Raw genomic sequence first — 57,671 nt, 5'->3', positions numbered from 1 at the left:
CAGCCGGAGGACAGCGACGTCGCCTATGGCTTCTACGTGATGCGTTATCACGACAAGTTGCCATCGTTGCGTGTCGCCATTCTCGACCCGAACACCTTCGCGGCGGCACCGACCTGGGAGTACCAGGAAGACCGGATGATGTACGGCATCAGTGCCAACATGCCGATCGGTGACTGGGCCGTCGGTACGGAGCTGTCGTACCGGCCGAAGGACTCGGTCATGCTCAACCCGGTCATCGACCTGTGTACCGGCAACGGCGGCAAATGCTGGAAGGACGAGAAGAAATTCCAGTGGCACCTGACCGGCTTGTACAGCTTCACGCCGTCCAATTCCCCGACGCTTCTGGATTTCAGCGGGGCCAGCACGGGCAGCTTGCTGACCGAACTGGTGGTCATCAAGTACCCGGGGCTGCATGACGAGGTCAATGGCGAACCGCTCGCCGCGGGACTCAATGCCTGGCAGCTGGATCCTGCCAGAGCGCCGAAGTCCCGTGGCGACAAGACCTCTTCAGGGATCAACCTGGACTTCAGCCTGACCTATGACGGCACCTTGTTGCCGGGCTGGCAGGTCACGCCGGGCGTCTTCTATGCACGGTCGCTGGGAGGACGGACACCGAACCTCAGCGCAACCTTCACCGAGGACGCGAGCAGCATGAACCTGTACCTGAACTTCGTGCGGAACCCGGCCAGTTGGCAGATTTCCCTCAACTACGCGAAGTTCATGGGCGGTGAGACGCCCTACGACCAGCTTTATCGTGACCGCGATTATGTCGGCATCGCGATCTCCCGCACCTTGTGAGGCTTGCCGTGAACGGTTCTGTAAAGCTACCTGAGGCCCCGACACGTGGCCTGTTGTCATATGTCGAAGGTGTGTTGTTCAGGCATCGCCGGCTGGTGCTGGCGAGCCTGGCGGTATTCACGCTGATCATGGGCTGGTTCGCCGTACAGCTGCGCATGGATGCCGGCTTCGAAAAGCAATTGCCGGTAGGCCACGAATACATCGAGACATTCGAGGCCTACCGCAATGACCTGCTGGGGGCGAACCGACTGACCATCGTGGTCAAGGCCCGAGAGGGCGATATCTGGAGCGCCCCGGGCCTGAAGCGGCTGTATGACGTCACCCAGGCGGTGACCTTCCTCCCGGGAGTATCGCGCAGCAGCGTGCGCTCCCTGTGGACGCCCAACGCCTTCGTCAACGAAATCACCGAGGAAGGTTTTCGTGCTGATCCGCTGGTACCCGGAACGGTTTCTCCCGAGCACCTGGATGACCGGATCATCGCGAAGATCGCCAATTCCACTGCCCAGGGCGGCTTCATCGGTACGCTGGTTTCCCGGGACCAGAGCAGCGCGATGATCACGGTGGAACTCAACGAGTACGATAGCCAGGGCGCCCATCTGGACTACGTAACCTTCAACCATCGGCTGGAGAAAGAGATCCGCCAGCGCTTCGAAGACGGCGATTTCGAAATCCAGATCATCGGTTTCGCCAAGCAGATCGGCGACATCGCCGACGGAGCTTCAGCCGTGCTGGAGTTCTGTTTGCTGGCGTTGCTGCTGACGGCGGGGGCGGTGTACTGGTATTGCCACTCGCTGCGTTTCACCTTGCTGGCGTTGGTCTGTTCGCTGGCCTCGCTGGTCTGGCAGTTCGGCAGCCTGCGCCTGTTGGGCTACGGGCTCGATCCGCTGGCAGTGCTGGTGCCCTTCCTGGTGTTCGCCATCGGGGTTTCCCATGGCGTGCAGCAAATCAACTTCATCGTGCGCGAGATCGCCATCGGCAAGAGCGCCGAAGAGGCGGCACGCTCGAGCTTCACCGGGTTGCTGGTTCCCGGGACGCTGGCGCTGGTGACCGCGCTGGTTTCCTTCGTGACGCTGCTGTTGATCCCGATCCCGATGGTGCGGGAACTGGCGATCACGGCTTCGCTTGGCGTGGCCTACAAGATCGTCACCAACCTGGTGATGCTGCCGTTGATGGCGTCGTTGCTGCGCGTCGACGACAAGTACGCAGCCGCCCAGGAGGTTTCCCGGCAGCGTCGCAGCCGTTGGCTGCGGGGCCTGGCCCGGCTCGCCGAGCCACGCAAGGCGCAGTGGGTGCTCGGCGCAGCCTTGGCGGTGTTCCTGGCGGCGATCTGGCAAAGCCATGACCGCGTCGTCGGCACGCTGCAGGCGGGTGCGCCGGAGTTGCGCGAGGACTCGCGCTTCAATCGCGACGCGGTCTCCATCGCCAGCAACTACGACATTGGCCTGGACTGGCTCAGCGTGGTGTTCGAAGTCGACAAGGCTCCTTCCGAGGTGGCCTGCGAGGATGTTGCCCTGGGCCAGTACCAGGATCGTTTCGTGTGGGCCATGCAGGGGGTGCCCGGCGTCCTCTCGGTCGCGTCCTTTTCCACCACCATGCGTCAGTTCAACGAGGGCTACAACGAAGGCAACCCGAAGATGGCGGCGGTGCCCATCGACCCGATGAACTACGCCGCGCTGGCCACCGAGGTTGCGCGAACCCCCGGGCTGATGCGCACCGATTGCAGCATGTCGGCCGTGCACCTGTACCTTGCCGATCACAAGGCCACGACCATCAACCGAGTGGTGGACGCCGCCAAGGCCTTCCGCAGCGAGTATCCGATGTCAGGCATTTCGATTCGCCTCGCCTCCGGCAACGCCGGCGTCCTGGCAGCGATCAACGAAGAGGTGGAGAAGAGCGAAACCCCCATGCTGCTTTACGTCTATGCCGCCATCGCCTTGCTGGTGTTCGTGGTCTATCGCGACTTGCGGGCAGTCCTGGTGTGTTGCCTGCCGCTGACCATCGGCACCTTCATTGGCTACTGGTTCATGAAGGAGCTGCAGATCGGCCTGACCATCGCCACCTTGCCAGTGATGGTGCTGGCAGTGGGCATTGGCGTCGATTACGCCTTCTACATCTACAACCGCCTGCAACTGCACCTGGCCCATGGCCAGACGATCACCAAGGCGGTGGAGTACGCGCTGCTCGAGGTGGGCGTCGCCACCATTTTCACCGCCATCACCCTGGCCGTTGGCGTGGCCACCTGGGCCTTCTCGGAGCTCAAGTTCCAGGCCGACATGGGCAAGCTGCTGGCCTTCATGTTCGTCGTCAACATGGTCATGGCCATGACCGTGCTGCCGGCCTTCGCCGTATGGCTGGAGCGGGCGTTCCCGCGCAAACGTCCCGTGCGCATGATCGGCGCGCTGGTGCACTGAGGAGAGAAGCATGAAGTTCAGGGTTTCATTCACCGCGGCCTTGCTCGCAGCAGGATTGCCGCTGATGTCTCTCCAGGCCGCGCCGTTGCAGACCGTGCCGGCCGTGCAGGCGGGCAATGCCACGCAGGCCACCATGCTGGCCGCCGGCTGGGCCGGAGAGCGGGTGGTTGCCGTGGGCGACCACGGTGTCGTGTTGTTGTCCGACGACCAGGGCAGGCAGTGGCGCCAGGCACGCTCGGTCCCACTATCCACGCCATTGACGGGTGTGTCCTTCGTGGATGCCAGGCACGGCTGGGCGGTGGGTCACTGGGGGGCGATCCTGTCCACCGCCGACGGCGGGGAATCCTGGCAGGTCCAGCGCCTGTCGAGCGAAGAAGACCGGCCGCTGTTCGCCGTGCATTTTTTCGATGCCCGGCAGGGCGTTGCGGTAGGGCTCTGGTCGTTGGTGCTGACCACCGAGGATGGCGGCAAGACATGGACGGAGCAGCCGTTGCAAGCGCCTCCAGGAGCCAAGCGGGTCGACCTCAACCTGATGGGGCTGTTTGCCGACAACCACGGCACCCTGTACGCCACGGCCGAGCATGGGCAGGTGCTGCGCTCCGACGACCAGGGGAAGAACTGGCGTTACCTGGATACCGGCTATGAGGGCACCCTGTGGTCTGGCGCGGTGCTGGCCGATGGGCGTCTGCTGCTGGGTGGTCAGCGTGGCACCCTGTTGCAGGGCTCTGCCGATGGCAAGGCTTTTCGCAGAGTGCCGACGCAAGGCAAGGGCTCGGTCACATCCATAGCAGTGGCTGGCGCTCGGGTATTGGCGGTCGGGCTTGACGGACTGAAGGTACGGAGCAGGGATGGTGGAAACAGTTTCCAGGAAGCACCGTCGGCTGACGGCCTTTCGCTGACGGCGGCACTGTTCAACGCCGACGGCACGCCGCTGCTGTTTTCACGTCGCGGAGTAATGCCCCGCCAGGAATGAAAGTGTTCACCGGCCTCTTTGCTTGTCCGGGGACGCGGTTGGGCCTGGCGCCTTCGGGGCCAGGCCGGCCAGCGTGGAAGGCTTCTAGAGCTGGAGATAGTCGGCCAGGTCTGCGTAGTTATGTTGCCACAGGCCTGGGCTGCCATTGGGGTACTGGGAGCGGAAGCCGAGGATCTTCTGAACGCGCGGAGCAAGCGTTCTGACCAGTTCGAGCGGCACGATCAACGGGTAGGCCTCTTCAGGCGTGATGATCGAAGCCTGCATCGGGATGGTCAGCCCGCGACGGTAGAAGTCAGCGGTCACGTTGGCCCCGCCGCCATGAACGACTTTCCCGCCGAACAGCACGGCATCTCCTGCTTTCAACAGGGCAGGGATCGTCATTTCTGGGGTTCCTACATCGTCGAAGTCATCCCAGTCCTGGCTCCCGGGGATCAAGCGCGTGGCACCGTTTTCCTCGGTGAAATCGGTCAGCGCCAGCATCAGGTTGGTGATGGTGCGCGGCGCATGTTTATTCATGGCCACGAACGGTTGGTACTGCGCCATGTCGCGGTGCAGCATTTGCGCTTTGTTGCCTGGGCCGATCTCGATCAACTGGGCCGTGGTCAGCCACCAATCACCGCACTCCGCGGCGTAGAGCACGTTCCCCAGGTCGTGAAAGAGGTCGTCATCAAGGATCTCCTCGCGAAAGGTCTTGCTGTGGGTGACGAGGTTGGTGAGCCGTTTGGTCTGGCGGCCATGGAACTCGACGATCAGCTCGTGCTGGTGCTTGGAGCCGGCCTCGAGCGCGGCCAGGGGAGCGTCCAGTTCGTTGTTGATCCGTGCGACTTGTTCGGGGGTCATGAAGTTGCGGATGATCACCGCACCTGCCTGGTCGCTCAGCAGTGCAATCTCTTGCGCTGGAGTCGAGCGGGTTACGACGGGCAGGCTGAAGGTATCGCGAGAGGCTGACATTGAAAGAACTCCGGATTGAAGGAACGGTTGGCGCAGGCGGGTCGCTGCCCGGGCAACGGGCACCGGCGAACAAGCCCGCTTGCCACTGCGCTAAACCCCAAAAAAAAGAACATGGAGCGTCACGGCGCCTCCTTGTATTTTTTGTTCAGGCAGTGAGTTCATGCTAGGTTCCCCCCAACCTTGCGCCAAGGTACGAACTGCACCATTTCCTCTGTGATTTTTGAGTGATTTGCACCGCCCATGACCAGTACGCCATCCTCCTGGCCACGCCCATCGGAAGCCGTTCGTGAACTCATGCGCAAAGGCGCCGAGCTCGCTCAGACGCTGCCGCCGGAGTGGGTCGAGCGCCTCAATCAGGCGCTGTTCTCTTCACCGGAAGATGCCAAGCTGCTGGAGGACCCGGTCATCCTCGCGGCGTGCCGGCGCGCCAACCGCGCAGAGTTGCTGCATTGGGCGAACGCCAATCTGCAGCGCCCCGGAGAACCGGTGCAACCCTACGTCTCGGCCGACATGGTGGACACGGCCAGGGAACTCGCCCGCAGAGGGCTGTCCGAGCTGCTGATGAATGTCGCGAGGTCGACACAGAACACCGCCTGGGAGCTATGGATGAAGATGGCCTTCAACCTGACGCAGGATCCCAGGGTGCTTGAGGAATTCCTGGAGGTCTCGTCGCGGTCCATCTCGGAGTTCATCGACAGCAACATGCGTGTGGTGACCCAGATCATCCTCGAAGAAAAGAGCGCCCAGGCCCATGACGACCCGATCGACAAACGAAGCCTGGTCAGTCGGCTGCTCGAGGGCAGGGATGTGGATACGGAGCAATTCGGCAGGCGGCTGGGCTACAGCCTTTTCCAGAAGCACTACGCCGGCCTGGTCTGGTGCGAAAGCCCGGACGCCGAGATCCGCCTTCTGGAGGATGTGGCGCGTACCCTGGCGCAACTCACGGGCACGGCGGCGCCGTTGATCGTATTCGCCGGCCCCGCGACCCTGTGGGTCTGGAGCCATGCGGCGAAACCGCTGGACCTGAACCTGCTGCAAGGCATCGCACTGCGGTTTTCAGGGATTCGCGCGGCAATCGGCTCGCCGGGCACGGGAGTCAATGGCTTCCGTCGCTCGCATCTGGAGGCACTGACGACGCAAAGGCTGATGGGCCGCCTGGCGGGCGCACCCGCCGTTGCCACCATCGACCAGGTGAGGATGGTGTCGCTGATGACCCAGGACGACCGCGCGGCCAGGCAGTTCGTCTTGAGCACCCTGGGGCGTCTGGCGACGGAGCCTTCGGTGCTTCAGCGCTCGCTGCACGCCTTCCTGGCCAATGGCTGCAATGTCACCCAGACCGCAGAAGCGCTGGGCACGCATCGCAACACATTGCTGCGCCGGCTGGAGCGTGCCCAGGACCTGTTGCCCGTCCGGCTTGCCGATCATCGCATTCAGATCGCCGCGGCCCTTGAACTGGTGATCTGGAGTACTCCCCTGATCGATGATGATAAATAACCATAAAGACCGAACGCGCTCTTCACAGTAAAAAGGATGCCCCGGTCAGGAAAAGACCGCCAATAAGGAAGAGGGTGATCAGACGAGTGCTGAGCCTGAGAGGAGGCTGATGCTCGACAGTCTTGTCCAGGGCGAAATAAAGCTTTCTGAGTATTTGCCGCTCATCGATATCGTCTGCATCGAATATTGAATCGATCACCGAGTCCGCGCTTGGAAATGGGTTATGCAAGAGCGGAGCGACATCGAATGCACTTTTCTGGAGCGCCCGCGCGGAAAGCAGAGCCGAAGTGACCAGGGCCGCAAGCGCTGCGATAGCAAGAACCACCTCCAGGGGAGTGATCATGCTGATACTGGCCGAAGTGCCAAAGCGAAGCATGGTCCCATATAGAGTTATCACGCCGGCGAGGGCACCGAGTGACAACGTGAACATGAGGCGAAGGTAGACCGTCACCAGGTTCCTTGAGGAAGAAACCTGCTCAAGATAGATTTTCACCAGTGCTTCAATGGTCAGTCGGCGCGCTTCGAATACAAGCCGACGCTCGTCGGGGGAGGGGCTAGGTGACATCCGTCGTCCTTCTGCTATGGTTGCCTGCTCGTTTCATCTTCGAATAGAAAGATGAGTCCCGCCAGAGCACTTTTTGAATATTCAATGCAGGACGGCGCTTGCTGCAGCAGCGCCGTCATCGTCAATGGAACATACCTACAATTTCATCTTCATGTCATGTTCCGGTTTCGACTCAAGACAGCGGACGTCGTCCCAATGCATTCAACGTCGATCTATCCATTCGACTGTTGATTGCCAATCCATTGTCCAGACGGAGTGCCAGAGCAGCCGGCAGGCTGCGAATATGCGGCATAGATGGACCGTCATGGCTGCGGGACATTCAGCGAGAGGATGAGTATTTGCTCATGACGGGCCCGTATCGGCGATACAGCATTTCATGCAGTGGGCTCCGTGCAGAGGCGGTGACCTGCCCCCCGGTTTCAGTACCACGTCAAACTTAGTAGAGTCCGTTTTCCGAGCAGGAGACGGCAGTGAAAAAGCGTTTTATCGAAGAGCAGATTCTCGACTTCCTCAAGCAGGCGGAGGCCGGTGTGCCGGTGAAGGAACTGTGTCGCCGACACGGCTTCAGTGATGCCTCGTTCTACACCTGGCGGGCCAAGTTTGGCGGTATGACCGTGGCGGACGCCAAACGGTTGAAGGATCTTGAACTGGAAAACAGCCGATTGAAGAAATTGCTCGCCGAGGCCCACCTCGACATCGAGTCGCTGAAAGTGGTCGCCCGGGGAAAAGGGTAAGCCCGACAGCACGGCGGGAGGCGGTGCAGGAGATGCAGGCGCGAACCGGCATCTCCGAGCGTCGTGCCTGTCAGTTGATCGGGCTGTCCCGCTCGGTGTTGTGCTACCAGCCGCGAGCCAGTGTGCAAAACACCGAGCTGCAAGCCCAACTGGTGGAACTGGCCCAAGAGCGCCGGCGCTTTGGCTATCGCCGCCTGCACATCCTGCTGCGGCGTGCTGGCGTGCAGGTCAACCACAAGCGGATCTATCGCCTGTACCGCGCTGCCGGCTTGATGGTGAAACGGCGGCGCCGCCGCCATGGCGTCGCGGTGGAGCGCGAACGCCTGAGTTTGCCGAGCGCACCAAACCAAGTCTGGTCGATGGACTTCGTCTTCGATGCACTGAGCAACGGGCGGCGGATCAAATGCCCTATCAGCGCGACATCAAGCTGAAGCTGATTCAGCCTGGTAAGCCCACGCAGAATGCCTTCATCGAGTCGTTCAACGGTAAGTCCGGGACGAATGCCTCAATGAGCACTGGTTCTGTTCGCTGGCCGAAGCGAGAATCCGCATCGCGGCCTGGCGGCGGGATTACAACGCACACCGACCGCACAGCGCGATTGGCAATCCCACCCCGGCAGAATTTGCTGCAAGTTGGCGAACTCGCCAGCAGCAGCTGAAGCAGGAAAAATTAATATCAACCCCAGGGCCTACTAACTAGGCAGCGGTACTAAAACTGGGGGCAGGTCACTGCAACGCGGGCACATTGACTGCCTTGATCATCACACCTACCCAGTCTTACGCCAAGATGTTTTGGTCGGCCTACTGATGCCCCCTACCGTAACGTCATTCAGAGCAACTTGCGCTGACTTGCTTCTTCCAGAGTGCTCCGTGCCAACTTGGCCAAGATCTCATCAGTCGATTCGTTGAAGGGCAGGGCGAACACCAGCAGTAGCTGCGTCCAGGTAGTCGTTATCTCCCGTTTGACCACGCGTCCTTGTTCCTTGCCATTGGCATCGAAGAAACGAGTCTCCATGATCCACTCATTGTCAAAGGTTCCCGGAATCACCAGTAAAGTAGCGCCTGAGAGGATCGCCAGAAGCATGCTGCCGGTTTCATGGTTGCTAACCTTCACCTTGGCGTAGACGTCCGCAGTATTGAGTCCGAGCGCGACTTGCTCGAACGCTTGACTGCTCTGGTACTCTTTGATCAGCAGTCTCTCCAGGCGAGGTAGATTGAATCCGCGCTGACTGGGGGTACCGTTGAACTGATAGTCGGTATCGACCTTGAGGCTGACGGTGGGCTTGGCCGAGTTCAGTGGAATCGGCCAAGCGCTGGCGTCTGCCTGCTGCTGGTGCGAATAGGAAATGCAGCCGGTGAGTTGCAGGCAGAGAGCGCCTAATAGCGCGAGGTGGTATTTCTTCATCAGTCTTGCGCGAGAAACCTCGTCCTTGGGCGAGGAGGGATAGCGCGTCACGCGAAGCGTGACCCTGCTCTCGCTGCCTCCTTCTGGGGGGTGCTATCGGTAGGGTGTGAGAAAAAGGCGTAGCCATCGGCCTTCTGGATGATCTTGCAGTGGCTAATGCTTTGAATCGCCGTTGTTGCTGTTTGGATGGTGAAACTACCGGTTTGGCGGACTGCAACCGTTCCCTGGTCAATCCGGCTTGCTTTCACAAGGCTCCCCCTCAGGGCAGGGCAACTGCGCAGTGGCATCCTTCAGCAGCGACTCCACCAGTTGAGTGAGTTGCACACTGCCCAGGGAGAAGGCGGCATAGTCGTGATCCCAGAGGCCTGTGTTCTGCTGGACGTCCAGTGCTTTGTGGCTGCTGGCCAGCGCCTTGCCCTCAGCGTTTTCGATCAACAGGTCACCGACCAGATCGTACTTGTCCACGTAGATTGGGCCGTTCACCCAGATCCATGCAGTCAGTGTCAGCAGGGCACCTGGGATATAGCCAGGATGCGGGGTTCGCTTGCCTTCTAGCGAGGAGAAGCTGAACTTCAACACAACGTCATTGCCTTCGACCTTCGCTGGAAAGCTGATCAAGCGCCCGAAATACTCACCGCGCTCGACATGCTGCCCGATCTGTTGGGTCAGGGCCGCGCTGACGGTGCGGCGCCAGTCAGCATTGGTAATTTTCCTGTCGGTGATCTGTACCTCTTCCACCTGAACAGCGTGCGGGTAGGTGCTTTGCGCTGTTTCTGAAGGTGCGCCGATGGGACCGGCGGGATGGAACGAAACACACCCGCCCAGACCAAGCATCAGCAAACCAGTGAGTGGTGGCAGAGTCGAACGCACGGTCTCTCCTTGAACTACCCGCAACTCTGGTCGTTGCATCGAGAGGGTAGTGATGATTTACGGATATCAAGAAATGACGGAAAGCAAGGGAAGAGCATTGCGGGGCGACTTCCTTATCGCTACGTCATCGCTTCCTGGCAGCAAGCGATGCAGGTGGCTGCATTATGCCATTATGCCCTTCTTGTGTCAGGCCCTGAAGGGGAGAGAGGATTACAACGAGGAACATCCGCAGCGCACTGAACTACCGCTCGCCGCTGCGCAATTGCGCTTACTTGACCACCTGATTGCATTTGACTAGACCAAGCATTTGCATCGGATCTGAGACCGGCAGAGAACGACCAATAGCTAGCTTTGAAGGGCAGTTTGTAATCCCGGACACCGATTTAGGCGACAATCCTTGCCGTGAGAGAGGTGTCTGATGAGCAAGCAACGACGTACGTTTTCCGCCGAGTTCAAGCGAGAGGCCGCGCCCCTGGTGTTGGACCAAGGCTACAGCCATATCGACGCCTGCCGTTCGCTGGGTCGGCCTTGCGCCGTTGGGTGAAACAGCTCCAGCAGGAGCGCGACGGCGTGACCCCGAAGAGCAAGGCGCTCGCCCCAGAACAGCAGAAGATCCAGGAGCTGGAGGCTCGGATCAACCGGCTGGAGCGGGAGAAAGCGATCCTAAAAAAGGCTACCGCTCTCTTGATGTCGGACAAACTCGATAGTCGGTGGAAGTGGTCTGTTCAGCTTTCGATGTGGCGCGGTCTTGCTACTACGTCCACCGTCTTCGACGTCGTCGGGTCGATGCGCGCCGCGTTGATGCGTGAGCTGGGCCTGGTCAGCAAGCAACCGGGCTCGCACGCCTATAGACAGGCCATGGTTGAGCGGCCGGATATCCCGAATCGGCTGAACCGCGAGTTCGCGGTCCAGCGTCCCAATCAGGTGTGGTGTGGCGACATCATGTACATCTGGGCGCAAGGCCGCTGGCATTACTTGGCGGCGGTGCTGAATCTGCAGGCACGGCGGGTGATCGGCTGGGCGTTCTCGGCCAAGCCGGATGCCGAGCTGGTGATCAAGGCCCTGGACATGGCCTACGAACAGCGCGGCAAGCCACAATAGGTGCTGTTCCATTCGGATTCAGCCAGTTACGCCAGCCGCTTGTTCCGGCAGCGACTGTGGCGCTACCGGATGCAGCAGAGCATAAGCCGCCGGGGGAACTGCTGGGACAATTCGCCGATGGAGCGTCTGTTCCGCAGCCTGAAGTCGGAATGGGTCCCGCCGACTGGCTACCTGACGGCGCAGGAAGTCCAGCGGTACCACCTGCGGTGGCCGAAGAAAAACTCAACCCACTGTCCGGGATGGGTTGACCACTACAAACGGTGTTCACCGATTTCATCGTTCGGAACGCATCGTCTCTCAAGGGCAAGCTGTGGCAGTCAACGAGCGCAGACTGGTCGCTGCAACAGTATCTTCTGAGCTCCACCAGTATCAGTAATGACGTGCTCAAAATATTGCTCGATGGCGTCGTGCTTCAAGACCTATCAATGATAAAAGCAGCGCTACCTGAAGGGCGGTGGGTCATGCTGGTAGCCTCATCATTTCTGCCATACAGCTCGGAAGTCAGGGAGATCGTACTGAATACTTGCCCACATCTCGAAGGCCAGTACCTGGTTGAACGGTGGGATCTAGCAAAGGCAGAGATCGATATCAGTTCTCTCCAGCTCGACTCGATGCTCACTCTGAGCAAAAGCAAAGCGCTGCCACTCACACAGAAAATTCAGATGTGGTCAGGGCTTAGCCTAGAGACGATTGAAAGCAAACCGGAAGCGGTTCCAGAGCTCGGCCGTGTATCTATGCTGGCCAATAAAGCTGGCGAAAGGTTTGCTGATCCGCTGATGCCTGTGCTGCGACATCTGGTTCGCAACGCGAGCCTAACCTCGGAGCAGCGCTCTGAAATGCTGACACAATGTCTTCCTGGGATGAAGTGGCCGGAGGTTGCCGCAGCTCTAGGGTTGCTCGACGATGAGGACTTCAAAACCGTGAGCGCGAAGGTCAAGAAGATCAAGGTAAGAAACACCGAGTCAAACCGGAGGTTAGTCAACGAGATGAGATCTGAGGGGTACTTGGCAACGGTGAGCTCAGAGGACGACGTCATCATCGCAACCACCAGGCCCTCGGCAATGACATCTGAGGACGCCTGAGCGTTGAAGGTAGCAGCTTAGCGACCACCGTACAGCGCCAGATCGGGCTTGATGCTGACCTGCGTGGGAACAACTCGACCCTCGCACATGGCTTCTCTGGCTGTTCGTAAAAGCAGCATGGACGAGGGGAGTGCTGACGTAAATCGAAGGGCTGTTCTGTGCCAACAGGTAGGCGATTCTGGAGCTCTACCGTAGATACAAACCAACGCGGTAGCCCCTTAGCCTTGACGCTTTAGGACTGAATCATCCTGGCTTCTAACATAGCATTTAATTTAACATAATATACATTATGCGAATCTACAGGTTCACAGGACCTAGAGCAGCATCACGCATTTCGAAGCGACTCCATGGCGGCTTCCGTCTGGAGCCCTCGTGCGATCGCTCGCCGACCTAGCTTCTGCAACAGCCGTAACCCTGCACCTGCGTTTCGCTGTCGACCACTTCGCGCCACCAGCGTCGGCCGGCATGCGGTGCTTGCAGGTCGATCCGCTCGCCCATCATCGGCGTGGAAACCCGCACGCCGTGTTCGGTGGCCAGTTCGAGTATCCGTTCGAACGGCTCGTACCAGGCATGCATGGCCAGGTCGAAGGTGCCGTTGTGGATCGGCAGCAGCCAGCGCCCGCCAAGATCCCGGTGAGCCTGGAGGGTCTGCTGCGGGTGCATGTGCACGTACGGCCAATGTTCGTTGTAGGCGCCGGTTTCCAGCATGGTCAGATCGAACGGTCCGTAGCGGCGGCCGATTTCGGCGAAACCATCGAAGTAACCGCTGTCTCCGCTGAAGAACAGCTTCAGTTCGGCGCTTTCGATCACCCAGGAACACCACAGCGTACGGTTCCCATCATGTAGCCCACGGCCTGAGAAGTGCTGTGCCGGCGTGGCAGTCAGGCGCAAACCGCCAGCCTCGATACCTTGCCACCAGTCCAGTTGGCGCACCTTGCCTGGCGGTACGCCCCAGGCCAGCAGGCGGTCGCCTACGCCGAGCGGCGCCAGGAACAGTTCGACGAGCGGGACCAGGGCCTTGATCGCGGCGCGGTCCAGGTGGTCGTAGTGATCGTGGGAAAGAATTACCCCACGGATCGGCGGGAGATCCGCCAATGCCACCGGCGGCGCATGGAAACGCTTCGGCCCGGCGAACGGCAACGGCGAGGCGCGCTCGGAAAATACCGGGTCGGTCAACCACCAGCTACCGGCCAGTTTCAGCAGCAAGGTCGAATGACCCAGGCGGAACAGACTGCCATCGACGGTCGCATCGAGCTCGGCACGACTCGGGCTGAGCACGGGTAAAGGCTGCCGCGGGACGGTGCTTCTCGGCTTGTTGAAAAGCGCGTTCCAGAGCACCCGGGCACCGGGTGCCGGCATGTCCGCCGGCCTGGGGCTGAGATTGTGGAAACGCCCCTGGCGCAATTGCGGGGAATCGTGATGTCCGCCGATGGCGGCTCGCCGTATCGAGGGAAGTTTCAAAGCGTCATTATTCCTGTCTGGCATTTCGACAACCGTAGCGCAGCCGCCGACATTCGTTCGCGGTCACTATTGGGCATCCTCCCCTCCTCGTCATTGCCTATTCCTCGGGAGTCCTTGCCCGATCGTGCGGGCCTGCTCAAACGGTCGAATGCCCCGCTCGCCCCGATCGTTGAGCGTCATCGACGAGGCCGTTCCGAAGCGCCCGAAGCTGTCATCGGCGCAGAGTCAAATCGACTCCATGCGGAGTCATTACGACCGCAAAAAGACCGTGTCAATATGACTCATAAACCTTCAAATCATTGATCTACATCAATAAAAAACCTGGCATGGGAAATGGAAAGCCAATGGCGACTCCTTCCCATTCAGGATTTCCCATGAAACGCATGCTCCCGCTCATCGCACTGGCCCTGGCAACCACGACTCCCCTCGCCCACACCGCCGAAGTGATTTCCGCAGATAGGGACCGAACGGTCGGCTACGGCGCTGGCGGCGTGGTTGGCGTCATGGTCGGCGCGGCCCTCGGCGGTCCCCTGGGCGCTATCGCCGGGGCCGCGCTGGGAGCCCTGGGAGGCGCCTCCGTCCAGCAGGCAACCGGTCTGAGCGAAAACGCCTACACCGTTCGCTACGAGGACGGCACGACCGAACGCTTCCGCTCTCCCAACGCCCGGTTCGACGCCGGCGACCAGGTGCAGGTACAGGGCATCCGCCTCATCCCTGCCCCGTCGCTCTCGCGTTGATCCATCCCTATCGAAGATCCGTATCTCCATCACCCCACGAGGGATTCCCATGAGTGAATTCAACGACCGGTTCGCCGTCGTCACCGGCGCGAGTTCCGGCATCGGCCTGAAACTGACCGAAACGTTGCTCGGGCACGGCGCGACTGTCCTGGCGATGGCAAGGCGCGAAGGACCGCCGGAAAGCCTGCACGCCCACTCCGGCAAGCGTCTGCACTGGCTGGCGGGCGACGTCACCCGCGAACGGGACCTGGACGCCCTGGCTTCGCGTGCCGCGTCCATCGGCCCCGTCGATTACCTGGTACCCAACGCCGGCATCGCCCAGCTCGCCGACGGCCTGGACAGCCTGGCGTTCGAGCAGCAGTGGCGGGTCAACGGCGCCGGGGCGCTGAACACCTTTTCCGTGCTCAGCCGGCAAACGAGCAAACCGGCCAGCGTAGTCTTCATCGGTACCTTCCTCAGCCAAGTGACCTTCCCCGGGCTCGCCGCCTACATCGCTTCCAAGGCGGCCCTGATCGCCCAGGCCAGGACGCTGGCGGTGGAATGGGCAGAAAAAGGCGTGCGGATCAACCTCGTCTCCCCCGGCCCTACCGCCACCCCGATATGGGCGTCGCTGGGCCTGAGCGATGCCCAGGCGGAGTCTGTCACCCGGAGCATCAACCAGCGCCTGGTCGACGGCAGCTTCCTCAGCCCCGGGGAAATCGTCGACGTGGTGATGTTCCTGCTGTCGTCGAAATCCGCCGGGCTCTACGGCCAGGAGTTGATCGTCGACAAGGGCTACGGGCTGCGCTGAGGGCCGCCGATGCCGGACGTCGTATCGCGACGTCCGGCGCCTTTGCGGTTTCCTGTCGGGACCCCACGGCAGCTCAACTAGGGGGCCTGGATGCCCCCGGCTCGCCGAGGCTATCGACGCATCCGGAGGGTCTGGCGGCTTGACAGCGGGCGAAGGCTTGGCGGACTCTATATTGTATTTAGTCGATACCATCTTGCATCTTAGAGAACCCTCCCATGCCCCTGCCTGCCCTACCCCTGGATGCCCTTCTCACCGGCTGCGCCCGGCCCTTCACCCGCCCCGGCTCGCGCAGCGGCATCGCCAAGTCTCCGCGCGACGGTGCGCTCAGGGTCACCCCCGTCGGCCTGGAAGGCGACGAACAGGGCGACCTGCGCGTCCATGGCGGCGTCGAGAAAGCGATCCACCATTACCCACGCGAATACTACGCCGCCTGGATCGCCGAACTGGGCGAACACCCCCTGCTGATGCAGGCGGGCGCCTTCGGCGAGAACTTCAGCACCAGCGGCTGGAGCGAAGCCGACGTCTGCCTCGGCGACCGCGTGCGGGCCGGGACCGCGCTGCTGGAAGTGTCCCAGGGGCGCATGCCCTGCTGGAAGCTCAACGACCGCTTCGAGGTCGCCGGGATGTCCCTGAGGGTGCAGGAGTCCGGGCGCACCGGCTGGTACTACCGGGTGCTGGAGGAAGGCGTGGTGGCGGCTGGCGATATCCTGCAACTGGTCGAACGGCGCCATCCGGACTGGTCGTTGTTGCGCCTGTCCGAGGTGCTGTTCGACAGGCGGGCCGACGCCGAGCTGCTGCGCCAGTGCCTGGCGCTGCCGCTGACGCCATCCTGGCGGCGCACCCTGGAGCGGCGCCTGGAAAAAGGCCAGGTCGAGGACTGGGGGCCGCGCCTGGAGGGAGCCCCCGGCCAGGCCGAGACGCCCAGGCCGACCTGAGGAAGCGCCGACGCCCCCCGCAGGCAGGGAATCGGCCTGGGGATGCATGGAGTGCCGGAAAGCGGGTATAAAGCGCCAGCGTTAAGCGACCCAGACGTCTGCCAAAGGACCCCTTTCATGCTGCGGCTCTCGATGCCGGCCCTGCTCCTGGCTCTTGCCGGCTGCGCCACCAAGCCCCCCGCCAATCCCGACAACCTCTGCGAGATCTTCCGCGAAAAACCGAAATGGCACGAGGCGGCGCTGAAGATGCAGCAGCGCTGGGGCGCGCCGGTCCAGGTGCCGATGGCGATGATGTACCAGGAATCTTCCTTCAAGCATGACGCCCTGCCGCCGCGCTACTACTTCCTCGGTTTCATCCCCTGGGGCCGGGTCAGCTCCGCCTACGGCTACGCCCAGGCCAAGGACGAGACCTGGGCCGACTACAAGCGCGAGGCCGGCGGCTGGGGCGCCAGCCGCGACGACTTCGCCGACGCCCTGGACTTCATGGGCTGGTACATCCAGAAGAGCCAACGGGTCAACGGCGTCTCCAAGTGGGACGCCTACGGCCAGTACCTGAACTACCACGAGGGCTGGGGCGGCTACCGCAACCGCAGCTACGACGCCAAGCCATGGCTGAAGAACGTCTCGCAGAAGGTCCAGTCCCGCGCCTCGCTGTTCGGCGCCCAGTACCGCAGTTGCCAGCAGGAGCTGTCGCGCGGCGGCTGGTTCTGGTAGCCCGGTCCGCGCACGCCGCGGGCTCGAACCTCTTCCGCCTTCGACGAGGGTAGCGTCCGCCAAGACGGCCCCAAGCTGGATCGGCACGCTCGAACGGCCATCCTGCGTCATGGAACCGCAGGCGCATCCTGCCCAGGCAGCCCGCAGCGCCAGTGAACAGGCGGGTCGTCGAACCGGCGGCTGGCCACCTGGCCGAGCGGCCTGCCCTCACCTTTCACCCCGCTTCGCTTCCCAGGCCAGAGCGCTCGCGGATTGGCAGCGTCAGATTTCCTCGTCTACTGTTTGGATAAAAGTTTGGCGCCAGAAATACGTCAATAAATTGACTAAAAAAACTTACCCAGACTACGGATATTTCCCTGGGAATGCTAAGATAGCTATCACAAAGCCACTATCGACGAATGAACCTATTCGACGGGAAAATGACTAAACCGCGTGGCAAATGAAAAATAGTCACTAAATTGACGCTTCACCGCCTTGCTCTTCCCTATCCACTCAATGGACTGCCCGTGATCGGCAGAGCAAACAACATGCATTCGAAGTCGGTAGATAGCCTGTCGCTGACACGGGCTGGATTCATCGAGTACTTCCTGGTCGCGACCAAGCTGGTACACGCGCTCACCGCCATCGCCCCGGCGCTGTTCCTGCTGTACTACCCCGGCCTGGTTCCCGTGGAGCTGCGCAGCAACATGCTCGGGCTGCTGCTGTTCTTCGGCGCGCTCACGGTGATCATGTTCCAGGCACTGGACGTCTACTCCGACGATATCTTCAGCAACCGCCTGCGCTTCCGCATCATGTTCTTCGCCTGGGCCTCGGCGTTCTGCCTGCTGTTGTTCATGTACCAGGGCCTGGGCCTGTTTCCCTACCTCAGCAGCAAGCTGGTGATCTTCTGGTTCACCGGCAGCCTGCTGCTGTTCGGCGTGCAGCGCCTGCTGGTGCTGCGCCTGTACCGGGCCTGGATGAAACGCGGCATGTACCTGCAACGCACGGTGATCCTCGGCTTCACCGAGAGCGGCATGCACCTGGCCGAATACCTGGTACGCAACCACGACATCCGCTCCGGCATCATCGGCTTCATCGACGACCGCTCCGAGCGGGTCCCGGAGAACTACAACTCGCTGCCGCTGCTGGGCAACACCAAGGACCTGGAGAAACTGATCCGCCAGGAACAGGTCGACCAGGTGCTGGTCGCCCTGCCCTGGTTCGCCGAGGGGCGCATCGGCGCCATCGTCCACCGCCTGCGGCAATTGCCGGTGAACGTCCTGCTGGTGCCGGACATGGCTGCCTTCCGGCATGCCCACAACCGCATCGTCGACGTTTCCGGGATCCCCATGTTCAACGCGTCCGAGCTGCCGCTGCGCGGCTGGTCGCCGCTGATCAAGCGCTGCGAGGACCTGGTCCTGGCGAGCATCGCGCTGGTCCTCTTCGCCCCGCTGATGGCCCTGGTGGCCCTGGCGATCAGGCTCGACTCCAAGGGGCCGGTACTGTTCCGGCAGAAACGCTACGGCTACAACAACCGGCTGATCTGGGTCTTCAAGTTCCGCTCGATGTACACGGAAAGGACCGACGCCAACGCCGAACGCCAGACCACCCGCGACGACGACCGCATCACCCGGGTCGGCCGCTTCATCCGCAAGACCAGCATCGACGAGCTGCCGCAGCTGTTCAACGTGCTCGCCGGCAGCATGTCGATGGTCGGCCCGCGCCCCCACGCCACGGCGACCAAGGCCGCCGGCATTCCCTTCGAGGAGGCGGTCAGCGAATACAGCTCGCGCCACCGGGTCAAGCCCGGCATCACCGGCTGGGCGCAGATCAACGGCTACCGCGGTGAGACCGACACCCTGCACAAGATCAAGAAACGCGTGGAATACGACCTCGAATACATCGCCAAGTGGTCGGTGTGGTTCGACCTCTACATCCTGTTCCGTACGGTGCCAGCCGTACTCCTGACCAAGGAAGTCTACTGATGAACGCCGTCGCCCCGCTGATCCCCTGCATCGTTTCCGGCGGTTCCGGGACCCGCCTGTGGCCGGTTTCCCGGGAGAGCATGCCGAAACCCTTCATGCGCCTGGCCGATGACCAGAGCCTGTTGCAGAAGACCTTCCTGCGTATCGCCGGGCTGCCGGACGTCGCCCGCCTGCTCACGGTGACCAACCGCGATCTGCTGTTCCGTACCCTGGACGACTACCGCGCGGTCAACCGCAGCGGCCTGGCCCAGGACCTGCTGCTGGAGCCGGTGGGACGCAATACCGCGCCGGCCATCGCCGCCGCCGCGCTGCATGTGCAGGAGCACTTCGGCGACCAGGCGCAGTTGCTGATCCTTCCCGCCGACCACCTGATCCGCGACGAGCAGGCCTTCGCCGCGGCGGTGGCCGAGGCTCGCGGACTCGCGGCCCAAGGCTACCTGGTGACCTTCGGCATCACCCCGGAGCGCGCCGAGACCGGCTTCGGCTATATCGAACAGGGCGCCCCGCTGGGCAACGGCTTCCGGGTCGCACGCTTCGTCGAGAAACCCGACCAGGCCACCGCCCAGTCCTACCTGGACAGCGGCAAGTACCTGTGGAACGCCGGCATGTTCTGCTTCCAGGCCGCCACCGTGTTGCAGGAACTGGAGCGCCACGCGCCGGAGGTGCTGATCGCCGCCCGCGCCGCCCTGGCCGACGGCAGCAGCCTGGAGAACGGCCAGTGCCGCCAGCGCGAGCTGGCCGCCGGGGCCTTCGCCGAGGCGCCGGACATCTCCGTCGACTACGCGCTGATGGAGCGCTCGGACAAGGTCGCCGTGGTGCCCTGCTCCATCGGCTGGAGCGACATCGGCTCCTGGCAGGCGCTGCGCGAACTCAGCGCGGCGGACGAGAACGGCAACCAGGTACGCGGCGAAAGCGTGCTGCACGACGTCAGCAACTGCTACATCGATTCGCCGAAGCGCCTGGTCGGCGCCGTCGGCGTGCACGACCTGATCATCGTCGACACCCCCGACGCCCTGCTGGTGGCCGACGCGGCGCGCAGCCAGGACGTCAAGTTCGTCGCCCAGGAACTCAAGCGTCGCGGCCACGACGCCTTCCGCCTGCACCGCACGGTCAGCCGGCCCTGGGGCACCTACACCGTGCTCGAGGAAGGCCGCCGCTTCAAGATCAAGCGCATCGTGGTGCGCCCCAAGGCTTCGCTGTCGTTGCAGATGCACCACCATCGCAGCGAGCACTGGATCGTGGTCAGCGGCATGGCGCTGGTGGAGAACGGCGAGCGCGAGTTTCTCCTCAACACCAACGAATCCACCTTCATCCCCGCCGGGCATAGCCACCGCCTGAGCAACCCAGGGATCATCGACCTGGTGATGATCGAGGTACAGAGCGGCGAGTACCTCGGCGAGGACGACATCGTCCGCTTCAACGACATCTACGGTCGCGCCCCCGCCAGCGACGAGAAGAAAGCCTGATGCGCTGCGCCCTGGTCATTCCCACGCGCAACGCCGGCGCGCACCTGGACCGGCTGCTGCCGGCCCTGGTCGCGCAACGGCGGCAGCCGGACAGCATCCTGGTGGTGGACAGCCGCTCCAGCGACGACACGGTGGAGCGCTTCCGCGCCTTCGGCGCGCGGGTCGAGGTCATCGAGCCGGCCAGCTTCAACCACGGCGGAACGCGGCGCTGGGCCAGCCAGCAGGTCGAGGCCGACGCGCTGATCTACCTGACCCAGGACGCCATTCCCGCCTCGCCCGACAGTTTCGCCAACCTGCTCGACGAACTCTATGCCGAGGCCGACATCGGCGTGGCCTACGGCCGCCAGTTGCCGCACCCCGGCGCCGGCCTGCTCGGCGCCCAGGCGCGGCGCTTCAACTACCCGCCGGAAAGCCGCAGCAAGCGCCTGGCCGACGCCTCGGAACTGGGGATCAAGACCTGCTTCAGTTCCGACTCGTTCTCCGCCTACCGCAGCGACGCCCTGGCGGCCGTCGGCGGCTTCCCCGAAGACGTCATCGGCAGCGAGGACGCCTACGTCGCCGCGCGCCTGCTGCAGGCCGGCTACGCGGTGCGCTACGCGGCCAGCGCCGAGGTCTACCATTCCCACGATTACCGCTTGCTGGAAGAGTTCCGCCGCTATTTCGACATCGGCGTGTTCTACGGCCGCGAGCGTTGGATACGTGCCGCCTTCGGCGGCGCGGGTGGCGAGGGCAAGCGCTATGTCCTCGCCGAGATACAGGCCTTGCGTGCCGCCGGTGCCCTGTATCGCGTACCTGAAATAGCGCTGCGTAGCGCGTTCAAGCTGCTCGGCTACCGCCTTGGCCAGCTGGAACGCCACCTGCCGGTCGCCCTCAAGCGCCGCATCAGCATGTTTCCAGGCTACTGGAAGTGAACATCATGACCTACAGGAAGTGCTCCCTCATGAAACGCACCCTCCTCATGCTCGCCATGCTCGCCCTGGCCGCATGCAACACCCCCGCACGGATTCCCGCACCGGACAGCGACACCGTGGACAGCGGCAAGCGTGCCCTGGAAGAACTCGCCAGGCTACCGCCGGCGATGGAGCGGGTGCGTGTCGGGGACACCCTGCGGATCGTCCGCGATGCCGGGGAGATGCCGACCCTCTCGGCGTTCAACGTCGCCACCATCTATGAACTGACGCTGTACACCGTGCTCAACGACGGCAGCATCTACTATCCGTTCATCGGTCGCATCCAGGCCGCGCACCGCACGCCGCAGGAAATCGCCAACGAGCTGACCACCAAGCTCGCGCCGATCTACCGCGAGCCGCGGGTCACGGTGAACATCAACCAGGCGCCGGGCAATACGGTGTTCGTCGGCGGCGCGGTGCGCAACCCGTCGGCCGTGCCGATCCCCGCCGCCAACAATATGGAGCAGGCGATCCTCGGCGCCGGCGGCATCCTGCCGGTGGGCGACGCCCGCCGCGTGGCGCTCATGCGCGAGGACTCGGAAGGCCGCTACCACGCCTACTTCCTCGACTTCAGCCAGTTGATGAAGATCGGGCCGGAAGGCCGCAAGCCCCTGGCCATGCAGCGTGGCGACATCGTCTTCGTGCCCAAGTCGATGGTCGGCGACCGTATCGAGGGCGTCGACGTCTACCTGAACCAGTTGCTGCCCTTCGCCAAGTCCATCGGCGTCGGCGTCAGCTACACCGTCAACAACGATCGCTGAGGAGCGACATCGCCATGATAGAAATTCGTTCCTTGCGTGATCTGTTGCGCCTGCTGTTCATCTACCAGCGCGAGTTCAAGCTGGCGGCCCTCAGCGCGGTGGTGATCATCGTCCTCGGCGCCTTCCTGCTGCCGGCCAAGTACGAGTCCAACGCACGCCTGCTGGTCAAGCCGGGCCGTGACTCGACCCTGCCGATCGAGATCAGCAACCGCCAGGCGCTGGTGATGCCGAGCACCCAGCGCGACCCTATCGTCGACGAAGAACGCCTGCTCACCGGCCGGCCGATCGTCCGTCAGGTGGCCGAGCGCTACCTCGAGGTGCTGGCCAACCGGCCGCCGCCGGAGGGCCTGTGGAAGCGCACCAAGTTCTATGTGAAGAAGGCCATCGGCGCGGTGTTCGACGGGATTCGCGTGACCCTGGAAACCTTCGGCGTGATCGAGGAAACCACCGCGGTCGAGCGCCTGGCCAAGGACCTCGAGAAGAAATTCGAGGTCACCCATGCGGCCGGCTCGACGGTGATGGAGATCAGCTTCACCTGGAGCGAGCCGGAAGTCGCCCAGGAAGTGGTCAAGGCCTGGATCGAGATCTACATGGAAGAGCGCACCCAGGCGCTCGGCCGCAAGAGCCTGTACGCCTTCTACGAGGCGCAGACTGCCGACAGCGCGGCGCAGATCAAGAGCTACAAGGCGCAGATCCTCAAGCACCTCAACGAGATCGGCGCATCCAGCATCGAGGACCGCCTGCAGGACCTGTCCGAGCGGATCAACGTGCTGCGCGGCGAGCGTTTCAACTCGATCCGCCTGATCGCCTCCTCCGACAGCGCCCTGGAATCCACCCGCCAGCAACTCAAGGGGCTGCCCAGGGAGATCGTCACGGTGCGGCAGATCGCGCTGAACCCGGCGCAGCAGGACCTGCGCCGGCTGCTCAACCAGAAGCGCCTGGAACGCGCCGACATGATGCGCACCTACACCGACGATGCGCCGCCGGTGAAGGCCCTGGACGCCTCGATCCGTGCCCTGGAGAAGGAAGTCCAGGACGAAGGCGCCACCGTGCAGAGTTCCGAGGACCGCGCGCCGAACACCCTGACCACTCACCTGGAACGGGTCCTGCTGGACGAGACCAGCAACAACGCGGCCCTGCGCACCCAGCTCGCGGAGCAGGAAAAGCAGCTCGCTGAACTCGAGGCGCAACGGCGCGAAGCGCTGGACATCGAGCCGACCCTGGCGCGGCTGCAGCGCGAGCTGAACGCCACCGAGCGCAACTACGCGCTGTACGTCGACAGCCTGGAGAAATCGCGGATCGACCGTGAACTGGACAAGAGCCAGATCAGCAACATCTCGGTGATCGAGGAAGCCACCTACAACCCCGGGCGGATCTTCCCGAAAACCCTGCTGATGCTGTTCCTCGCCGTGCCCTTCGGCCTCGCCGTCGGCCTGCTGGTGGTCTATCTCTGCTACCTGCTCGACCAGCGCATCCACGACGGCGGCCTGGTCGAGGAGAAATTCGGCCTGCCGCTGTGGACCACCCTGCCGGAGCTGAGCAATAGCACCGCGGAGAGCAGCAACGCCTTCACCGCCAGCATCTACCGGCTGTACGGGCTGCTGCCCTACGCGCGCATCGAGGAAAAGGGCCTGACCCTGGGCCTGACCTCGGCGCGCCACGGTGAAGGCGTGACCTTCATCATCGAGCAACTGCGCCGCCTGCTGGAGGAAAACGGCGTGCGCGTGCGGATCGGCGGCGAACCGGCCCAGCCGGGTGAAGTGGTATTGCTCGACGCGCCGGCCCTGCTGGACAGCCGCGAGGCCTTCATCGCCCTGCGCCGCGCCGACCTGATCGCCCTGGTGGTAGAGGCGCAGAAGAGCACCGTGCCGGTGGTCGAGCATGCGCTGACCATCCTCACCACGGCGTTCGGCAAGGTCGACGGGATCATCATCAACCGGCGCCGCTTCGAGGTGCCGAGCAAGGTCCTGCAGACCATCGCCCGCTACCGGAGCGCGTTCTGATGCGGATCGCCCTCCTCGCGCCCCTGCCGCCGGAAAAGAATGGCATCGCCGACTACGCCAGTCATTTCCGCAACGCCCTGCAGGGTCTCGGCATCGAAGTAGCCACGCCGCTCGCCGGCGTGGCGGCCGACAGCGCGAATATCGCCAGCCGGCTGGACAGCGTCGACTGGAACGGCTTCGACCTGGTCCATGCCGAACTCGGCGGCGGCCGCCTGGGCGAGTTCATCGCCCTGCGCGAGCTGCGCAAGCGCTTCCCGCGCCTGCCGCTGAGCGCCACGGTGCACGATCCGGAGCGCATGGTCTGGCGCCGCGAGCGCCTGCCCTGGCCGCTGAACCTGCTGGAACGCCTGCCCTCTCCCCTGCCCCAGGCCGCCGTGGTGCTCGCCGACCCGCTGACCCTGCGCGAAGAGCGTGCCGTGGCCCAGGGCCTGACGCGCCTGGTGACCCTCACCGGCCTGGGCGGCGAGTGCCTGGCCCGGCGGATGCGCCTGCCGCCCGGGCGGGTCGAGGTGATCAACCACGGCAACCTGGAGATCGCCACGGTGCCGCTGCCGTCGCTGGACACCCTGCGCCTGCTGTACTTCGGATTCATCTATCGCGGCAAAGGCATCGAGGACCTGCTCGAGGCCCTCGCCGACCTGTTCGCCAGCGCGCCGGAGATGCGCCAGCGCGTGCGCCTGACCCTGGCCGGCGGCACCGCCGCGGAAATGGCCTTCGGCGCCGGCGGCAACTACCTCGACCAGTTGAAGGCACAGATCGCCGAGCTTGGCCTGGCCGACGCCATCGACTGGAACCTGAACCTGGCCGCCGCGGACATCCCGCGTACTATCCAGGCCCACCACGTGATGGTCCTGCCGTACCGCGAGTCGAAGAAACTCGGTCTGCTCGGCCAGCAGCGCGGCACCAGCGGCGCCCTGTCCTGGGCGGCAGCCTGCGGGCGCGGCGCGATCACCTCGGACGCTCGCGCCTTCGCCGAGGAAGTCGCCAGCGGCAACGGCGCCATCTACCCTCAGGGAGACGTGGCAGCCCTCTCCGAACAGTTGTTGAACCTCGCTCGCGAACCCCGCCTGGCACAGGCCTGGGCCGAGCGCGCCGGAGCGATCGGCCATGCGCGGACCTGGCCGCGCACCGCGCTGCGCTTCCAGGCACTGTTCAACGACATGGTGGGAACCGTTCATGGCACGTAAGGGACTCTATCTGGGCGGCAGCGCGCTGCTGCTCGCCGTGGTACTGCTGCTGGTGTTCTGGGGGCGTCCCGCCGACGCCGAGATCCAGGTACTGAAGGCGCCTCGCGCGGTGGTCTGGAAAGACTTCCTCGGGGTCAACGCGCAGTTCCTCTGGTTCAGCCCGGAGCGTTACAACAAGCAGATCGACCGCCTGCAGGACCTGGGGCTGGAGTGGGTGCGCCTGGACCTGCACTGGGACCGCCTGGAAACCGCCGAGGACCAGTACCAGCTGGCCTCCCTCGACCAGTTGGTCAAGGATCTCGAGGCGCGCCAGCTGAAGTCGGTGTTCTACCTGGTCGGCTCGGCCCGCTTCATCACCACCGCGCCGTTCTACTCGCCCTTCCAGGACCAGTATCCGCCGCGCGACCCGGAAGTCTTCGCCCGGCGCATGGCGATGCTCTCGCAGCGCTACCCGAGCGTGGCCGCCTGGCAGGTATGGAACGAGCCCAACCTGATCGGCTTCTGGCGGCCCAAGGCCGATCCGGAAGGCTACGCCAAGCTGCTCCAGGCCAGCACCATCGCCCTGCGCATGGTCGACCCGGAGAAGCCGGTGGTTTCCGCCGGCATGGCCTTCTTCAGCGAGATGCCCGACGGCCGCACCATGTTCGATGCCCTCGGCCACCTGGGCGTGGAGAGCCTCGGCACCATCGCCACCTACCACCCCTATACCCAGTTGCCGGAAGGCAACTACCCGTGGAACCTGGACTTCGTCTCCCACGCCAACCAGATCAACCGCGCCCTGCGCAACGCCGGCGTGCCGGCGATCTGGAGCACCGAGTGGGGCTGGTCGGCCTACAAGGGGCCGAAGGAGTTGCAGGACATCATTGGCGTCGAAGGCCAGGCCGACTACGTGCTGCGTCGCCTGGCGCTGATGAGTGCGCTGGACTACGACCGGATCTTCCTCTTCACCCTCAGCGATCTCGACCAGCGCGCCAGCGTGCGCGACCGCGACTACGGCCTGCTCGACCTGGACGCCAACCCCAAGCCGGTCTACCTGGCCCTGCAACGCTTCCTCAAGGTCACCGGGCCGAAGCTGCGCCCGGCCGACCCGCCGGTCACCGAGGACCTGCCCGACGGTTCCTTCAGCATCGGCTGGACCCGCGAGGACGGTCGCAACGTCTGGCTGTTCTGGTCGGCCCGCGGCGGCAACGTGCGCCTACCGAAGCTCAAGGAGGCCACCCTGCACGATCCGCTCAGCGGCAAGGTCACGCCCTTGAGCGGCAGCGACGGCCTGGAAGTCCCGGTGAAGTCCAGCCTGCAGATGCTGGTCTGGGAGTGAAGCCACCCATGCGTATTCTCTGGATCCTGCCCTACTCGCCCTGGCCCACCACCAGCGGCGGCAAGACCCGCCAGTACCACCTGCTGCGCAGCCTCGCGGCACGCGGCCACCGGATCACAGTGCTGCTGCACAGCAAGCAGCCGGTGAGCGCCGAGGACCGCCAGGCCCTGGAGCCCTTCCTCGAACGCCTGGTCGTGCTGCCGCGCCGACCGCTGCGCAGCCTCTCCACGCTGCTCGCCGCGCTGTTCGCGCCCTACCCGCTGCTGGCCAGCGTCAACGGCCTGTCGGCGGAGCTGCAACGCACCGCCACGGAGTTGCTGCGCGAGCCCTGGGACGTGGTCCAGGTCGAGCACAGCTATAGCTTCCAGCCCTACGAGCGACCGCTGCGCAACGCCGGCCAGCCGTTCGTGCTCACCGAGCACAACGTCGAGTCGTCCCTCGGTGCCGCCACCTACGACCGTCTGCCGGGCTGGGCGCTGCCCTTCGTGCGCTACGACCAGTGGCGTTACCGCCGCTGGGAACGCCGGGTGATGAGCCAGGCGGCAGCGGTCGTCGCCGTGACCGAGAAAGATGCGCGGCAGCTCGGCGCGATGCTCGGGCGCCCGGTGCCAGTGGTGGTCAACGGGGTCGACTGCGAGCACTTCGCCGCCGCCCGGCCGACGCCCGAAGCGCAGCGCGTGCTGTTCCTCGGCAACTACGAATACGCACCGAACGTCGATGCCGTGGAATGGATGCTCGACGAGATCCTGCCGCGGGTCTGGGCACACTGCCCCGAGGCGCGCATGAGCGTCTGCGGCTATGCGCTGCCGGCGGAGTGGGCGCAACGCTGGAGCGATCCGCGCATCGAATGGCAAGGCTTCGTTCCCGACCTGCTGCAACTGCAATCGAGCAGTTCGGTGTTCCTCGCCGCGCTGCGCCATGGCGGCGGTTCGAAGCTGAAGGTGCTCGAGGCCCTGGCCGCCGGGCTGCCGCTGGCGAGTACCGCGCAGGGCGTTTCCGGCCTGGAACTGCGGGACGGCGAGGACTACCTCGGCGGCGAATCCGCCGAGCAGCTCGCCAACGCCGTGGTGCGCCTGTTGCAGGACCCGGCGCAGGCCCGCGCGCTGGGCGAGAACGGCCGCGCCTACGTACGTCGCGCGCACGACTGGAGCGTCGCCGCCAGCCAACTGGAACAGGTCTACGCCGGCCTCGCCGAAGGAGCGCCGGCATGCGCATAGGACTCGACTACCGCACCGTCGGCAGCTCGCCGCACTCGGGCATCAGCCGCCAGGTCTATGCCATGGAGCAGGCCCTGGAAAGCCTGCCCGGCACGCAGGTGACCCGCTTCACCGTGGCCCCTCTCGACGACCCGCTGCGCCAGCGGGCGGTCTGCCCGCCGTGGGGCTGCCCGCGCACCGCGATGCACCAGCCGCACCAGCGCCTGCGCTTCGAAGCCGGGTTCCTCCCACGCGCCTTGCGCGAACAGGACATCGACCTGTACATCAGCACCTTCAACATGGGCCTGCCGCTACCGCCGCGTCCGCCGGGCGTGCGCTATGCGCTGCTGATCCACGACCTGTTCCAGATCACCCTGAAGAACTACCACGCCAACCGCCTCAAGGCACTGGTCTATCGGGTCAGCGACTACCTGTCGATCGCCTATGCGCTGCGTGTCGCCGACCGTGTCTGGACCCCTTCGCAGTACAGCGCCGACGAGGCTGTGCGGCTGTTTCCCGGGGTCGCCGGGAAAGTCCGGGTGCTGCCCAACCAGGTCGACGGCTTCGCCGGCGAACCCGCCGACCTCTCGGCACGCGGCCTGCCGCCACGCTACTGGCTGCTGGTGGGTACCCGCGAACTGCGCAAGAACGTGCCCTGGTTCGTCAGCGCCTGGGCCCGGGCGCGCGCCCAGACGCCCGGCGTGCCGCCGCTGGTGCTGGTAGGCAGCCTCGACCACCTGCCCGAGGAACAACGCGGCTTGCCCGGCCTGCACGCGCTCGGCGGGCTCGACGACGCCGAACTGCACGCGCTGTACCGCCAGGCCGAGCGGCTCTGGCAACCGTCCTACGCGGAAGGCTTCGGCCTGCCGGTGGTCGAGGCGCTGAGCGTCGGCACGCCGGTGGCGGTGGCCAGCGGCACCTCGCTGGACGAAGTCACCCCGCCGTCGGCGCCGCGCTTCTCGCCCAGCGACGGCGCCGCCCTGGAACGCCTGATGCTGCGCCTGGCCGATGCGCCGCGCGAAGCCTCGGCGGAAGAACTCATCGCCTGGGCCGCGCGCTTCAACCGCGAAGCCTACCGGCAACGGCTGGCCGCACTGATCGAGGAACTGAGTTGAGAATGTCGTTGGGAAACCTCGTCGCTGTCGTCTTCGGCCTGGCCTTCGGCGGAGCGCTGCTGATGCTCAGCCCGGCCAAGGCCGGCGCCGCCATGGTCGGCCTGGCGGCCGCGGTCACCATCCTGCGCTTCCCGTTCTGGGGGCTGCTGCTGTTCGCCCTGGTGGCGACCTTCATGCCCTACTCCACGGTCAACGTGGGGATCCGTTCGACGGTCAGCGAAGCGATCCTCGCCCTGACCTGGGGCGCGGTGCTCTGGCACATCTTCCTCTCGCGCCTGCCGCCGGCGCCGGCGCTGCGCTACCGCTCCACCGAGCGCATGCTGCTGTGGCTGATGCTGTTCACCGTGCTGCCGTTCGTGGTCGGCCAGGTCAGCATCAAGGCCGAGGCCAGCGGCCTGTCGAACTGGCTGCGCTGGCTGCTCAACCTGTCCATCGTGTTCCTCGCCGGACGCCTGCTGGTGGAGCGCAAGAACCGCGAGACCCTGGTCATCGCCCTGCTGCTGGGCACCCTGGCGATGCTGCTGATGTCCATCGCGGTGTTCATCCGCTACCGCTCGGCGTCGGGGATGGCGCCGATCCTGGCGATGTTCAACTACGCCAACCTGGACACCCTCAAGTTCGGCCTGGAGGCGCTTTCCTCGCGGATGGGCTCGCCATGGATGCACCCCAACGCCACCGGCGGGATCATGGCCCTGCTGCTGCCCCTGGCGTTCTGCTACGGGGTCGCCAACCAGGGCTGGCGGCGCGGCCTGGGCCTCGCCGTGGCGGTCCTCGGCGCCGCCGCGATCCTCCTCGCCAGTTCCCGCGGGGCGATGCTCAGCCTGGCGGTGGTGCTGTTCTGGATGTCCCTGCGCAAGGTGCCCTACACCGGCCGCCTGCTGTTGCTCGGGGTCGGCCTGGTGGTGGTCCTGGTGCTCAGCTACCCGCCGTTGCAGGAACGCCTGGCGACCATCTTCTCGCCGCAGAACGCCAGTACCGAGGTGCGCTTCGACGAATACCGGATGTTCCCCAAGGCCGTCGCCCGCTATCCGCTGGGAATCGGCTTCAAGGTCGACCCGCCGGTGCCGGGCACCGACCTCCTGGGCATCTCCAACCTGTGGCTGAACTTCATGTACAAGGTCGGCCTCGGCGGCATGCTGCTGTTCATCGCGGTGACCTGGCGCTGGTGGCGCGAAGCCCGTCCGGAGAAAGGCCCGATCCGCCTGACCCGCGACAACGCGATCTGGCTGGGCAGCACAGGCGGCATCCTGGCGGCGCTGGTCAGCGGCCTGTTCGACCACTACTTCAGCTTCGCCGTGGTGATGATCGGCCTGTTCTGGCTGCTGGTCGGGATCAACCTGCTGGAAGCCCGCCGGCTGTTCCCGGAACGCCAGCCGCAACCGCGGGCGGTGGGTTATCGCAAGCTCAAGCGACAGCTCGAGCGCGGGGCCGAGGCCTGAGATGCTCGGCTCCGCCTTCTGGCTGACCCTGGCCACCCTGCTCGGCCTGTGCCTGGGCTTCGCCCGCGAATGGCTGCTGGTGGCCTCCTGGGGCGCCGGCGAGCGCAGCGACGCCTTCCTCATCGCCCTGTTCCTGCCCGAGGCCCTGCGCATGTCGCTGGCCGGCGGCGTGCTCAGCGCGGCGGCCCTGCCACTGTTCCTCGAACGCCAGGGCGAACGTCGCCTCGACTGGCTGGCGGCGATCCTCCCGGCGCTGCTCGGTATCGCCGTAGCGCTCAGCCTCCTGCTGCTGGCGGCGGCGCCCTGGCTGGTGCGCTTGCTCGGCCCGGGCCTGGCCGAGACGGCCAGCGCCCAGGCCGCGGCCAACTTGCGGATCCTCGCCTGGTGCGTGCCGGGGTTGATGCTCCATGCGCTGTTCAGCATTCCCCTGCAGGCCGCCGAGCGCTTCGTCCTGGCCGGACTCGGCTCGCTGCTGTTCAACCTGCCGCCGGTGCTCTACCTGGCCTTGCACGGCCAGGCCAGCCAGCCCGAACAACTGGCCCTGGCCTGCCTGCTCGGCAGCCTGCTGATGCCGCTGGTGCTGCTACCTTCGCTATGGATCGAGGGCTGGCGGCCCTGGCACTGGCGCCTTTCCGGCGTCGAACTGGGCGAGCTTGGCGGGCGCATCGCTCCGCTGCTGCTGAGCAACGCCGCCAGCCAGGGCCTGGCGCTGGTCGAGCGGCTGGTGGCCTCGCTGCTCGGCGAAGGCGCGGTGACCTGGGTCAACCTGGCGCGCAAGCTGATGAACCTGCCGCTGATCGCCCTGATGAGCCTCAACCAGGTGTTGCTCGGCATGATGAGCCGACGCCAGGGTGGCGAGCGTCTGGCCCTGCTTCGCCGCGGCCTGGAGACCGCCAGCCTGCTGACCCTGCCGGCCGGGGTCGGGCTGGTCGCTGCCGCACCCGGCCTGGTGGCCCTGTTGCTGCCGCGGCAGACCGCCGGCTCGCCGTTGCCGGCGCTGCTGGCCTGGTTCGCCGTGCCACTGGTGTTCGGCGCCTGGAATGCCTTGCTGGCGCGTTACGCCTACGCCGCCGGCGATACTCGCCTGCCGCTGCGCTGCGAGCTGCTCGGCAGCGCGCTGAACGCCGCGCTGCTGGCGGTCCTGCCGTTGATTTTCGGACTGCCGGGGATTCCCCTCGCGGCCCTTGGCGGGGTGCTCTGCACCGCGCTGCTGCTGATGCGTCGCCAGGCCCTGCTCGGCGCCCTGCCCTGGGCCCGGCTGTGGCTACTGAACGCCCTGGCCATGGCGCTCGCCGCCGGCCTGCTGTTCCGCATCGACGGTATCTGGCTGCAATTGGGCCTGGGCACCGTCGCCGGCTGCCTGGCGCTGCTCGGCATGGCGCTCTGGCTGCGGCCCTGGCGCACCGATTGACCCATGGCTCCGGGTAGGGAGCCTGGCCCTGGGGGCCTTCGAACAACCACTGTGAGTTAGCGCGTCAAGCGGGAGTTGCAAAGTGAAAAAACGCTGGATTCAGATGGATGTGACCCGCGGCGTGGGCATCCTGATCATCGTCTTCGGGCACAGCTGGTTCGTCGCCAGTTCGCCGACCGTGCTCTATCCGTTGCTCTCTCCGTTCATCCTGCCACTGTTCTTCTTCATTTCCGGGGTGTTCTTCAGGACCGAGCAACCCTTCGGCGAGATGGCCCTGCGCAAGGCCGACGCCCTCCTCAAGCCGTTCTTCGTGACCATGCTCGGCTACGTCATCCTCCGCGACCTGCTGCGCGGCCAGCCGCTGCTGCCGGACATCGGCGGAGTGCTGTACGCCTCGGTCGACACCCTGCCCTGGCAGGCGCTCTGGTACCTGCCGCACTTCTGGGTAGCGACCCTGTTCGCCTGGTTCATGCTGCGCGTCATCCAGCGTCTCGGCCTGTCCCTCGCCGCCAGTTGCGTGCTGCTGGCCGTGCAACTGGGCCTGGGCATCCTGTTCCTCAAGACGTTCTGGCAGATCCCGGTGGAGTTCGGCGGCGAACAGTACCTGCTGCCGGGCCTGCCGTTCAGCCTGGACATCACCCTGATCAGCAGCGCCCACTTCATGTTCGGCTATGTCCTGCGCGACGTCCTGCGTCGCCACCAGAGTTCGTTGCTGACCCTGTGCATCGCCCTTGCCGTGACCACCGCCAGCTTCCTCTACTACCCGACGGTGGTGGACATGGCGCAGCGCCGCTACGACCACTGGTTCTGGGCCACCGTCCAGGCAGTGAGCGGCGTCTACCTGTGCTGGGCGCTGTCCGGGCTGATGATGAAGATCGACTGGCTGGGCAAGGCGATGACCTACATCGGCCAGTCGACCCTGATCCTGCTGATCTTCCACGGCGAGATCCAGCACAAGACCTTCAACCTGCTGGTCCACCTGGGTCTGTCGGAACCGGCCGCTGCCAGCGTCGCCCTGGTGATCTCGGTGATCGTCTCGCTGCTGATCGGCGAAGTGATCAAGCGCGTCGCGCTGCTGCGCGCCCTCTACTTTCCCTTCCCGGTGCGCAAGAAGACCGCCGCGGTCCAGGGCGGCGGCGAAGCGCGCTGACGCCCTCGGCCCGGTGCGCCTGCGCCGGGCCTTTCCCCTCCCGTCTCCCTTTTCCCTAACGGGCGGCCGACCTCGCTTCGACCTGGCCGATGATCGCCCGCTCCTTTCGCTGAGCGGGTTGGTACGCGGGCATTGCCTCCCTAGAATATGGAACATCGTTCCGAAATATTGAAAAAGGGAGAAGCCATGACCTCTGCGGCCGTCGAGACCACCCCGCTAACCTGTGACGTGCTGGTCGTCGGCTCCGGCGCCGCCGGGCTGGCGGCGGCGGTGACCGCGGCCTGGCACGGGCGCCGGGTAGTCCTGGTGGAGAAGGACCCGGTGTTCGGCGGCGCCAGCGCCTGGTCCGGCGGCTGGGCCTGGTTGCCGCGCAACCCGCTGGCGCGTCGCGCCGGTATCGAGGAGGACATCGAGCAACCGCGTACCTACCTGCGCCACGAACTGGGCGAGCGTTACGACGCCGCGCGGATCGACGCCTTCCTCGAAGCCTGCCCGCACATGGTGGCCTTCTTCGAGCGCCACACCCACCTGCGGTTCGTCGACGGCAACGGCATCCCGGACATGCATGGCGACACGCCGGGCGCCGCCGAGGGCGGCCACCAGTTGGTCGCCGCGCCCTATGACGCACGGCAACTGGGCCCGCTGCTGCCGCGCCTGCGCAAGACCCTGCGGGAGACCTCGTTCATGGGCATGCCGATCATGGCCGGCGCCGACCTCGCCGCCTTCCTCGACCTGACCCGCTCGCTGCCGGCCTTCCTGCATGTCGCCCGGCGCTTTTCCAGCCACCTCTGGCACCTGCTGCGCTACGGTCGCGCCATGCACCTGGTCAATGGCGTGGCCCTGGTAGCGCGCCTGGCCAAGTCCGCCGAAGCCCTGGGTGTGCGCCTGATCGAATCGGCGCCAGCCCGCGAACTGCTGCTGCGTGACGGCAAGGTGGTCGGCGCGCTGGTCGAGAGCGCCGAGGGACTCCTGCGCATCGAGGCAGGCGCCGTGGTCCTGGCCTGCGGCGGCTTTCCCCATGATCCGCAGCGCCGCGCCGAGCTGGCCCCCACCCTGGACACCCTGCTGCCGCTGCCGCCGCCGGGCTGCAACGGCGACGGCTTGCGCCTGGGGGAAAGCGCCGGCGGCCGGGTGGCCGACGACCTGCGCTCGCCGATCGCCTGGGCGCCGGTCTCGCGAGTTCCCCACGGCGATGGCGAGACCGGGCACTTCCCGCACATCATTGAGCGCGGCAAGCCCGGGCTGATCGGCGTGCTGGCCAACGGCAGGCGCTTCGTCAATGAGGCGCACGGTTACCACGACTATGTCGCCGCCCTGCTCGAGGCCACCCCGCCCGGGCAGCCGGCACGCTCCTGGCTGGTCTGCGACCGGCGCTTCCTGCGTCGCTACGGCCTCGGCTACGTGCGTCCGGCGCCGCTGCCGATCGCCGCGCACCTGCGCAGCGGCTATCTCAAGCGCGGGACCAGCCTGGATCAGTTGGCAAGGAGCTGCGGCATCGACCCGTCCGGCCTGGCCGCCACCGTCGCCGAATACAACCGCCACGCCCGCGAGGGCCGCGACCCAGAGTTCGGCCGCGGCGGCACGGCATTCAACCGCAAGCAGGGCGACCCGGCGTATCCGGGGCCGAATCCCTGCGTCGCCCCCATCGAACGCGGACCGTACTACGCGGTGCAGGTCGAGCCCGGCTGCTTCGGCACCTTCGCCGGGCTGAAGACCGACGCCCAGGCCCGCGTGCTGGACGGCGGCGGGCAGCCGATCCCCGGCCTGTACGCGGCGGGCGCGGACATGGCGAGCCTGTTCGCCGGCCACTATCCCTCCGGCGGCATCAACCTGGGGCCGGCGCTGACCTTCGGCTACATCGCCGGCCGCCATATCGCCGGCGCCCTCGGCTACGAGCAGGAGCAAGCGCAGCGCGGTTGAACGTTCCAGCGGGCGCAGCGGCCTAAACAGGCAAGCTTTCCTTCGGAACCCAAGCATGAGCGCAGCGCCACCGGATATCCCCGCCCTGCCCGCCGGCCTCTGCTACGTCGACGACCGCCAGCCGGGCATCCGTCGACGCCGGCAGGGCAAGCGCTTCGTCTATTTCGATGCCGACGGCCAGCGCATCGGCGACGCCGAGGAGATCCGCCGGCTGGACAAGCTGGCCATTCCGCCGGCCTATCGCGAGGTCTGGATCTGTCCCGACCCCAACGGCCATCTCCAGGCCACCGGCCGCGACGCCCGTGGGCGCAAGCAGTACCGTTACCACCCGCGCTGGCGCGAGGTACGCGATGCCGACAAGTACGAGCGCCTGCTGCGCTTCGGCCAGGCGCTGCCGGGGCTGCGCCGGCACATCGACGCCCAGTTGCGCCTGCCCGGCCTCGGTCGCGACAAGGTGGTGGCCCTGGCGGTTGCGCTGCTCGACGCCACCCTGATCCGCGTCGGCAACCACCGCTACGCCCGCGACAACCGCTCCTACGGCCTGACCACCCTGCGTACCCGGCACGTCGACGTGAACGGCAGTCGCATCCGGTTCCGCTTCAAGGGCAAGAGCGGCATCGAGCACGACGTCAGCCTGGAGCATCCGCGCCTGGCGCGGGTGCTGCGGCGCTGCCTGGAATTGCCCGGCCAGGACCTGTTGCAGTACCTGGACGAGGACGGCCAGCCGCACCGCATCGGCTCCCACGACATCAACGAGTACCTGCGCCGGCATACCGGCGAGGATTTCAGCGCCAAGGACTACCGTACCTGGGCCGGCAGCGCGCTGGCGCTGGAGCGTCTGCGACGTGCCGAAGCCGACGGGCTTGGCGCGGTGGTGGCGGAGGTCGCCGCCGAATTGGGCAACAGCGTGGCGATCTGCCGGCAATGCTACATCCACCCGGCGATCATCGAGGCCTACCAGGCCGGGCAACTGGGCCAGCTCAGGCGCGCCCGCAAGCGCCGCTGGCTGAGTGCCGAGGAAGCGACCCTGCTGGCCTTCCTCGACACGCCCGGCTGATCAGTTGCCCGGGTGCGGATCGATGCCGTGCCGGCGCAGCAGGCCGAGCAGGCGGCCAATCTCGGTCTGGCAGGCTTCCAGTTCCTTGCGCAGGGTGTGTTCGCGGCGCTGCTGCTCCAGCTTCACGCGTTCGAGTTCGGCGCGCGCCTCACGGCGGATCTGCCGCTCGCGCTCCTTGTCGGAATGCTCGGCGCCGAGGGCCTCTTCGGCCTTGCGCGCGCGGTATTCGCGCATCCGCTGGGCGGCCGACTTGGCCTTGCCGCTCGGCTTGGGCCCGGGTTTGCTGGCTTTCATGAACGCCTCTATCTGCGTAACGTTACGCAATCAGAATAGCGTAACGTTACGCAGATAGACAGGGTCTATGCTTAGAGCGGCGGGGCCGAGCGCAGCATCACCGACTTCAGCGCGAAGGCCGACTTGATGCCAGCCACGCCGGGAATGCAGGTCAGGGTATTGGTGAGGAACGCCTGGTAGGCGGCGAGATCCTTGACCACAACCCGCAGCATGTAGTCCGCATCGCCGGTCATCTGGAAACAGCTCATGACCTGCGGCGCATCGACGATGCGTTCCTCGAAGCGAGCGAGGTAGTCGCCGGTCTGCTTTTCCAGGGACACCGAGACGAACACGCTCATCGCCCCGGACAGGCGCTCCTCGTCGAGCCGGGCGAAGTAGCCCTGGATGTAGTGTTCCTCTTCCAGGCGGCGTACCCGGCGCAGCGTCGGCGTCAGCGACAGGCCGACCTTCTGGGCGAGATCGCGCCAGCTCAGGCGGCCGTCGTCGGCCAGGGCACGGAGGATTTTCAGGTCGATGCGGTCGAGTTCAGCCATGGTGCGTTGTTTCTCTTGTTAGCAATTCTTGTAGTTCAAACAACCCAATACTGCCGGAATACCTTAGTCAATTTGGAGCAAAAAACTAGCACCCGAAGCCTATACTGAAATTACAAAAACAAAACCCGAGGGCCTCACCATGAGTGACGTCACCCAGTACGACCGCGCCTGCCGTACCCCGGCATGCCTGCAACCCGCCCCCACCCACAGGACGGGAACCCGCCATCCGCCCAGTCCGCCGCTTCGAGCGCCGTTCGCCCGTTTCTGATCTCTCCAACCGTTTGGCCCGGACCGGGCCGGAGGCCTGTCATGAGTGATTACGAGCCGTTGCGTCTGCATGTCCCGGAGCCCACCGGGCGTCCTGGCTGCAAGACCGACTTTTCCTATCTGCACCTGTCCCCCGCCGGCGAGGTACGCAAGCCGCCGGTGGATGTCGAGCCCGCCGAGACCAGCGACCTGGCCTACAGCCTGGTACGCGTGCTCGACGACGACGGCCACGCCGTCGGTCCCTGGAATCCGCAGCTCAGCAACGAACAACTGCTGCGCGGCATGCGGGCGATGCTCAAGACCCGCCTGTTCGACGCGCGCATGCTCACCGCGCAACGGCAGAAAAAGCTTTCCTTCTATATGCAATGCCTCGGCGAGGAAGCCATCGCCACCGCCCACACCCTGGCCCTGCGCGACGGCGACATGTGCTTCCCGACCTATCGCCAGCAAGGCATCCTGATCACCCGCGAATACCCGCTGGTGGACATGATCTGCCAGCTTCTCTCCAACGAGGCCGACCCGCTCAAGGGCCGCCAGCTACCGATCATGTACTCGAGCAAGGAGGCCGGTTTCTTCTCCATCTCCGGCAACCTCGCCACCCAGTTCATCCAGGCGGTCGGCTGGGGCATGGCCTCGGCGATCAAGGGCGACACGCGCATCGCCTCGGCCTGGATCGGCGACGGCGCTACCGCCGAGTCGGACTTCCACACCGCCCTCACCTTCGCCCATGTCTACCGCGCGCCGGTAATCCTCAACGTGGTCAACAACCAGTGGGCGATCTCCACCTTCCAGGCCATCGCCGGCGGCGAAGGCACCACCTTCGCCAACCGGGGCGTGGGCTGCGGGATCGCCTCGCTGCGGGTCGACGGCAATGACTTCCTGGCGGTCTACGCCGCCTCCGAGTGGGCCGCCGAGCGCGCCCGGCGCAACCTCGGGCCGAGCCTGATCGAATGGGTCACCTACCGCGCCGGCCCGCACTCGACTTCGGACGACCCGTCCAAGTACCGCCCCGCCGACGACTGGACCAACTTCCCGCTGGGCGACCCGATCGCCCGCCTGAAGCGGCACATGATCGGCCTCGGCATCTGGTCGGAGGAACAGCACGAAGCCACCCACAAGGCCCTCGAAGCCGAAGTGCTGGCCGCGCAGAAACAGGCGGAGAGCCATGGCACCCTGATCGACGGCCGGGTGCCGAGCGCCGCCAGCATGTTCGAGGACGTCTATGCAGAACTGCCGGAGCACCTGCGCCGGCAACGCCAGGAGCTCGGGGTATGAATGCCATGAACCCGCAACACGAGAACGCCCAGACGGTCACCAGCATGACCATGATCCAGGCGCTGCGCTCGGCGATGGACATCATGCTCGAGCGCGACGACGACGTGGTGGTATTCGGCCAGGACGTCGGCTACTTCGGCGGCGTGTTCCGCTGCACCGAAGGCCTGCAGAAGAAATACGGCACCTCGCGGGTGTTCGATGCGCCGATCTCCGAGAGCGGCATCATCGGCGCCGCGGTCGGCATGGGCGCCTACGGCCTGCGCCCGGTGGTGGAGATCCAGTTCGCCGACTACGTCTACCCGGCCTCCGACCAGTTGATCTCCGAGGCGGCGCGCCTGCGCTATCGCTCGGCCGGCGACTTCATCGTGCCGATGACCGTACGCATGCCCTGTGGCGGCGGCATCTACGGCGGGCAAACGCACAGCCAGAGCCCGGAGGCGATGTTCACCCAGGTCTGCGGCCTGCGCACGGTGATGCCGTCCAACCCCTACGACGCCAAGGGCCTGCTGATCGCCTGCATCGAGAACGACGACCCGGTGATCTTCCTCGAGCCCAAGCGCCTCTACAACGGCCCGTTCGATGGCCACCACGACCGCCCGGTGACGCCCTGGTCCAAGCATCCGGCCAGCCAGGTGCCGGACGGCTACTACAAGGTGCCGCTGGACAAGGCGGCGATCGTCCGCCCCGGCGCGGCGCTGACCGTGCTGACCTACGGCACCATGGTCTACGTGGCCCAGGCCGCGGCCGACGAGACCGGCCTGGACGCCGAGATCATCGACCTGCGCAGCCTCTGGCCGCTGGACCTGGAAACCATCGTCGCCTCGGTGAAGAAGACCGGCCGCTGCGTCATCGCCCACGAGGCGACCCGCACCTGCGGGTTCGGCGCCGAGCTGATGTCGCTGGTGCAGGAGCACTGCTTCCACCACCTGGAGGCGCCGATCGAGCGCGTCACCGGTTGGGACACCCCCTACCCGCATGCCCAGGAGTGGGCGTATTTCCCCGGCCCCGCGCGCGTCGGCGCGGCATTCAAGCGTGTGATGGAGGTCTGAATGGGTACCCATGTGATCAAGATGCCGGACATCGGGGAAGGCATCGCCGAGGTCGAACTGGTGGAGTGGCATGTCCAGGTCGGCGACTCGGTCAATGAAGACCAGGTCCTCGCCGAGGTGATGACCGACAAGGCCACGGTGGAGATTCCCTCGCCGGTGGCCGGACGCATCCTCGCCCTCGGCGGCCAGCCGGGCCAGGTGATGGCGGTGGGCGGCGAACTGATCCGCCTGGAGGTGGAAGGTGCCGGCAACCTCGCCGAGAGTCCGGCCGCGGCGACGCCGGCCGCGCCCGTCGCCGCCACCCCGGAGAAACCGAAGGAAGCCCCGGTCGCGGCGCCGAAAGCCGCCGCCGAAGCGCCGCGCGCCTTGCGCGACAGCGAGGCGCCACGGCAGCGGCGCCAGCCCGGCGAACGCCCGCTGGCCTCCCCCGCGGTGCGCCAGCGCGCCCGCGACCTGGGCATCGAGTTGCAGTTCGTGCAGGGCCGCGGTCCCGCCGGACGCGTCCTCCACGAGGACCTCGATGCCTACCTGACCCAGGATGGCAGCGTCGCGCGCAGCGGCGCCGCCGCGCAGGGGTATGCCGAGCGACACGACGAACAGGCGGTGCCGGTGATCGGCCTGCGTCGCAAGATCGCCCAGAAGATGCAGGACGCCAAGCGACGCATCCCGCATTTCAGCTATGTCGAGGAAATCGACGTCACCGATCTGGAAGCCCTGCGCGCCCATCTCAACCAGAAATGGGGTGGCCAGCGCGGCAAGCTGACCCTGCTGCCGTTCCTGGTCCGCGCCATGGTCGTGGCGCTGCGCGACTTCCCGCAGTTGAACGCGCGCTACGACGACGAGGCCGAGGTGGTCACCCGCTACGGCGCGGTGCACGTCGGCATCGCCACCCAGAGCGACAACGGCCTGATGGTGCCGGTGCTGCGCCACGCCGAATTGCGCGACCTCTGGGGCAACGCCAGCGAAGTGGCGCGCCTGGCCGAAGCCGCACGCAGCGGCAAGGCGCAACGCCAGGAGCTGTCCGGCTCGACCATCACCCTGAGCAGCCTCGGCGCGCTCGGCGGGATCGTCAGCACACCGGTGATCAACCATCCGGAGGTGGCCATCGTCGGCGTCAACCGCATCGTCGAGCGACCGATGGTGGTCGGCGGCAACATCGTCGTGCGCAAGATGATGAACCTCTCCTCCTCCTTCGACCACCGGGTGGTCGACGGGATGGACGCGGCGGCCTTCATCCAGGCCGTGCGCGGCCTGCTCGAACATCCTGCCACCCTGTTCCTGGAGTAAGCGATGAGCCAGATCCTGAAGACTTCCCTGCTGATCGTCGGCGGCGGTCCCGGCGGCTACGTCGCGGCGATCCGTGCCGGGCAACTGGGCATTCCCACCGTACTGGTGGAGGGCGCCGCCCTCGGCGGCACCTGCCTGAACGTCGGCTGCATCCCGTCGAAGGCGCTGATCCACGCCGCCGAGGAATACCTCAAGGCCCGCCACTATGCCGGCCGGTCGGCGCTGGGCATCCAGGTACAGGCGCCGAGCATCGACATCGCCCGCACCGTGGAATGGAAGGACGCCATCGTCGACCGCCTCACCAGCGGCGTCGCCGCGCTGCTGAAGAAACACGGGGTCGATGTCGTCCAGGGCTGGGCGAGGATCCTCGACGGCAAAAGCGTGGCGGTCGAACTCGCCGGCGGCGGCAGCCAGCGCATCGAGTGCGAGCACCTGCTGCTGGCCGCCGGCTCGCAGAGCGTCGAGCTACCGATCCTGCCGCTGGGCGGCAAGGTGATCTCCTCCACCGAGGCGCTGGCGCCCGGCAGCCTGCCCAAGCGCCTGGTGGTGGTCGGCGGCGGCTACATCGGCCTGGAGCTGGGTACCGCCTACCGCAAGCTCGGCGTCGAGGTGGCGGTGGTGGAAGCGCAACCACGCATCCTGCCGGGCTACGACGAAGAACTGACCAAGCCGGTGGCCCAGGCCTTGCGCAGGCTGGGCGTCGAGCTGTACCTCGGGCACAGCCTGCTGGGCCCGAGCGAGAACGGCGTGCGGGTCCGCGACGGCGCCGGCGAGGAGCGCGAGATCGCCGCCGACCAGGTACTGGTGGCGGTCGGCCGCAAGCCGCGCAGCGAAGGCTGGAACCTGGAAAGCCTGGGCCTGGACATGAACGGCCGGGCGGTGAAGGTCGACGACCAGTGCCGCACCTCGATGCGCAATGTCTGGGCCATAGGCGATCTCGCCGGCGAGCCGATGCTCGCGCACCGGGCCATGGCCCAGGGCGAGATGGTCGCCGAGCTGATCGCCGGCAAGCGTCGCCAGTTCGCCCCGGTGGCGATCCCCGCGGTGTGCTTCACCGATCCGGAAGTGGTGGTCGCCGGGTTGTCCCCGGAGCAGGCGAAGGATGCCGGCCTGGACTGCCTGGTGGCGAGTTTCCCGTTCGCCGCCAACGGCCGCGCCATGACCCTGGAGGCCAACGAAGGCTTCGTCCGCGTGGTGGCGCGTCGCGACAACCACCTGGTCGTCGGCTGGCAGGCGGTGGGCAAGGCGGTCTCGGAACTGTCCACGGCCTTCGCCCAGTCGCTGGAGATGGGCGCCCGCCTGGAAGACATCGCCGGCACCATCCACGCCCATCCGACCCTCGGCGAAGCGGTCCAGGAAGCCGCCCTGCGCGCGCTGGGACACGCCCTGCACATCTGATTCCCGCGAACCTCGGTAGCCGGCCAACCACCGGCGCACATTACCCCCTTGCCCGTCGGGCAAGGGGGCTTTTTTCGTGGCCGCGAACCGGGTCGTCAGCAGGTCTCACCGCCCTGCGCGATCCCCCGCCCCTCACTCCGTCTCCAGCAACCCATGCCGCAAGCTCCCCGCCGCCAGGCGCTGGCGAATATCCTCGTCGATCCGCGGATCGTCCGGGCGGTACAGGCGCACCTGGCGGTAGGCGTTGATCCGGTTGATTTCCGCACCGAGGTACTCCCAGACCACCCGGCTGCATGCCGGGGTCCGCCGGTCACCGCTGGAAACGCCCATCTTCAGGCCGTTCAGGCGGGTGATACGGCTCTTGAAACTGGGAATGAGGATGGTCTGGCTCATCTCGTTGAGGGTCAGCGACTCGTAGTCGATCAGGAACACCCGGTCCTGCAACTGGAAGGCCGCGCCGAGGTAGCGGCAGCGCGCCCACTCCTCCGCCTGCACGTCGGTACTGCTGGTGCGCTCCTGGCGTTCCTGGCGCTCGAAGAGGAACACGCCGTCTTCCTCGTAGAGATGCACCAGGGAGAGCAGGATGCTGCCTGGCACCGACATGCAGTTGGCATATTCGAAGTAGTAGCCGCAGTAGCGGCTCAGGTCGCCGGCCTCGGCGCGCAGCGGTTGCAGCAGCCGCAACAGCGGGTCGTTGCTGGGCTGGCGCGGCTGGGCGCTGGTGCGGGCGCCGATCAGGCGGGCGAACTGCTCGGGCGGCAAGCCCAGCTCGTAGTCCTCGACGCCGAAGAAGTCGCCGATCCGCTTGCGGTTGTACGGCGTCGGCTGGCTCTGGCCGCTGAGGTACTTGTTGAACTGTGCGCGATTGATCGCCAATTGCCGGCAAACCTCGGAAATCGAGCGGTAATGGCTGCAAAGCAGCTTGAGATTGGCGCCCAGGTGCTCGGACATCGATGGCTCCAAAACTGATGCTATGGACGCGATTCTAGCATCAGGTCGCATCAAGCAGGAGCAACCCGCGAAATTGTAACCAGGTGCGTCATGGCCAAACATGCGCCGCGCACCAAGGCGCTGCCGCAGCGCACGCCGGTACCAGAATAAGAACCGAGGTAGACCTCCATGCTTGAAATGCTCAACGATTTCCTTTCCGGAAAAGTCCTCATCGTCCTGATCGTCGGCCTGGGTGCCTACTTCACGATCCGTTCGCGTTTCGTCCAGTTCCGCCACTTCGGCCACATGTTCGGCGTATTCAGGGAATCGCTGCGCGGCCAGGCCGGCCAGCTCAGTTCCTTCCAGGCCCTGATGCTGAGCCTCGCCGGCCGGGTCGGCGCCGGCAACATCGCCGGGGTCGGCATCGCCGTGACCCTCGGCGGTCCGGGGGCGGTGTTCTGGATGTGGGTCACCGCGCTGGTCGGCATGTCCAGCAGCTTCTTCGAATGCACCCTGGCCCAGGTCTACAAGCGCAGCGACGGCGACGGCCTGTATCGCGGCGGCCCGTCCTACTACATCCAGCACGGCCTGAAGCTGCGCTCGATGGCGGTGGTCTTCGCGGTACTCCTGCTGGTGACCTACGGCTTCGCCTTCAACGGCCTGCAGTCCTACACCGTCACCCATTCGCTGCAGAACGCCTTCGGCTTCGCCCCGCAGCACACCGGGATCGCCCTGGCGGTGCTGCTCGGCGTGGTCTTCATCGGCGGCATCAAGCGCATCGCCGCGGTCTCCGACCTGCTGGTGCCGATCAAGACCCTGGCCTACATCGGCGTCACCCTGTACGTCATCGCCAGCCAGATCGAGCACGTCCCGGCAATGCTGGAAACCATCGTCAAGAGCGCCTTCGGCCTAGACCCGGCGTTCGGCGGCCTGCTCGGCAGCGCCATCGTGATGGGCGTCAAGCGTGGCGTCTTCGCCAACGAGGCCGGCCTGGGCAGCGCGCCGAACGTCGCCGCGGTCGCCGCCGTGCGCCATCCGGCGGCACAGGGCGTGGTCCAGGCCTTCAGCGTGTTCCTCGACACCTTCGTGATCTGCACCTGCACCGCCCTGCTGATCCTGCTCTCGGGCTTCTACACCCCGGGCTTCGAAGGCGACGGCATCGTCCTCACCCAGAACTCCCTGGCCGCGGTGGTCGGCGACTGGGGCCGGGTGTTCGTCAGCGTGGCCCTGTCGCTGTTCGTCTTCACCTGCATCCTCTACAACTTCTACCTGGGCGAGAACAGCCTGCAGTTCCTCAGCCGCAACCGCCTGGTGCTGATCGGCTACCGCGCGCTGGTGCTGGCCCTGGTGGTCTGGGGCTCGGTGCAGGACCTGTCCACCGTGTTCGCCTTCGCCGACATCACCATGACCTGCCTGGCCTTCGTCAACCTGATGGCCCTGGCCCTGCTGTTCAAGGTCGGCCTGCGGGTGATGCGCGACTATGACGTGCAGCGCCGCGCCGGGATCAAGCAACCGGTGTTCGACTCGGCGCAGTTCGCCGACCTCGACCTGGACCGCGAAGCCTGGCCCGCCGGCCAGCGCGCCGAGCCCCCGGCGCAGGCGGACGCCGAGCCGCTGCCGAGCGGCAATCGCTGAGTCTCGCGCAGGCGCCCTCCCCCCGGAGCGGCGCCTGCGCCACAATGGTGTCCCCTCTTCGCACGTCCGGCGCGAAAAGGCCCGACACAAGGATTACGGATGCTCCCAGTCAAGAACCTCTTCGTGCTCTACACCGGCGGCACCATCGGCATGTTGCAGACCCCGCAGGGTCTGGCCCCGGCCGGCGGCTTCGAAGCGCGCATGCGCGACCACCTGCAAAGCCTCGGCGACGCCCCGGACCTGCGCTGGCGCTTCGCCGAACTGCAACCGCCGCTGGACAGCGCCAACATGACCCAGGGCAACTGGCTGGCGATGCGCGACGCCATCGTCGCCGCGCTCGACGCCGGCCACGACGGCGTGCTGCTCCTGCACGGCACCGACACCCTGGCCTACAGCGCCGCGGCGCTGTCCTTCCTGCTCCTCGACCTGCCGATCCCGGTGCTGCTGACCGGCTCCATGCTGCCGGCCGGCGCGCCGGGCAGCGATGCCTGGGACAACCTGGTCGGCGCCCTGCGCGTCCTCCAGGAGGGCCACGCGCGCGGCGTACAGGTCTATTTCAACGATGCCCTGCTGCACGGCGCGCGAGTCAGCAAGCTGCGCAGCGACGCGTTCGACGCCTTCGCCGAACTGCCGCGACCGCGCCACGCCGAGCATGCGCCGGTGCCTGCGGCGCTCGGCTACCGCCAGCCGCGCCGGGAAGTGAACCTCGCCGTGCTGCCGCTCTATCCAGGGCTGCGCGCCGCGCACCTGCGCGGGCTGCTCGACAGCGGCGTGGAAGCGCTGCTGCTGGAATGCTATGGCAGCGGCACCGGCCCGTCCGACGACGAGGAGCTGCTGGCGCTGCTGCGCGAAGCCCACGCCCGCGGCGTGCTGCTCGCCGCGGTCAGCCAGTGCGCCTACGGCCAGGTCGAGTTCGGCGTCTACGCCGCCGGCAGCCGCCTGCGCGACGCCGGCCTGCTCTCGGCTGGCGGAATGACCCGCGAGGCGGCCCTGGGCAAGCTCTTCGGCCTGCTCGGCGCCGGCCTCGGACGCGACGAAGCGCAACGCTGGTTCGCCCTCGACCTGTGCGGCGAGAACGCCGACTGACCGCCCTGCGGCCGCCCGCCGGCGGCCGCTTCCTTCAGCCCTCCCCGCGATACGCGACAACGCCGGCGGCCCGCCCGTGCCCGGCGCCCATCGTCAAGCTTCAGCGAACAGTGTTTCCGGCCTTCCCCGGTTTATCCCCCGGCGGCGAGTCCACAGGATGTCGCCTTCCGCTGCCGGCCCCGCCGGCATCCGCCCACAAGGAGGAAACACCTGCATGTACGCCATCGCCGAAGACACCCTTCCCGCACGCGTATTGAAAGAACTGTTGCTCTATCGCCGCCGTTACCCCGAGCATCGCCAGAGCGCCAGCGAAGCGGACGAGATCCGCCGCATCGAACAGGTCCAGTTGCCGCGCATCGCCGCCTTCATCGAAGCCGGCGAGCCCATCGAATTCGTCCTGCCGGCGTTTCCGGCCAAGTCGCCGAACCCCGGCAAGGTCCTCGACAGCCGTCCGGACATGGCCGAGCGCCTGTCGCTGTCGTTCCTCAACCACCTGTGCCAGCGCATCCAGCTGTTCTATGCACCGGGCGCGAAGATCACCGTCTGCTCCGACGGCCGGGTTTTCGGCGACCTGGTGAGGATCGGCGATGCGCACATCAGCGCCTACCAGGATGCCTTGCGCCTGATGATCGAGGAGATCGGCGCCACCCATATCGGCGTGTTCAACCTGGAGGACGTACGCGCCTTCGAGGCCCAGCGCGACAACCACGAGCAGCTCCGCCAGTTGCTGATCGACGGCTACGCCGAGCCGCTGGAAAGCATCCGCGAGACCCTGCTGGCCAGCGAAGAAGGCCTGCTGCTGTACCGCGCCATCACCCGTTTCCTCTACGAGGACGGCCTGACCCCCGACTACCAGGGCTCGAAGACTGCCCTGCAACGCGACGCCAAGGAGCGCGCCTACGGGGTGATCCAGCGCAGCTGGGCCTGGGGCGCGCTGCTGGCCGACCAGTTCCCCCGCGCGATCCGCCTGTCCATCCATCCGCAGCCGGCGGACAGTCTGAAGTTCGGCATCCACATGATGCCGACCCGCGACGACTGGCTGACGCCCTGGCACGGCGTGGCGGTGAACACCGAGGACCGCTTCGTGCTGATGAAGCGCAGCGAGGTGCTGGAACTCGGCGGCGAGCTGGTGCAGATCAACGGCCAGCCCAGTCACTACCGCCTGCCGGCCAGGGCCGCCCGGCGCGCCGCCGTGGCCTGAGCCCGAGGAGCCAGACGATGAACGCCTATCTCAGCGATCAACCGGTACGTCTCTCGCCGCTGCGCGACGAACAGGGCAACCAGCCGCGCTTCGGCCTGCTGCTGGAGTCCGGCCGCCCCGGCATGCACGTCGGCGAGCTGCCGGCGCAGTGGCTCAAGGGCCTGGCTCGCAGCCACCACCTGCTGCTCCTGCGCGGCTTCGCCGCCTTCGCCGACGCCGAGAGCCTGACCCGCTACTGCCACGACTTCGGCGAAGTCATGCTGTGGCCGTTCGGCGCGGTGCTCGAGCTGGTGGAACAGGAAGGCGCCGAGGACCACATCTTCGCCAACAACTACGTGCCGCTGCACTGGGACGGCATGTACCTGGAGACGGTCCCGGAATTCCAGGTGTTCCACTGTGTCGACGCGCCCGGCGACAGCGACGGCGGCCGCACCACCTTCAGCTCGACCCCGGCGGCGCTGCAACTGGCCGACAGTAGCGAGCTGGAACTCTGGCGCCGCGCCAGCGGCCGGTACCAGCGCAGCGCGGCGCACTACAGCAGCCGCTCGGCGGCGCCGATAGTCGAGCGCCACCCGCGCCGCGAATTCCCCATCCTGCGTTTCTGCGAACCGCCGGTCGAGGGCGACGCCAGCTTCATCAACCCCTCCGAGTTCCACTACGACGGCATCGCCCCGGAACAGCGCGGCGAACTGCTCGCCAGCCTGCGCCGCTGCCTGTACCACCCGCAGGCGCATTACGCCCACCGCTGGCGCAGCGACGACCTGGTGATCGCCGACAACCTGACCCTGCTGCACGGTCGCGAGGCCTTCGTCCACCGCGCGCCGCGCCACCTGCGGCGGGTGCATATCCACGCCGAGCCGGCGCTGCGCAACCCGCACCTGCAGCGCGACTGACCGCCCCGCCGGCCGTGCGCGCCACGGCCGGCGTCCCGACAAGGAACCAGCATGAGCCATTCCGTCCCCAACGCGCTGATGACCGGCGCCGACTATCTCGACAGCCTGCGCGACGGTCGCCAGGTCTACCTCAACGGCGAACGGGTCGCCGACGTCACCCGGCACAGGGCGTTCCGCAACGCCTGCCGCAGCATCGCCGGGCTCTACGACGGCCTCCACGGCGAGCAGCGCGACGTCCTCACCCGGGTCGATGCCCAGGGCCGCCGCAGCCACCGCTTCTTCACCCCCGCGCAGAACGCCGAGGACCTGCTCGGCGCGCGCGAGGCGATCGGCTGCTGGTCGCGCATGACCTACGGCTTCATGGGGCGTACCCCGGACTACAAGGCGGCGTTCATGTCCGGGCTGGAGGCCGGCGCCGGCTTCTACGGCGACTACCGGCAGAACGCCTGCGCCTGGCACCGCGCCTTCGCCGACCGCGGGCTGTTCCTCAACCACGCGATCATCAATCCGCCGCTGGACCGCAGCAAGGCGATCCACGAGATGCGCGACGTGTTCGTCCACGTCGAACGCGAGACCGACCAGGGTATCGTCGTCAGCGGGGCGAAGATGCTCGCCACCGGCAGCGCCATCACCAACGCCACCTTCGTCGCCCCGGTCGCCTCGGCGCAGATGGAAGCCGGCAAGGCCGAGGACTTCGCCCTGGTGTTCTTCGCCCGCATGGACAACCCCGGCCTGCGCCTGATGTGCCGGCCATCCTACGAGGAGCGCGCGAGCAGTCCCTTCGACTATCCGCTGTCCAGCCGCTTCGACGAGAACGACAGCGTGCTGCTGTTCGACAAGGCGCTGATTCCCTGGGAGGACGTCCTGGTCTACCGCGACCTGCGCCGCGCCACCGGCTTCTATGCCGACTCGGGCTTCGCCAACCTGTACAACTTCCAGTCCGGCATCCGCCTCGGGGTGAAGCTGGAGCTGATGATCGGCCTGCTTTCCCTCGGCGTGCGCGCCAATGGCACCCAGGGCTTCCGCGGGATACAGGCTGCCCTCGGCGAGCTGATCGCCCTGCAGCACCTGCTGCAGGCGCTGACCACCGCCATGGCCCGCGACCCGGAGCGCAACGCCGCCGGGTCGGCGGTGCCGCGCCTGGAGTACGCCAATGCCCTGCGCATCCAGGTGCCGCAGATCTGGAAGCGGGTCCGCGAGCTGCTGGAAAGCGCCCTCGGCGGCGCCCCGCTGGTCACCGTCTCGGGCGCCGCCGACCTGCGCGACGGCGAGGCGCGGCGGCTGGTGGACAGCTACTACCGCGGTGCCGAGCTGGAGCCGGAGCAGCGCCTGAAGCTGTTCAAGCTGATCTGGGACGCCACCGGCAGCGAGTTCGGCGCGCGCCACGCGGTCTATGAGAGCCATTATTCCGGCAATGCCGAGCAGATCCGCCTCGACTCGCTGGCCTGGGCCAGCCGTCGCGGGCACCTGGCCTACTGCGAGGCGATGGTCCAGCGCTGCATGGCCGACTACGACATCCACGGCTGGCTGCGGGGGCCCTGGCAGCATGACTGAGCGCAAACGCTGGCTGGCCGGCTGCCTCTCGGCCCTGCTTTCCCTGCCGCTGGCCGCCGCCGTGCCGGGCCCGGACGCGCCCGCCGACCTGGCGCGCGGCAAGGCGATGGCGCAGAAAATGTGCTCGCGCTGCCACGACGACGACGGCAACGGCGGGCCGCGGCCGAACCGCAGCTACCCGAAGCTCGCCGGGCTCGACCGGGAATACCTGTACAAGCAGATCTACGACCTCAAGACCCAGCGCCGGCGCAACCCGGCCACCAACGGCCGCGGCGAGGAGCTGAGCGCGGCGGACGTGGTCAACGTCTCCGCCTGGTTCGCCGCCCAGCGCATGAGTGCCGGCGAGCAGACCCTGGCCGACCCGAGGCAACGCGAACGCGGCCGCCAGCTCTTCGAGAACGGCCTGGCGCAGCGCGGCGTACCGCCCTGCGTCACCTGCCACGGGCCCGCCGCCCAGGGCCTGGCGGCGCTGAAGGCGCCGCGCCTGGCCGGGCAATGGGCGGAATACCTGGCAACCCAGTTGCACGGCTTCCGCGACGGCAAGCGCGGCAACAGCGCGACCATGCGCGCGGTCGCCGGCGGCCTGGAGGATAGCGACATCCAGGCGCTCGCCGGCTACCTGGGCAGCCTGGGGCCGTAGGGCGAATAACCGCTCGCGGTTATCCGCCGCCTATCCATGACGTCGGCGGCGGATAACGCCTGTGGCGTTATTCGCCCTACGCCAGTTGGAATGGCTTGCGACCGAGATGCTGCCGAAGCCCGATCCGTAGGGCGAATAACCGCTCGCGGTTATCCGCCGCCTATCCGTGACGTCGGCGGCGGATAACGCCTGTGGCGTTATTCGCCCTACAGCCCCCCCAGCACGGATGCCCGGCCTCATTCGCTCTGCGCCAGGCGGAACGGCTCGCGACCGAGATGCTCGCGCAGCGACTCGATGAACGCCCTGACCCGCACCGGCATGTAGCGCGCCGAGGGGTACAGGGCATAGATGCCGCCCTGCGGCAGGCGCCAACCGGGCAGCAGCCGGACCAGCCGTCCGCGGGCGATCTCGCGGGCTACCAGGAAGCTCGGCAGCACGCTGACGCCGGCACCGTCGAGCACCAGGCGGTACACCGCCAGGGTGTTGTTCGCCAGCAGGCGCCCTCGGGTCTGTACCGTGGCACGCTCGCGCTGGCGTTCGAAGGTCCAGGTCCAGGGCGTGCTCAGGCGGGTATGGCCGATCCATTCGCAACGCGCCAGGTCGTGCGGCTGGAGCACCGGCGGCAGGCCGGCGAGGTATCCCGGCGTCGCCACGGCAACCTGCTGGAAGTCGCACAGCTTGCTGGCATGCAGGCCGGAGTCGCGCGGCCAGCCGATACGTACTGCGAGATCGATGCGCTGGCCGACCAGATCGCTGAACTGGTCATCGGCCAGCATTTCCACCTGGACCTTGGGAAACTGCCGGATGAACGCCGCGGAAACGCTGCTGATGTGCCACTTGACGAAGTCCTGCGGCGCGGTGATGCGCAACCGGCCACTGGGCTCGCCCTGCAGGTCGCGCACATCGGAGAGCGCGCCGTCCAGCTCGCCGAGCATGCGCTGGGCCACGCCGAACAGCAGTTCGCCGCGATCGGTAAGGGTCATGCGACGGGTGGTACGGGTCAGCAACTGGATCCCGAGGTCGGCCTCCAGGCGTCGCAACTGCTCGCTGAGTAGCGATTTCGACAAGCCCAGGGCCTCCGCCGCGGCGGTGAAGCTGTTGTGTTCGGCGACGGCGACGAAGGCATACAAGTGATTCAGGTTCAGATGATTCAATCGCTCCAGGGCGGCGCTCATCCTGTCATTCCTTAGCCGGGAAGTGGGTCCGGACGGGTCTTGTCGAAAAATCCTGCTGCGACGGAACGGCGGCATTCGACAGGACCCGCAACGATCGGTGAGCGTGATGACGCGACCGGGCGGTCAGGTCGTCGATAAAGACCGCCAGGCGCGCATAAGTTTCAGCGCGCCACCTTCGTTTTCCGATAAATGAGAACTGCTTCAGACGGTCGGCCGGGTGCTTTTCATGTCAGCGAAGCTCGCCTGATTGATCGCTTTCTACCGACAAAACCTTCTTAAAGTAGTTTCTTAAGTATTGGACAAACTTCCTTTTTATTTATGGAGATATGGCACATTCATTCCATTCGACATTAATAATTGCAAACCATCATTCGAAACGATTATTCGGTTTTCATGAACAACGTCCTGGCCTCATGCCTGGCTCGGCCCCGGTAGGCGTTTTTTTCCCGTTGACGGGCATCGGCCTTCTGGTATTTTCTGAAACCGGTTTCAACTCCTGGCATCCGCTGGCGAAGACCAGCCGGACACACCAATAAGAACAGCACCAAGAGGTACCAGGTCCGTGAATGGTTCAGTACTGCCCAGCCGTGGCCGCGTCACCATCAACCAGGTGGCCGAGGCCGCCGGCGTCTCCAAGGCCAGCGTGTCGCGCTATATCGGCGGCGACCGCCAGTTGCTCGCCGATGCCACCGCCCGGCGCATCGAGCGCGCCATCGACCAGCTCGACTACCGCCCCAACCAGATGGCCCGAGGCCTCAAGCGCGGGCGCACACGGCTGATCGGAATGCTGGTGGCGGACATCCTCAACCCCTACTCCGTGGCCGTCATGCATGGCGTGGAAACCGCCTGCCGCGAACACGGCTACAGCCTGGTGGTGTGCAATACCGACCGCGACGACGAGCAGGAGCGTCATCACCTGGCCGCCCTGCAGTCCTACAACGTCGAAGGACTGATCGTGAACACCCTCGGCCACCATCCCGGCGAATTGCGCGCCCTGCACCGCGAACTGCCGATGGTGCTGGTGGACCGCCAGTTGGCCGAGCTGGATACCGACCTGGTCGGCCTGGACAACGCCGACGCCGTCGAACAGGCCCTCGACCACCTGCAGCACCGCGGCTTCCGCGACATCCTGCTGGTCACCGAACCGCTCGACGGCACCAGCTCGCGGATCGAGCGGGTCCAGGCCTTCAATGCCTCCATCGGCCGGCGACCGGCGCTCAAGGGCCAGGTCCTGCAAACCGACGACTTCTTCCGCGACGGCCTGCGCGCCTTCCTTTCGGCCAGCGGCCCCGGGCCGAAGGCGCTGTTCACCTGCAACGGCGTCGCCACCCTCTGCGCCACCCGCCAACTGCGCGACCTCGGCTGCCGGCTGTTCGATGAGGTCGGCCTACTGGCCCTGGACGAACTCGACTGGTACCCACTGGTGGGCAGCGGCATCACCGCCCTCGCCCAACCCACCGACGAAATCGGCCGCACCGCCTTCGAGCGCCTCCTGGCGCGACTCGAAGGCGACCGCGAGCCGGCGCGCCGGGTGACCTTCCCGGCGCAACTGATCGTTCGCGGCTCGACCCATCCACGCGGCTAGCGGCCCGCCGCCGGCGCGTTGCCGGCGGCTTTCGCACGGCTTGAAATGAAACCGGTTTCAGAGGATCGCCAATGTCCCTTCACCCCGTCTCCATCAGTCTTTCCAGCTATGGCGCGGACCTCGTTCGCAGTCGCGGCCAGGCCAGCTTCCTGCCCTTGCTGGCGATGGCCGGCGCGCAGCGCGTGGAACTGCGCGAGGAACTCTTCGCCGGCCCGCCGGATACCGAGGCGCTGACCGCCGCCATCCAGTTGCAGGGGCTGGAGTGCGTGTTCTCCTCACCCCTCGAGCTGTGGCGCGAAGACGGCCAGTTGAACCCCGAGCTGGAGCCGACCCTGCGCCGCGCCGAAGCTTGCGGAGCCGGATGGCTCAAGGTCTCGCTCGGCCTTCTGCCGGAACAGCCCGATCTCGCCGCCCTCGGCCGGCGCCTGGCGCGCCACGGCTTGCAACTGCTGGTGGAGAACGACCAGACGCCCCAGGGCGGCCGGATCGAGGTGCTGGAACGCTTCTTCCGCCTCGCCGAACGCCAGCAGCTGAACCTGGCGATGACCTTCGACATCGGCAACTGGCGCTGGCAGGAGCAGGCGGCCGACGAAGCCGCCCTGCGCCTTGGCCGCTATGTCGGCTACGTGCACTGCAAGGCGGTGATCCGCAACCGCGACGGCAAGCTGGTCGCGGTGCCGCCGTCGGCCGCCGACCTGCAGTACTGGCAGCGCCTGCTGCAGCATTTCCCGGAAGGCGTGGCGCGGGCCATCGAATACCCGCTGCAGGGCGACGACCTGCTCAGTCTCAGCCGCCGGCACATCGCCGCCCTCGCCCGCCTCAGCCAGCCCCAGGAGGAACGCCAGCATGGCTGACTTCGAGATCCTCTGCTTCGGCGAGACCATGGCCATGTTCGTCGCCGAACAGCCCGGCGAACTGGACCGGGTCGAGCAGTTCGGCAAGCGCATCGCCGGCGCCGACAGCAACGTCGCCATCGGCCTCGCCCGCCTCGGCTTCGCGGTGGCCTGGCTGAGCCGGGTCGGCGACGACTCGCTCGGCCGCTTCGTACTCGACAGCCTGACCCGCGAGGGCCTCGACTGCCGCTTCGTCGAGGTCGACGCGCAAGCGCCCACCGGGTTCCAGATGAAGTCCCGCGAGGTCGATGGTGCCGACCCGCGGGTCGAGTACTTCCGCCGCGGCTCGGCGGCCAGCCGGCTGGGCCTCGCCCATATCCGCGAAGAAATGCTCGGCGCCCGCCACCTGCACGCCACCGGCATTCCGCCGGCACTCTCGGCGAGTGCCTGCGAACTGTCCCACGAACTGATGCGGCGCATGCGCGGCAAGGGCGCCAGCCTGTCCTTCGATCCCAACCTGCGGCCCTCGCTGTGGCCCAGCGAGCGCCGCATGATCGCCGAGATCAACGCCCTCGCCGCGCATGCCCACTGGGTCCTGCCGGGCCTGGAGGAAGGCCGCCTGCTCAGCGGCTGGCAGGAACCCGCGGATATCGCCGCGTTCTACCTGGACATGGGCGTCGACGCGGTGGCGATCAAGCTCGGCCCGAGCGGCGCCTACTATCGCGATGCCCACGGCGAAGGGCTGGTCCCCGGCGTGCCGGTGGCGACCGTGGTGGACACCGTGGGCGCCGGCGACGGCTTCGCGGTCGGGGTGGTCAGCGCGCTGCTGGAAGGCCTGCCGCTGCCCGACGCGGTGGCGCGCGGCAACTGGATCGGCAGCCGCGCGGTACAGGTCCGCGGCGACATGGAGGGGCTGCCGAAACGCAGCCAACTGCTCGACCGCGAGCGCCGCAGGAGCGCCTGAACCCGCCGCCCACGCGGCACCTGTTGCGACAAGAACAAGACAAGCTCAGGAGATACCCGACCATGACCATGCCTCGCCTCGCCAGCAGCCGCTGGTGGTACATCATGCCGATCGTTTTCGTCACCTACAGCCTGGCCTACCTGGACCGCGCCAACTACGGCTTCGCCGCCGCCTCCGGGATGGCCGACGACCTGCGGATCACTCCCGGGCTGTCCTCGCTGCTGGGCGCGCTGTTCTTCCTCGGTTACTTCTTCTTCCAGGTGCCGGGGGCGATCTACGCGGAAAAGCGCAGCGTCAAGAAGCTGATCTTCGTCAGCCTGATCCTCTGGGGCGGACTGGCCACCCTGACCGGGATGGTCGCCAACGTCTATCTGCTGATCGGCATCCGCTTCCTCCTCGGCGTGGTCGAGGCGGCGGTGATGCCAGCGATGCTGGTCTACCTCTGCCACTGGTTCACCCGCGCCGAGCGCTCGCGGGCGAACACCTTCCTGATCCTCGGCAACCCGGTGACCATCCTCTGGATGTCGGTGGTCTCCGGCTACCTGGTGGAGCATTTCAGCTGGCGCTGGATGTTCATCATCGAAGGCCTGCCGGCGGTGATCTGGGCCTTCATCTGGTGGCGCCTGGTGGATGACCGCCCGCGCCAGGCCGCCTGGCTGAGCGGCTCGGAAAAACGCGACCTGGAAGACGCCCTGGCCGCCGAGCAGCAGGGCATCAAGCCAGTGAAGAACTACCGCGAGGCGTTCCGTTCGCCAAAGGTCATCGTCCTCTCGCTGCAGTACTTCTGTTGGAGCATCGGCGTCTATGGCTTCGTCCTCTGGCTGCCGTCGATCCTCAAGCACGGCGCCAACATCGACATCATAGAAGCCGGCTGGCTGTCGGCGCTGCCCTACCTGGCGGCGGTGATCGCCATGCTCGGGGTGTCCTGGGCCTCGGACCGGTTGCAGAAACGCAAGCGTTTCGTCTGGCCGCCGCTGCTCATCGCGTCCATCGCCTTCTACGGTTCCTACGCCCTCGGCAGCGAGCACTTCTGGCTGTCCTACGCCCTGCTGGTGCTGGCCGGGGCCTGCATGTACGCGCCCTACGGACCGTTCTTCGCCATCGTCCCGGAAGTCCTCCCGGCCAACGTCGCCGGCGGCGCCATGGCGCTGATCAACAGCATGGGCGCGCTGGGCTCGTTCTCCGGCTCCTGGCTGGTCGGCTACCTGAACGGCATCACCGGCGGGCCCGGGGCTTCCTATCTGTTCATGAGCGGAGCGCTGCTGCTGTCGGTGCTGCTCACCGTGTTCCTCAACCCGCACGCCGACAAGCGCGAGCCCGATGCCGCTCGCGCGCACGCCTCGCGGCGGGCGGCGCCGGCCCACCCCTGACCGACTCCGGAGCATCCGATGAAGAAAGTGGTTCTCTACAAACGTCTCTCCGCGCCCCTGATGGAACGCCTGCGCGAACGGGTCGAGGTGCTCCTGGTCGAGGAGCCCGGCCGCGACGGCCTGGCCCGCCTGCGCGACGCCCTGCCCGAGGCCCACGGCCTGCTCGGCGCCAGCCTGCGCCTGGACGCCGGACTGCTCGACCTGGCACCGCGACTGGAAGCCATCGCCAGCGTCTCGGTGGGCGTCGACAACTATGACATCGACTACCTCGACCGCCGCGGCATCCTCCTCAGCAATACCCCCGACGTGCTCACCGAGACCACCGCCGACACCGGCTTCGCGCTGATCCTGGCGACAGCCCGGCGGGTAGTGGAACTGGCCGGCTGGGTGCGCGCCGGGGAATGGAAGAAGAGCGTCGGCGCCGCCCAGTTCGGTACCGACGTGCATGGCAAGACCCTCGGTATCGTCGGCATGGGCCGCATCGGCGAGGCCCTGGCCCGGCGCGGGCACCACGGCTTCGGCATGCGCGTGCTGTACCACAGCCATAGCCCGAAGCCCCACGTCGAAGAACGCTACGCAGCGAGCTACCGCCCCCTCGACGCGCTGCTCGAGGAATCCGACTTCGTCTGCCTGACCCTGCCGCTGACCGCCGCCACCGAAGGCCTGATCGGTGCCGAGCAGTTCGCCCGGATGCGCCCGCAGGCGATCTTCATCAACATCTCCCGTGGCCGGGTGGTCGACGAGGCGGCCCTGATCGAGGCCCTGGCCCAGCGGCGGATCCGCGCCGCCGGCCTCGACGTGTTCGAGCGCGAGCCGCTGTCTCCCGACTCGCCGCTGCTGCGCCTGCCGAACGTGGTGGCCACTCCGCACATCGGCTCGGCCACCGAGGAAACCCGCGAAGCCATGGCCCGCTGCGCGGTAGACAACCTGCTGGCCGCCCTCGCCGGCGAGCGGCCGCTGAACCTGGTCAATCCTTCGGCCTGGGCGCGACGGCGAGGCGCCTGAAGGCCGCGCCGGGCCGACGCCCGGCGCGCCGTTCTGCTTCACTTGCCGGTATTGGCCTGCCTGAATCCTTGCTGAAACGTTTTTTCAACGTGACACATGAACTTATAATTAGCCTGCTAATCATTATCAGAAAGACGAAACCGTGATGATCCAGAGAGGACCCCACCATGCCCGATGACAAGGCCGTCAACGGCCGCCGCGACTTCCTGCGCAAGACCCTGACCGTGATCCCGGCGGTGACCCTGGCCGGCTATGGCGTCGGCCATGCCATGCAGACGCCCGCCGCCGAGCAGGACAAACCCCGCGAACGCTACCAGCCTCGCTTCTTCACCAACACCGAATGGGCTTTCGTCAACGCCGCGGTGGCGCGACTGATCCCCAGCGACGACAACGGCCCCGGCGCCATCGAGGCCGGGGTGCCGGAGTTCATCGACCGACAGATGGAAACCCCCTACGGGCACGGCGCACTCTGGTACATGCAGGGGCCGTTCGTCACCGACGCCGCGCCGGAGTTCGGCCATCAGTTGAAGCTGGTGCCACGCGACATCTACCGGGTCGGCATCGCCGCCCTGGAACGCTGGAGCAAGGCCAACCAGGGCAAGCCGTTCGCCGAGCTGGAGCCGTCGGCGCAGGACGACATCCTGCAACGCCTGGAAGCCGGCCAGATCGACCTGCAGGACCTGCCGGCCAAGCTGCTCTTCGGCCAGTTGCTGCAAAACACCCACGAAGGCTTCTTCTCC

The 57,671-nt window shown here is 66.2% G+C and carries 48 protein-coding genes and 2 pseudogenes (2 of these 50 running past the window's edge); 41 read left to right on the top strand and 9 right to left on the bottom strand.

Annotated elements, in window-relative coordinates; translation table 11 throughout:
- The 3 genes in view from FHW81_RS17070 to FHW81_RS17060 are tightly spaced (at most 10 nt apart) and all read left to right on the top strand, a layout consistent with a single transcriptional unit that may run on beyond the window.
- A protein-coding gene (locus tag FHW81_RS17070; RefSeq protein WP_003089183.1) for a DUF1302 domain-containing protein crosses the window boundary here: on the top strand, positions 1-798 show its 3' portion. It extends 849 nt beyond the left edge of the window; 798 of the gene's 1,647 nt are visible here — the last part of the coding sequence; its start codon lies off the left edge, out of view; its stop codon occupies positions 796-798.
- 8 nt (positions 799-806) lie between these two features.
- Positions 807-3,209, top strand: coding sequence for an efflux RND transporter permease subunit (locus FHW81_RS17065; RefSeq protein WP_023082917.1), 2,403 nt, complete (start codon positions 807-809; stop codon positions 3,207-3,209).
- 10 nt (positions 3,210-3,219) lie between these two features.
- Positions 3,220-4,182 carry a WD40/YVTN/BNR-like repeat-containing protein gene (locus FHW81_RS17060; RefSeq protein WP_024099933.1) on the top strand — a complete coding sequence of 321 codons (963 nt, stop codon included), beginning with the start codon at positions 3,220-3,222 and terminating at the stop codon, positions 4,180-4,182.
- A gap of 84 nt (positions 4,183-4,266) precedes the next feature.
- Here the strand turns inward: FHW81_RS17060 and FHW81_RS17055 are convergent, their stop codons facing one another.
- Complete coding sequence (locus tag FHW81_RS17055; RefSeq protein ID WP_058876716.1) at positions 4,267-5,133, bottom strand: phytanoyl-CoA dioxygenase family protein; 867 nt, start codon at positions 5,131-5,133, stop codon at positions 4,267-4,269.
- Between the two features lie 240 nt (positions 5,134-5,373).
- On the opposite strand from FHW81_RS17055, the gene FHW81_RS17050 reads away from it, so the two are divergent.
- The gene (locus tag FHW81_RS17050; RefSeq protein ID WP_004349757.1) at positions 5,374-6,627 is read left to right on the top strand and encodes a PucR family transcriptional regulator; all 1,254 of its coding nucleotides are present in this window, start codon (positions 5,374-5,376) and stop codon (positions 6,625-6,627) included.
- Positions 6,628-6,649: 22 nt separating this feature from the next.
- Here FHW81_RS17050 and FHW81_RS17045 read toward each other — a convergent pair whose 3' ends face one another.
- The gene (locus FHW81_RS17045) at positions 6,650-7,192 is read right to left on the bottom strand and encodes a hypothetical protein (protein WP_003122765.1); all 543 of its coding nucleotides are present in this window, start codon (positions 7,190-7,192) and stop codon (positions 6,650-6,652) included.
- A gap of 470 nt (positions 7,193-7,662) precedes the next feature.
- Between FHW81_RS17045 and FHW81_RS17040 the strand changes: the two are divergent.
- Positions 7,663-8,625 (top strand): annotated as a pseudogene (locus tag FHW81_RS17040) (IS3 family transposase).
- Between the two features lie 129 nt (positions 8,626-8,754).
- On the opposite strand, the gene FHW81_RS17035 reads toward FHW81_RS17040, so the two are convergent.
- Together FHW81_RS17035 and FHW81_RS17030 are read right to left on the bottom strand one after the other, a co-directional pair.
- The gene (locus tag FHW81_RS17035; RefSeq protein WP_169311264.1) at positions 8,755-9,381 is read right to left on the bottom strand and encodes a hypothetical protein; all 627 of its coding nucleotides are present in this window, start codon (positions 9,379-9,381) and stop codon (positions 8,755-8,757) included.
- Between the two features lie 177 nt (positions 9,382-9,558).
- A complete protein-coding gene (locus FHW81_RS17030) occupies positions 9,559-10,200 on the bottom strand; it encodes a hypothetical protein (protein ID WP_023087971.1) in 642 nt (213 codons plus the stop codon).
- A 418-nt stretch (positions 10,201-10,618) separates the two neighbouring features.
- Here FHW81_RS17030 and FHW81_RS17025 point away from each other — a divergent pair.
- A pseudogene (locus FHW81_RS17025) lies at positions 10,619-11,496 on the top strand (IS3 family transposase); the annotation flags it as partial.
- Between the two features lie 65 nt (positions 11,497-11,561).
- Positions 11,562-12,383 (top strand): hypothetical protein, encoded by an 822-nt coding sequence (locus tag FHW81_RS17020; protein WP_034072194.1) that lies wholly within the window; start codon positions 11,562-11,564, stop codon positions 12,381-12,383.
- A 390-nt stretch (positions 12,384-12,773) separates the two neighbouring features.
- Here FHW81_RS17020 and FHW81_RS17015 read toward each other — a convergent pair whose 3' ends face one another.
- The gene (locus FHW81_RS17015) at positions 12,774-13,868 is read right to left on the bottom strand and encodes an MBL fold metallo-hydrolase (RefSeq protein WP_004343548.1); all 1,095 of its coding nucleotides are present in this window, start codon (positions 13,866-13,868) and stop codon (positions 12,774-12,776) included.
- Between the two features lie 350 nt (positions 13,869-14,218).
- On the opposite strand from FHW81_RS17015, the gene FHW81_RS17010 reads away from it, so the two are divergent.
- The 18 genes from FHW81_RS17010 (at position 14,219) to FHW81_RS16925 (ending at position 35,957) form a co-directional block, all read left to right on the top strand.
- Complete coding sequence (locus FHW81_RS17010) at positions 14,219-14,581, top strand: hypothetical protein (protein WP_003089210.1); 363 nt, start codon at positions 14,219-14,221, stop codon at positions 14,579-14,581.
- 49 nt (positions 14,582-14,630) lie between these two features.
- Positions 14,631-15,371 carry an SDR family NAD(P)-dependent oxidoreductase gene (locus tag FHW81_RS17005; RefSeq protein WP_003117250.1) on the top strand — a complete coding sequence of 247 codons (741 nt, stop codon included), beginning with the start codon at positions 14,631-14,633 and terminating at the stop codon, positions 15,369-15,371.
- Between the two features lie 215 nt (positions 15,372-15,586).
- Positions 15,587-16,306, top strand: a complete 720-nt coding sequence (locus FHW81_RS17000) for an MOSC domain-containing protein (protein ID WP_106120662.1) — start codon at positions 15,587-15,589, stop codon at positions 16,304-16,306.
- A 117-nt stretch (positions 16,307-16,423) separates the two neighbouring features.
- Positions 16,424-17,020 carry a hypothetical protein gene (locus FHW81_RS16995; RefSeq protein ID WP_003089218.1) on the top strand — a complete coding sequence of 199 codons (597 nt, stop codon included), beginning with the start codon at positions 16,424-16,426 and terminating at the stop codon, positions 17,018-17,020.
- Between the two features lie 527 nt (positions 17,021-17,547).
- Positions 17,548-18,984, top strand: coding sequence for an undecaprenyl-phosphate glucose phosphotransferase (locus tag FHW81_RS16990; protein ID WP_003111160.1), 1,437 nt, complete (start codon positions 17,548-17,550; stop codon positions 18,982-18,984).
- Positions 18,984-20,450, top strand: a complete 1,467-nt coding sequence (locus FHW81_RS16985) for a mannose-1-phosphate guanylyltransferase/mannose-6-phosphate isomerase (protein ID WP_003113717.1) — start codon at positions 18,984-18,986, stop codon at positions 20,448-20,450. The genes FHW81_RS16990 and FHW81_RS16985 overlap by 1 nt, the downstream gene beginning before the upstream one ends.
- Positions 20,450-21,361: a glycosyltransferase family 2 protein gene (locus FHW81_RS16980; RefSeq protein ID WP_003120154.1), complete on the top strand. Its 912-nt coding sequence runs from the start codon at positions 20,450-20,452 to the stop codon at positions 21,359-21,361. Before FHW81_RS16985 ends, FHW81_RS16980 begins: the two co-directional genes overlap by 1 nt.
- A gap of 29 nt (positions 21,362-21,390) precedes the next feature.
- A complete protein-coding gene (locus FHW81_RS16975) occupies positions 21,391-22,161 on the top strand; it encodes a polysaccharide biosynthesis/export family protein (RefSeq protein WP_003089227.1) in 771 nt (256 codons plus the stop codon).
- Positions 22,162-22,175: 14 nt separating this feature from the next.
- Positions 22,176-24,164: a GumC family protein gene (locus FHW81_RS16970; protein ID WP_003113719.1), complete on the top strand. Its 1,989-nt coding sequence runs from the start codon at positions 22,176-22,178 to the stop codon at positions 24,162-24,164.
- The gene (locus FHW81_RS16965) at positions 24,164-25,351 is read left to right on the top strand and encodes a glycosyltransferase family 4 protein (protein WP_003158941.1); all 1,188 of its coding nucleotides are present in this window, start codon (positions 24,164-24,166) and stop codon (positions 25,349-25,351) included. Before FHW81_RS16970 ends, FHW81_RS16965 begins: the two co-directional genes overlap by 1 nt.
- Positions 25,341-26,669: a cellulase family glycosylhydrolase gene (locus FHW81_RS16960; RefSeq protein WP_003089230.1), complete on the top strand. Its 1,329-nt coding sequence runs from the start codon at positions 25,341-25,343 to the stop codon at positions 26,667-26,669. Before FHW81_RS16965 ends, FHW81_RS16960 begins: the two co-directional genes overlap by 11 nt.
- Before the next feature lie 8 nt (positions 26,670-26,677).
- Positions 26,678-27,886, top strand: a complete 1,209-nt coding sequence (locus tag FHW81_RS16955) for a glycosyltransferase family 4 protein (protein WP_171893956.1) — start codon at positions 26,678-26,680, stop codon at positions 27,884-27,886.
- On the top strand, positions 27,877-28,980 hold the full coding sequence (locus FHW81_RS16950) for a glycosyltransferase family 4 protein (RefSeq protein ID WP_171893957.1): 1,104 nt from the start codon (positions 27,877-27,879) through the stop codon (positions 28,978-28,980). The genes FHW81_RS16955 and FHW81_RS16950 overlap by 10 nt, the downstream gene beginning before the upstream one ends.
- A 2-nt stretch (positions 28,981-28,982) precedes the next feature.
- Positions 28,983-30,419, top strand: a complete 1,437-nt coding sequence (locus tag FHW81_RS16945) for a biofilm formation protein PslJ (protein ID WP_003089234.1) — start codon at positions 28,983-28,985, stop codon at positions 30,417-30,419.
- A 1-nt stretch (position 30,420) separates the two neighbouring features.
- A complete protein-coding gene (locus FHW81_RS16940) occupies positions 30,421-31,830 on the top strand; it encodes a lipid II flippase MurJ (RefSeq protein ID WP_023116854.1) in 1,410 nt (469 codons plus the stop codon).
- A gap of 82 nt (positions 31,831-31,912) precedes the next feature.
- Positions 31,913-32,980 carry an acyltransferase family protein gene (locus FHW81_RS16935; protein WP_003160261.1) on the top strand — a complete coding sequence of 356 codons (1,068 nt, stop codon included), beginning with the start codon at positions 31,913-31,915 and terminating at the stop codon, positions 32,978-32,980.
- Between the two features lie 186 nt (positions 32,981-33,166).
- Positions 33,167-34,900, top strand: coding sequence for an FAD-dependent oxidoreductase (locus FHW81_RS16930; RefSeq protein ID WP_003113725.1), 1,734 nt, complete (start codon positions 33,167-33,169; stop codon positions 34,898-34,900).
- Positions 34,901-34,955: 55 nt separating this feature from the next.
- On the top strand, positions 34,956-35,957 hold the full coding sequence (locus tag FHW81_RS16925; protein ID WP_003117193.1) for a DNA topoisomerase IB: 1,002 nt from the start codon (positions 34,956-34,958) through the stop codon (positions 35,955-35,957).
- Here the strand turns inward: FHW81_RS16925 and FHW81_RS16920 are convergent, their stop codons facing one another.
- Entirely contained in the window at positions 35,958-36,251 is a 294-nt protein-coding gene (locus FHW81_RS16920; RefSeq protein ID WP_003113727.1) for an inner centromere protein, read from the bottom strand.
- 71 nt (positions 36,252-36,322) lie between these two features.
- Positions 36,323-36,784 (bottom strand): Lrp/AsnC family transcriptional regulator, encoded by a 462-nt coding sequence (locus tag FHW81_RS16915; protein WP_003089245.1) that lies wholly within the window; start codon positions 36,782-36,784, stop codon positions 36,323-36,325.
- Positions 36,785-37,093: 309 nt separating this feature from the next.
- Here FHW81_RS16915 and FHW81_RS16910 point away from each other — a divergent pair, with 309 nt between their 5' ends.
- Genes FHW81_RS16910 through lpdA form a run of 4 tightly spaced genes read left to right on the top strand, consistent with a single transcriptional unit; the run spans position 37,094 to position 42,060 of the window.
- Entirely contained in the window at positions 37,094-38,326 is a 1,233-nt protein-coding gene (locus FHW81_RS16910; protein ID WP_003111886.1) for a 3-methyl-2-oxobutanoate dehydrogenase (2-methylpropanoyl-transferring) subunit alpha, read from the top strand.
- Positions 38,323-39,375: an alpha-ketoacid dehydrogenase subunit beta gene (locus FHW81_RS16905; RefSeq protein ID WP_003089248.1), complete on the top strand. Its 1,053-nt coding sequence runs from the start codon at positions 38,323-38,325 to the stop codon at positions 39,373-39,375. The genes FHW81_RS16910 and FHW81_RS16905 overlap by 4 nt, the downstream gene beginning before the upstream one ends.
- Positions 39,376-40,662, top strand: coding sequence for a dihydrolipoamide acetyltransferase family protein (locus FHW81_RS16900; RefSeq protein WP_171893958.1), 1,287 nt, complete (start codon positions 39,376-39,378; stop codon positions 40,660-40,662).
- A 3-nt stretch (positions 40,663-40,665) separates the two neighbouring features.
- Positions 40,666-42,060, top strand: coding sequence for a dihydrolipoyl dehydrogenase (lpdA, locus tag FHW81_RS16895; protein ID WP_003144146.1), 1,395 nt, complete (start codon positions 40,666-40,668; stop codon positions 42,058-42,060).
- A 132-nt stretch (positions 42,061-42,192) separates the two neighbouring features.
- Here lpdA and FHW81_RS16890 read toward each other — a convergent pair whose 3' ends face one another.
- Positions 42,193-43,011 (bottom strand): transcriptional regulator, encoded by an 819-nt coding sequence (locus tag FHW81_RS16890; RefSeq protein ID WP_003160264.1) that lies wholly within the window; start codon positions 43,009-43,011, stop codon positions 42,193-42,195.
- A 168-nt stretch (positions 43,012-43,179) separates the two neighbouring features.
- Between FHW81_RS16890 and FHW81_RS16885 the strand changes: the two genes are divergently transcribed.
- The 6 genes from FHW81_RS16885 to pvcD all read left to right on the top strand — a co-directional run bounded on the left by FHW81_RS16885 (position 43,180) and on the right by pvcD (position 49,999).
- Positions 43,180-44,625, top strand: a complete 1,446-nt coding sequence (locus FHW81_RS16885; protein ID WP_003113731.1) for an alanine/glycine:cation symporter family protein — start codon at positions 43,180-43,182, stop codon at positions 44,623-44,625.
- A 99-nt stretch (positions 44,626-44,724) separates the two neighbouring features.
- Positions 44,725-45,711 carry an asparaginase gene (locus tag FHW81_RS16880; protein ID WP_003113732.1) on the top strand — a complete coding sequence of 329 codons (987 nt, stop codon included), beginning with the start codon at positions 44,725-44,727 and terminating at the stop codon, positions 45,709-45,711.
- A gap of 214 nt (positions 45,712-45,925) precedes the next feature.
- Positions 45,926-46,912: a paerucumarin biosynthesis protein PvcA gene (pvcA, locus tag FHW81_RS16875; protein WP_003089256.1), complete on the top strand. Its 987-nt coding sequence runs from the start codon at positions 45,926-45,928 to the stop codon at positions 46,910-46,912.
- Positions 46,913-46,929: 17 nt separating this feature from the next.
- Positions 46,930-47,805, top strand: a complete 876-nt coding sequence (pvcB, locus tag FHW81_RS16870; RefSeq protein WP_014602931.1) for a paerucumarin biosynthesis oxygenase PvcB — start codon at positions 46,930-46,932, stop codon at positions 47,803-47,805.
- A gap of 51 nt (positions 47,806-47,856) precedes the next feature.
- Positions 47,857-49,359 (top strand): paerucumarin biosynthesis protein PvcC, encoded by a 1,503-nt coding sequence (gene pvcC / locus FHW81_RS16865; protein WP_003117812.1) that lies wholly within the window; start codon positions 47,857-47,859, stop codon positions 49,357-49,359.
- Positions 49,352-49,999, top strand: a complete 648-nt coding sequence (gene pvcD, locus FHW81_RS16860) for a paerucumarin biosynthesis heme-binding protein PvcD (RefSeq protein ID WP_003122751.1) — start codon at positions 49,352-49,354, stop codon at positions 49,997-49,999. Before pvcC ends, pvcD begins: the two co-directional genes overlap by 8 nt.
- Positions 50,000-50,235: 236 nt before the next feature.
- Here the strand turns inward: pvcD and ptxR are convergent, their stop codons facing one another.
- The gene (gene ptxR, locus FHW81_RS16855; RefSeq protein ID WP_003089264.1) at positions 50,236-51,174 is read right to left on the bottom strand and encodes an HTH-type transcriptional regulator PtxR; all 939 of its coding nucleotides are present in this window, start codon (positions 51,172-51,174) and stop codon (positions 50,236-50,238) included.
- A 562-nt stretch (positions 51,175-51,736) separates the two neighbouring features.
- Here ptxR and ptxS point away from each other — a divergent pair.
- The 6 genes from ptxS to FHW81_RS16825 all read left to right on the top strand — a co-directional run.
- On the top strand, positions 51,737-52,759 hold the full coding sequence (ptxS, locus tag FHW81_RS16850; RefSeq protein WP_003113738.1) for a transcriptional regulator PtxS: 1,023 nt from the start codon (positions 51,737-51,739) through the stop codon (positions 52,757-52,759).
- Positions 52,760-52,830: 71 nt separating this feature from the next.
- Positions 52,831-53,613: a sugar phosphate isomerase/epimerase family protein gene (locus FHW81_RS16845; RefSeq protein WP_031631064.1), complete on the top strand. Its 783-nt coding sequence runs from the start codon at positions 52,831-52,833 to the stop codon at positions 53,611-53,613.
- On the top strand, positions 53,606-54,556 hold the full coding sequence (locus FHW81_RS16840) for a sugar kinase (protein WP_003089272.1): 951 nt from the start codon (positions 53,606-53,608) through the stop codon (positions 54,554-54,556). The genes FHW81_RS16845 and FHW81_RS16840 overlap by 8 nt, the downstream gene beginning before the upstream one ends.
- Before the next feature lie 62 nt (positions 54,557-54,618).
- Positions 54,619-55,926, top strand: coding sequence for an MFS transporter (locus tag FHW81_RS16835; RefSeq protein WP_003113740.1), 1,308 nt, complete (start codon positions 54,619-54,621; stop codon positions 55,924-55,926).
- Between the two features lie 18 nt (positions 55,927-55,944).
- Positions 55,945-56,931, top strand: a complete 987-nt coding sequence (locus tag FHW81_RS16830) for a 2-hydroxyacid dehydrogenase (protein ID WP_003122747.1) — start codon at positions 55,945-55,947, stop codon at positions 56,929-56,931.
- A 167-nt stretch (positions 56,932-57,098) separates the two neighbouring features.
- Positions 57,099-57,671, top strand: partial view of a gluconate 2-dehydrogenase subunit 3 family protein gene (locus FHW81_RS16825; protein WP_003110746.1) — the 5' portion only. 144 nt of this gene lie beyond the right edge of the window; only the first 573 of its 717 coding nucleotides appear in the window; its start codon is at positions 57,099-57,101; the stop codon falls past the right edge of the window.

The sequence above is a fragment of the Pseudomonas sp. RC10-4-2 genome (genome assembly GCF_050433085.1).
Taxonomy (GTDB): domain Bacteria; phylum Pseudomonadota; class Gammaproteobacteria; order Pseudomonadales; family Pseudomonadaceae; genus Pseudomonas; species Pseudomonas aeruginosa.
Note: the sequence above shows the minus strand (reverse complement) of the source record. Positions and strands in the feature narration are given on the sequence as shown.

Coding starts and splice junctions, on each gene's coding strand:
- FHW81_RS17060 (WP_024099933.1), top strand. CDS start 3,220: ATGAAGTTCAGGGTTTCATTCACCGCGGCCTTGCTCGCAGCAGGATTG.
- FHW81_RS17055 (WP_058876716.1), bottom strand. CDS start 5,133: ATGTCAGCCTCTCGCGATACCTTCAGCCTGCCCGTCGTAACCCGCTCG.
- FHW81_RS17050 (WP_004349757.1), top strand. CDS start 5,374: ATGACCAGTACGCCATCCTCCTGGCCACGCCCATCGGAAGCCGTTCGT.
- FHW81_RS17045 (WP_003122765.1), bottom strand. CDS start 7,192: ATGTCACCTAGCCCCTCCCCCGACGAGCGTCGGCTTGTATTCGAAGCG.
- FHW81_RS17015 (WP_004343548.1), bottom strand. CDS start 13,868: ATGCCAGACAGGAATAATGACGCTTTGAAACTTCCCTCGATACGGCGA.
- FHW81_RS17010 (WP_003089210.1), top strand. CDS start 14,219: ATGAAACGCATGCTCCCGCTCATCGCACTGGCCCTGGCAACCACGACT.
- FHW81_RS17005 (WP_003117250.1), top strand. CDS start 14,631: ATGAGTGAATTCAACGACCGGTTCGCCGTCGTCACCGGCGCGAGTTCC.
- FHW81_RS17000 (WP_106120662.1), top strand. CDS start 15,587: ATGCCCCTGCCTGCCCTACCCCTGGATGCCCTTCTCACCGGCTGCGCC.
- FHW81_RS16995 (WP_003089218.1), top strand. CDS start 16,424: ATGCTGCGGCTCTCGATGCCGGCCCTGCTCCTGGCTCTTGCCGGCTGC.
- FHW81_RS16990 (WP_003111160.1), top strand. CDS start 17,548: ATGCATTCGAAGTCGGTAGATAGCCTGTCGCTGACACGGGCTGGATTC.
- FHW81_RS16985 (WP_003113717.1), top strand. CDS start 18,984: ATGAACGCCGTCGCCCCGCTGATCCCCTGCATCGTTTCCGGCGGTTCC.
- FHW81_RS16980 (WP_003120154.1), top strand. CDS start 20,450: ATGCGCTGCGCCCTGGTCATTCCCACGCGCAACGCCGGCGCGCACCTG.
- FHW81_RS16975 (WP_003089227.1), top strand. CDS start 21,391: ATGAAACGCACCCTCCTCATGCTCGCCATGCTCGCCCTGGCCGCATGC.
- FHW81_RS16970 (WP_003113719.1), top strand. CDS start 22,176: ATGATAGAAATTCGTTCCTTGCGTGATCTGTTGCGCCTGCTGTTCATC.
- FHW81_RS16965 (WP_003158941.1), top strand. CDS start 24,164: ATGCGGATCGCCCTCCTCGCGCCCCTGCCGCCGGAAAAGAATGGCATC.
- FHW81_RS16960 (WP_003089230.1), top strand. CDS start 25,341: ATGGCACGTAAGGGACTCTATCTGGGCGGCAGCGCGCTGCTGCTCGCC.
- FHW81_RS16955 (WP_171893956.1), top strand. CDS start 26,678: ATGCGTATTCTCTGGATCCTGCCCTACTCGCCCTGGCCCACCACCAGC.
- FHW81_RS16950 (WP_171893957.1), top strand. CDS start 27,877: ATGCGCATAGGACTCGACTACCGCACCGTCGGCAGCTCGCCGCACTCG.
- FHW81_RS16945 (WP_003089234.1), top strand. CDS start 28,983: ATGTCGTTGGGAAACCTCGTCGCTGTCGTCTTCGGCCTGGCCTTCGGC.
- FHW81_RS16940 (WP_023116854.1), top strand. CDS start 30,421: ATGCTCGGCTCCGCCTTCTGGCTGACCCTGGCCACCCTGCTCGGCCTG.
- FHW81_RS16930 (WP_003113725.1), top strand. CDS start 33,167: ATGACCTCTGCGGCCGTCGAGACCACCCCGCTAACCTGTGACGTGCTG.
- FHW81_RS16925 (WP_003117193.1), top strand. CDS start 34,956: ATGAGCGCAGCGCCACCGGATATCCCCGCCCTGCCCGCCGGCCTCTGC.
- FHW81_RS16920 (WP_003113727.1), bottom strand. CDS start 36,251: ATGAAAGCCAGCAAACCCGGGCCCAAGCCGAGCGGCAAGGCCAAGTCG.
- FHW81_RS16915 (WP_003089245.1), bottom strand. CDS start 36,784: ATGGCTGAACTCGACCGCATCGACCTGAAAATCCTCCGTGCCCTGGCC.
- FHW81_RS16910 (WP_003111886.1), top strand. CDS start 37,094: ATGAGTGATTACGAGCCGTTGCGTCTGCATGTCCCGGAGCCCACCGGG.
- FHW81_RS16905 (WP_003089248.1), top strand. CDS start 38,323: ATGAATGCCATGAACCCGCAACACGAGAACGCCCAGACGGTCACCAGC.
- FHW81_RS16900 (WP_171893958.1), top strand. CDS start 39,376: ATGGGTACCCATGTGATCAAGATGCCGGACATCGGGGAAGGCATCGCC.
- lpdA (WP_003144146.1), top strand. CDS start 40,666: ATGAGCCAGATCCTGAAGACTTCCCTGCTGATCGTCGGCGGCGGTCCC.
- FHW81_RS16890 (WP_003160264.1), bottom strand. CDS start 43,011: ATGTCCGAGCACCTGGGCGCCAATCTCAAGCTGCTTTGCAGCCATTAC.
- FHW81_RS16885 (WP_003113731.1), top strand. CDS start 43,180: ATGCTTGAAATGCTCAACGATTTCCTTTCCGGAAAAGTCCTCATCGTC.
- FHW81_RS16880 (WP_003113732.1), top strand. CDS start 44,725: ATGCTCCCAGTCAAGAACCTCTTCGTGCTCTACACCGGCGGCACCATC.
- pvcA (WP_003089256.1), top strand. CDS start 45,926: ATGTACGCCATCGCCGAAGACACCCTTCCCGCACGCGTATTGAAAGAA.
- pvcB (WP_014602931.1), top strand. CDS start 46,930: ATGAACGCCTATCTCAGCGATCAACCGGTACGTCTCTCGCCGCTGCGC.
- pvcC (WP_003117812.1), top strand. CDS start 47,857: ATGAGCCATTCCGTCCCCAACGCGCTGATGACCGGCGCCGACTATCTC.
- pvcD (WP_003122751.1), top strand. CDS start 49,352: ATGACTGAGCGCAAACGCTGGCTGGCCGGCTGCCTCTCGGCCCTGCTT.
- ptxR (WP_003089264.1), bottom strand. CDS start 51,174: ATGAGCGCCGCCCTGGAGCGATTGAATCATCTGAACCTGAATCACTTG.
- FHW81_RS16845 (WP_031631064.1), top strand. CDS start 52,831: ATGTCCCTTCACCCCGTCTCCATCAGTCTTTCCAGCTATGGCGCGGAC.
- FHW81_RS16840 (WP_003089272.1), top strand. CDS start 53,606: ATGGCTGACTTCGAGATCCTCTGCTTCGGCGAGACCATGGCCATGTTC.
- FHW81_RS16835 (WP_003113740.1), top strand. CDS start 54,619: ATGACCATGCCTCGCCTCGCCAGCAGCCGCTGGTGGTACATCATGCCG.
- FHW81_RS16830 (WP_003122747.1), top strand. CDS start 55,945: ATGAAGAAAGTGGTTCTCTACAAACGTCTCTCCGCGCCCCTGATGGAA.